The organism is Tenacibaculum agarivorans (genome assembly GCF_001936575.1).
Classification (GTDB): Bacteria; Bacteroidota; Bacteroidia; order Flavobacteriales; family Flavobacteriaceae; genus Polaribacter; species Polaribacter agarivorans.
Window position 1 is genome coordinate 115,344 of the sequence record NZ_MSMP01000011.1, and the last position, 57,671, is coordinate 173,014.

Here is a 57,671-nt window from a genome sequence, read left to right on the forward strand (position 1 = left end):
TATTGTTAATTCCAGTAAGTTTAACAACAAATTCTTGAATTTCTCTTTCAGGATTTACTAACGATATAAATTGATCAACTACAGTATGACCATCAAATCTATAAATGGCAACCTCAGTTATTCCTTCTTCGTTAAATTTTCCCCCTGTGGTTTCAATGTCTAAAATGGCATACATGCAAAAAAAACCTGATAAAGTTTAGTTAAGTTAAAGAGTGATAGGGAACAAATATAAGAAAATCAACCAGCTATTAAAAATTACTTACTTAAAGTAGTGTCTAGTTCCAAAAATAGAACTCCCTATTCTTACCATATTACTACCACATTTAATAGCTAAATTATAGTCCCCACTCATGCCCATTGATAAGGTTGTAAGATCAGTGTTTTGCTCTTTTAATTCATTGAATAATAGGTGTAAAGAGGAGAATTCTGAGGTTAATTGTTCTTCATTATCGATAAAAGTAGCCATACCCATAAGACCAACTATGTTTATATTTTCTAAAGCTTTATAGTCTTCTGAATTTAAAATATTTCGAATCTCCTCGAAGGATAAACCAAATTTAGTTTCTTCTTCAGCTATTCTAGCTTGTAGTAAGCAATTGATTATTCTATTGTGTTTCTTTGCTTGTTTATTTATTTCTTGTAATGTTCTTAGGCTATCTACACCATGAATTAAATCCACAAAATGCGCCATATATTTTACCTTATTTCGTTGCAAATGACCAATCATATGCCATTTAATATCCTTAGGTAATTCATCATATTTGGTCACCATTTCTTGAATTTTATTTTCTCCAAAAACACGTTGACCAGCATCATAAGCCTCTTGTAGATCAGCGATAGGTTTGGTTTTAGAAACAGCAACTAGAGTTACATGTTCAGGTAATTTATTTTGAATAGATTTTAGATTTTCCTTTATCATTATAAGATTTCGTAAATTGTTAAGGCACTTCTTAATTTGGGTTCAATATATGTAGTTTTGGGAGGCATTACCATGCCTTTATCTACTATAGTTGTAATTTCTTCTATTGTAGTGGCTAACATACCAAAAGAAACTTTGAATTCACCGCTATCTACTTTAGTTTTTAGTTCCAAGCTGTCCGATTTATCCTGTGAATAGATAATTTTTGAATCATTTCTAATATCCTCGATACCTAAGATCGGTTTTAAAACTGTTCTAAACAAAATTTCTGCATCTAATTGACTTAACTCATCAGTAAATTCATAAGCAGATTTTCGAAGATATAATGCATAAAACTCACCATTGAGATACATAGTGAAATGATGTTTTTCTTTAGGTTTATAGAGCTCTTGTCCTTTTTTTTCTATTCTGAAATACGTGTCTAATTCAATTAAAAACTCATCTGGAGTTAAATCATTTAAATCTCTAATAAATCTATTGAACTCGTATATATTTAACTGACTTTCAGGTAGTAAGTAGCTCATGAAGAAATTATAGTCTTCTTCACCAGAGTGATTTGGATTTTCTTTAGCTAAGTTTTTTGCTAAAATGCAAGATGATGTGGTACGATGATGTCCATCGGCAATATATAACGTTTTAACTTCGCTAAAAGCTTGTGTTAAAATAGTAATGTCTGTTTGGTCATCTATTACCCAAAGAAGATGTAAATCTTTATCTAAACTTGTAAATTCATATTCCGCCCTTTGTTGCTGATATTTTTGAATTACACTTTCAATAGTATCATTATCTGGATAGGTTAATAATACTGGCTCTGCATTAAAACCAGTATTTTTTAAATAGTTTTCAAATAAAAGCTCTCGCTTTTTGAGTGTTCTTTCATGAATTTTAATCACATCATTATGATAGTCTTCAGTTGAAGTAGCTGCTATAATTCCAGAAAAAGAGGTGTCAGAGGAAATTTTTTGATAGACGTATAAAGCAGGAGTTTCTTCTTGTGTAAACACATGATCTTCTTTAAACTCTAAGTATCTATTGTGTACTAATTTAAATCGTTGATCACCCGTAACATCTTGTTTATGATATTTATATCCAGGATTTACAACATGTAAAAAAGAATACGGATTAAACGCTAATTTATAGTTGCGTTCATCCTCGGAATAGGTTTCATACGATTTAGAAGATACTAAGGCTACTTTATCCCTAGTTGGTCTGACTGCTTTAAATGGTTTTATTTTAGCCATGATTTATGAAAGTAATGATGCAATTTGATTTGCTAATTCAATACTTGTTTTCTCTAGCGCTTCGTTAGTAGACTTTCCTAAATGTGGAGATAATGATAAGTTAGGATTCATTAACAATTGAATTTCAGGGTTGGGTTCACTTTCAAAAACATCTAAGGCAGCGAATCTTACTGGTCCTTTCTCAATTGCTTTTACTAGTGCAATTTCATCAATTAATCCACCTTCCACACAATTGACAATACAAACTCCCTCTTTCATTTTATTGAACTCAGATTCTCCTAACTTGAAGGTTTCTGCACTTAAATGTACAGAGATGAAATCTGATTCATTTAATAATTCTTCAAAATCGATAGTGTTTAATGTAAAATGAATAGTTTGTCCATCAAAAAACTCTAATTCAAGATCTGCTTCTTGTTGTTCAGGATCGCTAATTACTACTTTCATTCCTAAACCTAAGGCAATTTTTGCTGTTGCTAATCCTGAATTATTAATTCCAATAATTCCAATGGTTTTACCACGCAATTCTTGACCGTTATATAACTTTTGTAATCCTTTAAAGTTCATATCTCCTTCTAAAGGCATTTCACGATTAGATTGATGTAAATTCCTAGCCATGCCTAAAAGATGGGCAAATACTAATTCAGCAATAGCATTGGCACTACCTTCTTTACTGCTTACAATTTGTATTCCTTGATCTATAGCATATTGTACATCAATATTATCCATAGTTGGATTACCAGAGGCAATTAGTTTTAAACTAGGACAAGCATCTATTAATTCTTGTTGAATTTGAGTGTTACTCTTAACAATTATAGCACTAATTCCTTGGTCGTTTATATAATTCTCCAATTGTTCTTGCGCTACTTTAGCTACGATTACTTCAAAACCTTTACTTTCTAAAATGGCAACTCCATTTTCTGTAATTCCTTCGGTTACTAATATTTTCATCAACTGAGTTTATAATGTTTTTGTTACAAAGTCTGACGTTGTTATGTGGTAGAAACTTTGTATTATTATTTTATTACTTAATTTAAGCTGTTCTTTCCAATTCTTGCATAACGTCTACCAAAGCTTGTACACTGAATAAAGGTAGAGCATTATACATGCTAGCTCTATAGCCGCCAACTGATCTATGTCCGTTTATACCATTAATTCGTGCTTCTTTCCACATCAAATCAAATTTACTTTTAAGGTTTTCATCTGAAAGAGTAAAAGTTGCATTCATTGTACTACGATCTTCTTTTGCTACAACGCCGTTAAATAAAGGATTTCGATCTATTTCATTATACAATAGTGCTGCTTTTTTATTATTTACGCCTTCAATAAAGTCAATACCTCCTAAGTCTTTTAACCATTCCATGGTTAACATTGAAGTATATACAGCAAATACAGAAGGAGTATGGAACATACTATCTTTTTCTACATGAATCTTATAATTCAACATCGAAGGTACTTCTCGTTCTATTTGTTTTAAAAAATCTTCTTTAATGATAACAAGTGTAGTTCCTGCAGGCCCCATGTTTTTTTGAGCACCAGCATATATTAAATCAAATTTTGAAAAGTCTAATTTCCTTGAAAAAATGTCAGAACTCATATCACAAATCATAGGAACTTCAACTTCTGGAAATTCTAGCATTTGAGAACCGTAAATCGTATTGTTACTTGTACAGTGGAAATAATCAACATCATTAGGCACTGAATAGTTTTTCGGTATATATGTGAAATTTTTATCTTTAGAAGAAGCAACTTCTATTAAACCACCAAATAATTTGGCCTCTTTTATAGCTTTGCTACTCCAGGTTCCCGTATTTAAATAAGCGGCTTTGGTATTTAAAAAATTATAGGCTATCATTAAAAATTGCATGCTAGCTCCACCTTGAAGAAATAAAGCAGTATATCCTTTATCTTCTATATTAAGAAGTTCTAAAGCCAAATGTCTCGCTTTTTCTATTACGTCTACAAAAGGTTGGCTTCTATGTGAAATTTCTACTAATGATAAATCATCATTATTAAAATTAACAACAGCTTCCGAAGCTTTTTGTAATACCTCTTCAGGTAAAATACATGGGCCAGCGCTAAAATTATGTTTTTTCATGTGTAGTTGTGTGTCTTTTAGATTTAAATAGTAGATAAAAAAGTTAGCGTATTTACGCCATCTGCATAGTCCCATAACTCTGGGTGCTGAGTTTTTCCAAAAGGAATCTCATTTTCTATAAAGTCTTTGGAGACTATACATTGAATTTTTTCTCGATCTTCGTATAGTTTGATTTTTAAATCATCGATATTATCATAATATTCGTAAAAAACAGAAGCAATAGGAGAGGAGTAACTTTCATCTTCTTTGATCATTAAAAAACCATTTTCTAGAATATCAAATTCACTCATTAAATACACTGCTTTATTATAGTCGTAATTATTAGCGTATTTAGCATTTTGAATCACATCTTGTTTGGTAAACATACCTTGAAAAAAAGCATCAAAACTATAATCTCGGGGAATAAAGATTTTAGAAACAGAACGACAACCTAAACCAAAATATCTAAAAACATCTTCACTTAATTTTTCATAATCATCTTCATTTTCATTTCCATGAATGATGGCAACAGAATTTCTGTTTTTTCGAATGATATTAGGTTTATTTTTAAAATAGTATTCAAAATAACGTGCTGTGTTATTACTTCCGGTGGCAATTACCGCATCAAAATCTGTTAGTTTATCTTCTGTGAAAGATATTTTTCCTTTGAAATTTTCATTTGTATATTCTAAATACTTAGCTAAAAAAGGTAACAGGTGTTTATCATTACTAGATAATTTAGCTATAACTGCATGACCAGATATTAAAACAGATAAAAAGTCATGAAATCCAACTAAAGGAATATTACCAGCCATAATGATAGCTACTTTTTTATCTGACTTTTCTAGTAAATCTTCTTGTGCTATCCATTTTTTTATGTTAGAATCAGATAAAGCTTGAGCCCAATTTTCACAAGCAAAAAGAAGATTGTCTTTAGTAAACCAATTGTTGTGTTCTTCTGCTAATTTTAATTGATGCTTATAACCATCAAAAAAAATGTCGTTAAAAAGTATATTGTCTTTTTTAACGATTTCTTGTCTTGAAAATTGGCTTAAAAAATGCCCTAATTCAACAAATGAATGTATGCGCTGTTCAATTATATCCATTTAAATTGGTTCTAAATTAAATTGGCTTTATTTTTGTGTCAGCAAAGTTACAAAACAGAAATAGATTAGCTATGGCGATAATTATAACTGATGAATGTATAAATTGTGGTGCTTGTGAGCCTGAGTGCCCAAATACGGCAATATATGAAGGTGCTGAAGAATGGAAATATTCTGATGGTACTGATTTAACTGGAAACTTAGTGTTACCAAATGGGAAAAGCGCTAACGCAGATGAAGATCAGGAGCCAGTTTCTGATGAGATTTACTACATAGTTGTGGATAAATGTACAGAATGTAAAGGTTTTCATGAAGAACCTCAATGTGCTGCTGTTTGTCCTGTAGATTGTTGTGTGCCAGATGAAGACAATGTAGAAACAGAAGAAGAGTTGTTAGCAAAACAACGTTTTATGCACAACGAATAAATTTTTTTTATAGAAAATTAAAACCTAAACTACTAAGTTTAGGTTTTTTATTGTTTTTGAGCTACAATAACATAAGTATCAAAAGCATAGCTTTTTCTATCTACAATTTCTATTATTTTAAAGTTACTTAATTTTAAAAACAATTCCCATTCATTTTTTGTAAAAGCTCTGACAGTAGATATGTCTTCAATGAGAATTTTTGATCCTGAATTATTCGTTTCATAATATTTTGAATTCCATTGAAACATGAAATTCTCATTTTTTTTATCAGGTTCCATAAAGCTAATTCTAGAATAGTTTCTTTCGTTTATATTGGCATTATGAATCATCTCTTTTCCATCTTTAATTACAGCAAAAAAACGATTAGCGTCTATAAAGTCGAAACATAATATTCCATCTTTATTTAAATTATTATAAATAGCATTTAACATATTGTATACCGATAAATTGGTGTTTAAATAGCTAGTTGTTCTTCCTGTAATTAATGTAGCGTCTACTTTTGTAGTTAATGAAAAGTCAGTCATATTGCCTTGAATAAAAGTTCCTTTAGGGTTTCTTTTTCTAGAAAGATTAATCATGTCTGAACTTAAATCCATTCCATAATAATCAATTCCCGATGCTATAAAATGTTTAGCTAAATGACCAGATCCACAGCCAATTTCTAAGACATTTGTTGCTTTATTTTTCTTGATTACAGAATTATAGAAATTAAACTCATTCTCATAATCAATAAAAACCTGATACATTTCATCATATAGCTTTTCAAAACCTTTAGAGTATAAGTTTTGCATAATTATTATTATAAATAAAAACCCTGAGTATAAAACTCAGGGTTTTTTAGGTTAAAACAATGATTGATTAAAATCTGTAGTTAACAGATAAGTTAAACAAATTTCCTAATTGGCTAAAGTGATAACCATCGTAGGTCATTTGAGAGTATCTTTGATTGAAGGTAATTAAATTCGAGTTTGACATTACTTGAGCTGGATCATTTAAAATTGCTTGTCCTGCAGCATTTTCAGCTACAAATTCCCATTCAGGTAAAACATTTAATAAATTGTTAGCGTTAAAAGCAATAGTCCAATTATCATCTACATTGTAGTTAATTCCTAAGTCTGTTACTATTTTAGGAATAAATTCAGTTCTTAAATTGCTATCTAAACCTTGTTGCTTAAATGTTGTTTTGCCAAAATAAGTATTGTTTAGTGAAAAACCAAATTTACCAATGTCATATGTTGTACCTAAAATCCACTTAGTCTGCGGTCTAGAAGTAAAGAATAATGCTTCTTGTGTAGCGTTTACTACAGATTGACCAGCATTTGCAACAATGTCAGGATTTTTAACTGCACCATCTCTTTCGTTTTCAATTGTATAATTACCAGATAAATTGAAACCTAACTTACCGTTTCCAAGAGCTATTTTATTATAACTAACTACTACATCAATACCAGAAGTTTTTGTATCTATAGCATTTACAAAGAAACTTAAATCACTTAAATTGTTAGCATTTAATATTTGATCTAAAGGCGTATTACCAGCACTAGTTCTACCAATTTCAGTACTTAATACAATTCTATCATCCACAGCAATATTATAGTAATCTACTGTAAAAGAGAAGTTTTTAAAAGGTTTACCACCAATACCTACAGTAAAGTTAGTAGACTCTTCAGCAGTTAATTTAGGAATTCCTAATAAACGTGCTTGAGGAGAAATATTATTTACTAATCCACCAACTTGAATTCCTTGTCCTGGTACAAAGCTATATTGTGCTTTTTGAGTATAAATTTGGTGTAACGTAGGTGCTCTAAAACCTGTTGATATAGAAGCTCTTAATGTATATTTATCTTCTGCAAATTTATATCTTGAACTAGCCTTCCAAACAAAAGTGCTACCGAAATCAGAGAAATTCTCAGCTCTAACTGTTCCGTTGATTAAGAAATCTTTATTTACATCCCAATCTAAACTTGCATAACCTCCTAAGTTATAACGGTTAAAATTACCTGAATTTTCAGGAAGGTTACCAGCAAAAGAGTCAGCACCACCACCATCATAAGAAGCTAAATCACCTTCAATAACTTCAAAGTTTTCTGTTCTAAACTCAGCACCAACAGCTATAGCAACTTGGTCAGATAAAACTTTTGAGATATCGATGTTACCAACGATATGATTGAAAGCAGTTCCTCCTGGATCAAAACTAATAGGACTATTCTCTCTGTATAAAGAAATAGGAGTAAAAACTTCTCCTGGATCAGCAATACCATTACCATTAGCATCATCAAAGCTTGTAGCATATACTCTGTTTCTATTATGAGAATCACTTACAGTATAGGTTTGTATGTTACCACCAAAAGTTGCACTTGCGTCTACATTCCAATCGTTTATAACAGATTTGAATCCTAATGTAGCGTTGTAATCGTTTAGATCTCCTTCAAAAGTAGGTACATATCCGTCGTAACCACCTATAGTATTTGGATTAGCTCCAGGGAAGAAACTTGCTAAATATCCCATGTCGCTAGTTTGTCTCCATCCAGCAATAGCTCTATTTCCATTAGCATCAGCAGGATTGATAAAGTCATTTTGTTGTCTCCAATAAGGTGTTCTGTAATTCGCAAAACTATTTACTTTTTTATATACATATGCAGCATTAAAATATAATTCACTGTCATCTTTTAAACCTACAGCTCCGTTAATAAGGAATTTTGCCGCTGTAGTTTCAGGAGATCCATTTATGTTACCGGCATCTGGTCTTCTAGATAAAAATTCATCAACAACTTGTCTACCAAGAGTGTTACCTTGATTAATTGCATTAAATTTAGCAGTATAATCAGGTGTTCCCATATATGTATTTGTAAAAAAGTTTTCAATAGCTGCATTATCAGCAAAACTAGATAATGGTACACCACCTAAGGTACCGTCATCATTAACATAACTATTAAAACTATTTGGATTTACCGCAACAAAATCTCCAAATTCACCATCGGCGTCAACAATACCAGGTCTGTTTGCTAATGCAGTTTTAGAAAAGTCAACAGTATAATTAATAAATCCTTTTTCTCCAACTTTGCTACCATTGTTAACGCTTACACCAAGCATTTCTCCATCTCCTTCACCTGTAATACCAGTTCTAAATGTAGCTGATCCATTTTTATAATCATCTTTTAAAATGATATTCATTACTCCGGCAATTGCATCAGAACCATACTGAGCAGATGCCCCGTCTCGAAGAATTTGAATAGTTTTGATAGCATCAGTAGGAATACCAGAAATATCAGCACCAGTTTCACCTCTACCTGGAGAAGTTTGAGTATATAATAATGCACTTAAATTTTTACGTTTTCCATTGATAAGTATTAAAGTTCTACTTGGTCCCATATTTCTGATTTCGTATGGATCAAGTAGGGAAGTAGCATCATTTACCGGTGTATTTACCGTGTTAAATGATGGTATTTTATATTGTAAGGCTTTGTCAAATGTAGTTTGTCCTGTAGCTTGTAATTCTTTAACCCCAACAATATCAACAGGTAAAGGACTAGCTGTATTACTTCTAGCAGGTGTTCTACTACCAGTAACTACAACTTCATCAAGTTGTAATCCTTCTTTTAAAATAATATCAAATGTGGTTTTTCCATTAGTAGGAATCTCTTGCGTTTCAAATCCGGAAAAACTAACAATTAAAGTGGCACCCTCTTGTACATTCAATAGGAAGTTACCTTCAAAATCTGATGTTGTTCCATTTTGAGTGCCTTTTTCAATAATATTAGCTCCTGGTAATGGCTCATTGCTGGTGTCTTTAATAGTCCCTGCAATTTTTGTCTGAGACCATAAAATACCTGAAAATAAGGTGATAAATAATAACGTTATGAGTTTCTTCATAAATAGATTTTTGGTTAATAATTAAAAATATTTTTAGTTTTTATATAAGATATTAACAGTTACCTTATATTTTTAATAAGTAAGCTTCGTATTTTTTATACTCCTTTTTTTGAAAAAAATTAAAATTGAACCGAGATTTTAGAGTAATAAAAGGCACCGTTCGTTCCCATTTGAACAGCATCCCAAAGTCCTCCGCTATCAGTATTTCTGCCTTGTACAGAAGGAAAAGTGTTGAAGAGATTATTAGCGCCTAATTGCAGAGAGATTTTTTTATTAAAATTATAAGAAATGTGGGAATCTAGCGTAAATCTAGCATCATAATTATCGATTGAAGCTTCTAATCTTTCTTTCTCTGAATTACTAAATTCGCTTAGCGGTTTTTGTATTTGCCAGTCTATTAAGCTTAAATTACTGTATTTTGTTAATGTATTACTCAAAGAGATTTTCCCATTAGAATATATTGCATTTAGGAGTAATTTGTAGTTTGGAGCAGATGCTCTTAGGAAATATTGCTCGCGAATTCCAAAAAACGTTTCTTTATCTAGTTCTTTATTATTGATATTTGTGATATCGATATGATTTAAATTTCCAGAAAAAGTAGTTCCCAATGTTCTATTTTTTGAAAATTTCTTGATCCAGTTGAACCTGAAATCTAAACCATAAGTTACAGTGTTTACTCCATTAGCAAAAAATTGCACATTTTCTACATTAGCATTTAAACTAGAAGCATCAAAATTTCCACTTAATATGATTCTATCTTTAATATTTATAAAGTATGAGTCTACAGAAAAATGTAAATTTTCATTGAATTTATGATGTATTGCTAAACCATAATTTACAGCTTTTTCTTCTTTTAATTGATCAATACCAAAACGTCTGGTAATAGGGTTGTTATTCGCAATAAGGAAAGATTCTACAGGGGTATTGTCGATATAGTTTGTGAATTTTAAATTGTAATATATTTGTGCTAAAGAAGGAGCTCTAAAGCCTGTACTTAGAGAAAATCGAATATTTGTTTTGGGAGTAATACTGTACTTAAAAGCTAACTTGGTATTTATAGTATTACCAAAATCGCTATAATTTTCGAATCGTAATGCTGCAGCAAGTAACCATTTAGTAGTAAAATCAATTTCTGTGTCTAAGTATATTCCTAAACTATTTCTATTTCTATTCACTTCATTAGAAGGGGAATATCCAGGGAATCCTTGAGATCCCCCTGGTCTAATTGTACCGTTAAATGTCGGTATTTGATCCACAGGTGTTAGGTTGGTCGCTAAATTTCCATTATTATCATAAATACCATAAGAGGCTTCTTCTCCAGCAAATATTTGATAGTTTTCAATTCTATTTTCTAATCCAAAAGCGATATTTATTCCTTTTAAAAAAGAAGGATAATATCTTGAAATATCAAAATTAGTTGTGTTTTGTCGTAAGCTATGTCCTCCTGCATCAAATTCAGTTGGAGAATTTTCTAATAAAGTAGCATTTAAGGTTTCTTTGATAAAATAATGGAAATAATTTTCACCTAATGTATTACTGAAATCAATATTCCACTGATTTAATTTACCTTCTAATCCAACTGTAAGTGATTTATCAGAAATGTTTGATGTAATTAAAGGATTAAAGCCCTCTGGATATATGCTTTGGACATTTCGTTCACTATCAAAAGGTCTTGTAAAAGCATAGGCTTGGGTATTTCTGTAATTGAATCCGCCATGTATGTATCCTTTAATTTTTTTTGATATTGGAATTTTAGAGTTTACAAAAATATTACTGCCTGTTACTGCTGCATCACCATAATTTTCTCGAATATCAGTACCTTGTCTAAAGGTATTTTCTTTTGTTAAAAATTCAGCTGTAAGATTTATAAATCCGTCTTTATATATTTTAGCTCCATGATTGATATCAATTTTATAGGTTAATCCATCAATTCCTTTTCTTTCAGGATTAGTATTATTACTAGCATTATAAAACCCAAATGTTGAATTTATATTTGTTTTTTCTGAATTATCATTTAAAACAATATTAATAACTCCAGCTATTGCATCAGAACCGTATTGTGCAGAAGCTCCATCTTTTAATACTTCAATTTGTTGAATTGCAGCGGTAGGAATACTATTTAAATCTGTACCAGAATTACCTCTTCCTCTTGTCCCGTATAAATTAATTAATGAAGATTGGTGCCTTCGTTTTCCGTTAATTAAAACTAATGTTTGATCAGGACCTAAACCTCTATAGGATGCAGGTGTTATATGATCAGAACCGTCAGAACCTGATTGTCTAGTAGCATTAAAGGAAGGGATTTCAGATTGAATAAATTGGTTTACTTCTAAAAATTCACTTTTTTTCTTAACATTTTTCGTTTGAATTACATCAGTTGAGACAGGTGCATCTATCTTTTTCCTGTTTTTATTTCTTGACCCTACAACAAAAACTTCATCTAATTTAAAACCTGATGCTAATTGAATTCTCAGAAAATCCTCATTATCAACTTTTATAGTTTTTGGCTCATATCCAATATGAGAAAATAACAATGTATTATTTTCCAATAATTCCATTTCAAAAGCGCCATCATTTCTAGAAATAGTTCCGTTTAGTGTACCTTCCTCAATAATATTCACTTTAGGAATAGGTTGATAATATTGATCAATAACTAAGCCTCTAATAAATCTTTTGAATTTTGTGTTTCCTTGTTTAAGATTCTGATTCGTAATTGAATCACTAGTTTTCGATATTATATATCTTTTAGAAGCTGGAAGTTTGTGTAAACTCCTTTTATACAGTACGTAATAGTTATTCCCTAGATAATCAATTTCATAAAAAGTAATTTTTTTTAATAGAGAAATAGATTCTTGTAGAGATAGGTTTTTAAAAGGGGAAATATCTATTTTCTCCTTTTTAATAATAATAGGGTTATATGTAAAAAAAATATTGTGTGTACTGCTAATACTATCTAAAGCATCAACTAAAAGTATCTTTTTGGGAGTTTGTGCATATAGGTTTTTAGTGCAAAAAAAGAATACAATCCAAAAGGATACCAGTAGTAATGTATTCTTATTAGCCATTAAAAAAGAATTAGAATTAGTTTTTAGACACTACTAGTATACTATTTTCTTTTTTAATATTTACGTTTGTGGACTTTTTTATTGCATTTAAACAGATATTTAAATCTGTAGTAGGGACCACACCAGTGATTAATTTTTGTCTAGTTTCCTTGTCTTTGTAGGAAAAAGAAACCCCATAAGTATCAGATATTCTATTTAAAGCTTTTTCTAGTGTATAGTTGTCAAAAATTAATTTGCCATCTTTCCATGAAGCAGGTTCTTCATTAGAGTTTATGTTTCTATCTACTATAATTTTTTTGTTTACTGAAGAGTACTCTATATAATTTCCAGGAATCATTTTTTTTGAAGAACCATTGTCTAAAGCTAATTTAATATTCCCTTCTTCCAAATATACTTTAGTTTTATTACGATGTGTATTCACGTTAAATTGTGTGCCAAATACTTCAACTGTTAAATCATTCGTATTTACCCAAAATTTTGCATTAGTAGCTTTTTCTTTTTTTACATTAAAATAAGCTTCACCTTCTAATTTGATTTTTCGAATTTCATTTCTGTAATATGAAATTTTTGAATTTGAATTTAAAGTAATTGAAGTTCCGTCTTCTAATGTAAACTCTAAAACTTCTCCATAAGATGTTTTATGTACGATAGGAGAGAACTGACGGTATATCAATGCTCCAATCGATAGTAATACGATTACACTTGCAGCAATACTAAGCTGTTGAATACGTTTTTTTGTAGTGTATTTCGTTTTCTTTTCTTTTTCTTGTATAACTTTTAATTTAGATTCTAATTTATTCCATTCAGCATCAATTTTTTGCTGAGGAACCGTATCATTTTTAAAGTTTATACCAAGTATGATATGCTGAGCTTTATTAAATACATCAAACTGATCTGGGTTTTCTTGAACCCAAGAATCCCAATAGTCATCAGTAGTTTCTTTATTCAAAACCCAGTTTTTAAATGATTTGTCATTTAAAAAATCGTCTATACTATTATGTTTTTCCTTACGCATTAAATTAGTTATACAACAATTCCTTTATTAAAATAAGAGTAAAAATTATAAAGTATACTCTTTTTTTATTACAAATTTATGAATTTAATAATTGAATGTTAGTTATCTCTTTTCTTAGGTTTTTAATAGCCTTATGAAGAGTATTTACTACACTTTGGTAATTAATCTCCATAGTATCGGCTATTTCTTTGGCTTTGAGGTTACAGTGAAATTTTAAAAAAATAACTTCTTTTTGGCGTTTAGGGAGCTGGTTGATCAGATTTGTTAAGTTTTTATTTCTGTATGTTGTAGATTCCTGATGAGTAATCAGTTCTTCAACAGTAAAATTTATATCAACAATATCTGTATCAAGATTTCTTATTATTGAGTACTTCTTTGTTTTATTTACCCTTTTTATTATAAATCTTCTGTAAGAAGAAAATAAATATGGAGCTATGGCATTTAGATCACTCAAGTTTTCTCTATGTTCATATACATAAATAAAAAAATCTTGAATGGTATCTTCTGTGAGGTTTTCATCTTTAGAAATTTTTAAACCATAATTGTACAATGAAGAATAGAACTTTTTAAATACCATTGAAAAAGCATCTAAATCCCCTTCTTTTAATGATTTCCATAATATTTCTTCAGATGTATGATCCATTATTTCGGAAAAATAAGTGATGAAGTTAAGAAAAATATCATATTCTGTAAAAAAAAGGTTAAATGAATAATTAGAGTTTACTGTTTATTTTCTGAAAAAGTAATGTAATATACTATATTTGCAAACTCTAAAAATAATATAAATGAAAGCTGGAATTGTAGGGTTACCTAATGTAGGGAAATCAACATTATTTAATTGTTTGTCTAATGCTAAAGCGCAAAGTGCAAACTTTCCGTTTTGTACTATAGAGCCTAATTTAGGTGTGGTAAATGTACCAGACCAACGATTGGAAAAACTGGAAGAACTAGTTAATCCTGAAAAGGTAATTCCTGCTACTGTAGAAATAGTAGACATTGCAGGTTTAGTAAGAGGCGCAAGTAAAGGAGAAGGTTTAGGAAACCAATTTTTAGCAAATATTAGAGAAACAGACGCTATTTTGCATGTGTTACGTTGTTTTGATAATGATAATATTGTACATGTGGATGGTTCTGTAGATCCTATTAGGGATAAAGAGACTATAGACATTGAGTTACAACTTAAAGATCTAGAAGCTGTTGAAAAAAGACTAGAAAAAGTTAAAAGAGCAGCTAAGACAGGAAATAAAGAAGCACAAGCAGAATTAGCTTTATTAGAAAAAATTCAAGCAGTATTACTAGAAGGTAAATCTATAAGAACTATTGAGTTTACTGAAAAAGAAGAAGAGCTAGTAAAATCAATGCAATTTATTACGGCAAAACCAGTAATGTATGTTTGTAATGTAGATGAATCTTCTGCTAAAGACGGAAATGCTTATGTAGAAAAAGTAAGAGAAACGGTTAAAGATGAAGATGCTGAAATCATCGTATTAGCTGTAGCTACAGAGGCAGATATTGCTGAGCTAGAAGATTATGAAGAGCGTCAGATGTTTTTAACTGACATTGGGTTAGAAGAACCAGGTGTTTCTCGTTTAATTCGTTCTGCATATACATTATTAAACTTACAAACGTATTTTACGGCTGGTGTGAAAGAAGTAAGGGCTTGGACTATACCAGTAGGGGCTACTGCACCGGAGGCAGCTGGAGTTATTCATACCGATTTTGAAAAGAAATTTATTCGTGCACAAACTATTAGTTTCGAAGATTATGCTGAATATGGAAGTGAGGCTAAGGTTAAAGAAGCAGGAAAAATAAGAGCAGAGGGTAAAGAATATGTAGTAGCTGATGGTGATGTGATGCACTTCATGACTAATGCATAATGTTTGTCTTCATGTATTAAAATATATAAAAGAGAATAGTTGTATGACTATTCTCTTTTAGTTTTAGTTCAATTCAATAATTGACATAGTATATATTACCCAATACCACCAAAACAAGTAGTTGTATCATAAACACAAACTTTTGTCCCGTTGATTAAATTTGTGATACATGCGGATACACATTCAGCTTCACTACCAGGTATTATACAATCCGCATCACTATTACAATAAGTTATTGCGCCTCCGTTAATACTTAATTGATCTTTTCTTTGTAATACTTTTCCTAAGCTTAGGATTGTTTTTTTCATAATAAAAATAGATTTAAATGGTTGATTAAATCCTTGATTATTTAAAGACATTCAAGGTTTTTATGTCTATTCTCGCGAAAGAAGTTTTATTGAGGTAAGTAAATTTTTCTTAAGGCACCAGCTGCTGAATTTCCAAGTTCTGAGACATATAGTATTTTGTTCCTTTTATCAGAGGTTATTCCATTAGGAGTTCTAAAAGCTGCTTCAGAAAAATCACCATCTATAGTTTGGGCTTCTCCTGTTCCAACTAATACTGTAATCTCTCCTGTTTTTAAGGAAACTTTAAAAATCTTATTTACAGCAATACCAGTGGCATACACATTATCTTCAATAACAGTGATATAACCAATACCAAATCCTTGATTTACGATGTTTGGAATGTTGGCAATTAAGGCTACTTCTCCGTTTGGTGTAATCGATAAAATATCGGCAGTACTGAAGTTTCCGACAACTAAATTTCCGTTAGTATCAAAATCAATTCCAACGCCACCAGCTAATCTACTGTCTGAGGCATATAAAGTTGCTTGACCATTTGGTGATACTTTATGCACTGTTGGTTTAGAGAAGTTTGAAACATAAATGTTGTTTTCTTGATCTAGTGTAAGACCTGAAGGCCATCCATCTATTGTTGCTATCGTACTTTTTTCCCCTTTTTGATTAATTTTCACAATTTTCCCATTCAAAGTATTGTTAGCGTCGTTAACATAGATATTCCCATCTTTGTCAATAGCATTTCCTAATGGACCTGTTAAATTTGTTACTGCTTCTGATACATTTCCTTCAGGTGTAACTTTAAAAATTTTGGTACCACTTCCTCCAGTAGTTTCAAATCGTCCATATTCAGACACAAAAACATTTCCATCCTGATCAACAGAAACCGCATCATTACCTGTAAAATCCATGACTAAAGTTTCTACGATAGGATCTCTTGGAACAATTTCATCTTTACAAGAAGATATACTTAAGTGTAGTAGTAAAATTATAGCGTACATAAAAAGTTTGTTTTGCTTTTTGAGCATTTTCATTGTGTATAGATTTAAGTTCAATTCAAAACTATTTCCTAATTACTTTTGAATCGACCTAAGGTATACAGCAAAACAGAACAGCTAGTTTACAAGGTATATTTTTATACAGATGAACTTAAACTTTTGATAAAACTAGTAGGAGTTTGTTGTGTAATTTCTTTAAACGCTTTGTTGAATGTAGATTTAGAATTAAATCCAGAATCTAAAGATAATGCTAGAATAGTATGACTTTCATGTTCTCCATGTTGTATTTTTTCAATAAAACTTTGCACTCGGTATCTATTTACATAATCATAAAAATTAGATTTATGAATCGTATTTAATAACCACGATAGGTTGTTGGTAGACGTATTCAATTGTTTGGCTAATGCTACCAAAGTTAATTTATGATCTAAATAAATTTTTTCATCCACCATAAGATGTTCTAATTCTTTAGATACTCTTTGTGTTTCTTCAGGAGTCAAACGCTCTTTTTTTGAAATAGTTTGCTTGCTTTTTGGAGGAGTTCGAAATATTTCAGGTTGACGTAAACTATAAAACCCTACTATATATATGAAAATAGGCGTACAAATCCACACAGAGTTATAATTGATATAAGCCGTAAGAGGAATGGGAATAAAATAATTTAAAAAACTAAACATCCAGAAGATTAAGATAGTACTTATACCCAAAATCAGAAAATGTAAATAATTGTAGATATTTTGAGTGTAGGACAGTTCATTTTTTTCTTCAATCTTGTAATTTTTAACAACCAGAAAAGCTAAAACTACATAAATGATATTTGAGGCTAAAGCACTGAGTTCAGTGATGAAATAGATTAAATTGAATTTTCCTTGTCGTATCATTAGAATAAGAGTGTCATAGTCAATAGAAATTACTACTATGGCATATATAAAATGAATAATAGCGGGAATAAAATGCTGAAATGGTAATTGTTTTTTGCTTTGCGTCAATAAATTTCTGGTATACAAGTATACTAATGGACCAAATAGAAAAATAATGGTTTCTGCTAGTAAAGCTATTTTATGAAATAAAGGAGAAAAATATTTAAATAAGAATACTCGTCCACTTAACATAATTGTAGCTGAAAACAATAAAAAGGAAAGAAGTTTGTTCGCTGATTTGTTTTTATTTCGAACTAAAAGAATGGTAATACCTAAAAAGAAACCTTGACTAACACCAACAAATAATAAGAGGTCTAAAAAATGAAAATTCATATCGACTATTTGATCACAAATCTAAAGTAATTTTGAGTTCGAATAGACCGAAGTTATACAGAACTACGTATAATGAGTTAAAATTTAAAACTTATGATGTATTATTTAAAAATTGTTAATTAAAACACTATCAGTTTTTTATCACGTACTCATCAGCTGTTATGATTGTAATTCCGAAGTTTTAGTTAACATATATTCCAGCCTACGTTTTATTTTTACATAATGAAACTAGAAAAAAAGTTTATCTCAGGAGTTCTTATAGGGCTTTTAGGAATTATATTATTTTCATCTAAAGCAGTATTGGTTAAGCTCGTATACAACTATAATGTTGATGCTATAACAACATTATTGCTACGGATGCTGTTTTCATTTCCTTTTTATGTGATCATTGCCATTCTATATCGAAATGAAAAAAGGGCAGAGGAGAAGAACCAACAAAAAGACTATGTATGGGTACTATTTTTTGGAATAGTAGGGTATTATTTAGCAAGTTATTTTGATTTTGTCGGGCTAACCTATATCAAGGCAAGTTTAGAACGGATTATCTTATTTATCTATCCAACCATTGTTTTAGTGTTTAATAAATGGTTTTTGAAAAAGCCAATTAATAAACATCAAAAAATAGCCATACTCATTACGTATATAGGTATAATAGTAACGTTTGGTAATGAAGTAAGTTTATCTGGAAAAACAATTTATATAGGAGGTTTTTATGTGGTATTAAGTGCCATTACGTATGCTTCTTATTTAGTAGGTAGTGGTTGGCTAATTCCTAAGTTTGGTGTAATGCGATTTACAGCTTATGCCATGTTAGTATCTTGTATATGTGTATTTATCCATTTTGGTTTACAAGCAACAACAAATATTTTAGACCTACCATTTGAAGTATATATTTTAGGTTTTTGCATTGCTATATTTGCCACCGTAATTCCTTCATTTTTAGTATCGATATCCATTAAAATGATTTCTTCATCTAATTTTGCCATTATAGCTGCAATTGGACCAATTTCTACCATATTACTCGCTTTTTTATTTTTAGATGAACGATTAACAGTAACTCAAGTTATAGGAACCATCATCGTAATTTTAGGCGTTTTAAATGTTAAAAAGTAATTGCAGAAGAATAGATAGTTTAGAAATTAACTTATTTTAGCTAAAAATGCCAAATATGCAATTTAAAGAATCAACTTTTCAATTTTTAAATCAATTATCAGAAAACAACAATAGAGATTGGTTTGCTGAGCATAAATCTGAGTTTGACGCTGTTCAAAAAGAGGTAAAGCAATTTTATAAAGCCGTTCAAGAACAATTAGAACAGCATGATGAAATAGAAAAGCACAAGTTTTTTAGAATTTATAGAGATGTACGTTTTTCTAAAGATAAAACACCTTATAAAACGCATTTTGCAGGTTCTTTTTCTAGAAATGGTGCACATTTACGAGGTGGGTATTATTTACGATTAAAATCAGGGGAAAGTTTTCTTGCTGGTGGTTTTTGGGAACCAAATAAAGATGATTTATTCAGAATTCGAAAGGAAATAGAAATTGATGCTGCTGAGTTTAGAGAAATTTTAGCAGATCCAGAATTTCAAAAATACTTTGGCGATAAATTTGAAGGAGAAGAATTGAAAACTGCACCTAAAGGTTTTGACAAAACACATCCAGATATTGATTTAATCCGAAAAAAAGGATATATCGCAGTTCGAAATTTTACAGATAAAGAAGTGTTGTCTAAAAACTTTTTACAAGAAATTGACAAATCTTATCAAGCGTTACGTCCATTTTTTGATTTGATGAGTTCAGTATTGACTACAAATTTAAATGGAGAATCACTTCTTTAAATAGAAGCTTAAACCTGTTGTGTATTTGCAACAAAATTCTGTTAATTCAAGTGATTTTTAGAATGTAATGAAGAAAATTAAATTTTGAATAATAGATGTTTATGTATAAATGGTCTATATTTCCTCTCCTTTGCATCAAGACAAAGGAGCAAAAATCAAGACTAGAATGATAAGAATTTAAAAATACTACGGCATCTCCAGCAACAGATGAAAAGAACTCGCTATCGCTCAAACAGCTTTTCATCTTTCAGCCAACGCTGCTACCTTGATTTTTGTAAATTTTTATCAATAGGTCATTCTTTTAGTAATATGCTATTAAAACCGTTTCACAAAATTTTTGTTGATGGTTCTCGAACTGACAATTTAGGATTGTTTAAATTTACTCATAAGCTATAACACTGGTGCCTGAGGAACTCGAAGGCACCAGTGTTAGATTATTTTATATCTGACTTAATCCTCCATCAACTTCTAACTCCACACCATTAATAAAAGAAGCATCTTCAGAAGCTAAGAATAATGCAGTACTTGCAATTTCTTCAGATCTACCAAATCTACCTAATGGTACTGTTTCAGCAAAACCTTTACCCATTTCTTCTACAACTTCTCCCGGTAAGTTCATTTTTCCGTAAATAGGAGTTTCAATTGGTCCTGGAGCAATAGAATTAACACGAATTCCTCTACCTTTTAATTCTGATGTTAATACACGAGAATAGGCTCTTAAAGCTCCTTTACTTGCAGAGTATACTCCAAATCCATCAAATCCTTTTTGGTGAACAATAGAATTGGTGAATAAGATAGAACCTCCATCATTCAGATGTGGAATAGCTTCTTTTGTTGCTAAAATTGGCCCTTTAACATTAATGTCAAAAACTTCTGTATAGTGCTCATTTGTAATTTCATTAGTTGGAGCAACTGGAGCAACACCAGCATTCAAGAATAACACATCAATTTTACCAAAGGTATTTACCGTTTCTTGTATTAATTTTTTGTTGTCTTCTTCTTTAGCTACGTCTGCTACCACAGTGATAAATTCACCGTTTAAGTCTTTAGTTGCCTCTGCTAAAGCACTTTCTCTTCTTCCAGATATTACAACTTTAGCACCTTCTTCTAAAAATAATTTTGCAGTTGCTAAACCTATTCCACTATTTGCGCCAGTAATTACGGCTACTTTGTCTTTTAATTTGTTCATGATGATTAGTTTTTATTTGAAACAATCGTTTCAAATAAGGTTAAAAAAAATTTTATTCTAATACAGAAAGTATTGTTTTAACAATGCTCTGCATATCTTTTTGATCATTAATCAAAATATTAGATAAACTAAATCCTTGAAAAGTGGTTACAAGATAAATGGCATATTCATACGCTGTTTTATTGGTATTTATACTACCTCTTTCTTGACCTTTTTCAATAATATCTTGGAATAATGCTATCATACCTTGATTATTACTTTTTAGAAATGAATTGATACTGTCTTCCTGATTGGCCATTTCAGTTGTACAGTTGTTAATCAAACACCCTTTTTTATCATTAATATTTGTATAAAAAATTCGTTCTAAAGTTTTTATATAACAATCATTTTCATTTGAACAAAGAATATTTTGAATTTCATTTTGAGCTTGACATTGGTAACTTTTTAGACACAACATATAAAGGTCTAACTTACTACCAAAAGTGTTATAAATGCTCGATCTATTCAAACCAGTAGCATCAACTAAGTCCTGCATAGAAGTTAAACTATAGCTCTTGCTATGAAATACTTCGGTTACTTGTTGAATTACTAATTCTTTATCAAATGTTTCTGTCTTTGGCATATATTTGAAATGATCGTTTCAAAATTAATAAATAAACTAAAATGCAAATGAAATAAAATGTTAATTTTTTAATAAAGCAATTTCCTTCTGAACAAAAAAGTAGGTAACTACTGTTGCCAACAAGTCAGAAATAGGAAAGGAGAACCAAATTCCATCTAGTCCATAAAATATAGGTAAGATTATTATAAATGGAATTAAAAAGATGGATTGTCGTAATAAAGTTAATATTAATGCAGGCTTAGCTTTTCCTACTGCTTGAAAATAAGAAGCACCAACTAATTGAAAAGCAATAAAAGGTGTAGCTAATAACGTTACTAAAATTGCATTTGGTGTTTGCTCTAACAATTGTTTATCGTTTGTAAACACTGTAGTCATTTCATAATTAAAGAAATACACAGCAATAAAAATCAAGACACACAAAATAGTTCCGTATTTGTTAGCAGTGTATAGTACTTGTTTTACCCTGTCATACAAGTTTGCACCATAATTATATCCAGCTATAGGCAAAAAACCTTGTACAATACCAAATACAGGGAAAAAGATAAACATCATTAGACGATTGATAATTCCAAATACAGCTAAAGAAGATTCATTTCCGTATTTATATAATGAATAATTTAAAATAATAGTTAAAACACTAATCGTTCCTTGTCTAACTAGTGTAATGCTACCTAAAGAGCTAATTTCGGAAACAATAGCTTTGTTTAATTTCAATTGATCAAAACGTATTTGTAAATTACTTTTTTTAGACAGTAAAAAACCTAAAATGAATAATCCACATACTCCATAAGCAATGGAAGTAGCCAAGCCAGCACCAAACATTCCCCAACCAAAAACCTTAATAAATAAAATGTCTAGAATAATATTGGCAATGGCTGGTAAAATTAAAGCTACCATAGCATAGGTAGGCTTACCTAAAGCTCTAATAATTGGGTTGCCCATCATTGCATAGGCTAAAAAAGGTACACCCAGTATAATAATTCTAAAATATGGAATTGCAGGCTCTAAAATGTTTCCATTAGCTCCAAATAGTTTTAAAACAGCTTCTTCAAAAACTAAACAAATAGTTACTAAAACTACTGAATTTATGGTGGTTAAACTTATTTGATTTCCGAATACTTTTTTCGCCTTTTCAACATTATCAGCTCCTAAAGCTAAGGAAATTACAGAGCTACCACCAATACCAATAGCCATTCCAATAGAAGATATTAAAAAACCAATAGGTAAAACAACTGTAATAGCAGCTATAGCTAAAACTCCAATCCATTGACCAACAAAAATAGTATCTACAATCATGTTGATAGACATTACCAGAATACCAATAGCAGCAGGTACAGATTGTTTTAATAATAGTTTACTTATTTTTTCTGTAGAGAGTTCACTGGCAACTTGATTCATGGTCGTAGAAATTAGTTTACAAATTAACGAAATAATACGCTTTCTTACGTAAGTTTGTAGTCATGAATTCAGATAAAGTTTTTAGTACAACAAGAACAGTAGTTTCTAGTGAAATAGACGACTTAGATCATGTAAATAATGTGGTTTATTTGCAATGGGTACAAGACATTGCAACATTACATTGGCAACATCTTACTAAAAATAGTGATGCTAAAGATTTAATTTGGGTAGTTTTAAGACATGAAATTGATTATTTAGGTCAGGCCACCTTAAATGAAAAGATTACCTTAAAAACTTGGGTTGGAGAAACTAAAGGAGTAAAATCCATTCGCCATGTTGAAATTTTTAAAGAAGATAAATTATTGGTAAAAGCACAAACCACTTGGTGCTTACTAAATAATAAAACCTTACGTCCTACAAGAATCACAGAAGATATCTTTAATTTGTTATCTCCAGCTTAAATAAAACTATCTTTGTGGCTTAAAATAAGTATATGTCAACATTCTCAGATTTAGGTGTTCGTAAAGATTTTGTTAAAGGGTTAAATGAGTTGGGAATTAAAAAACCAACGGAGATTCAAGAAAAAACAATCCCTTTTTTACTAGAAGAAAAGGCTGATTTTATAGGGTTAGCTCAAACAGGAACGGGTAAAACTGCTGCTTTTGGCTTACCTATTTTACATCAAATAAAACCAAGTTCAGATACAATTCAGGCGTTGATTTTATCACCAACTAGAGAATTGGTTCAACAGATTAAAAAACAACTATTTAAGTTTACAAAATATGTAGATGGTAAAATCTTTGTTGAAGCGGTATATGGTGGTGAAAAAATTGATAAACAAATTAAAAATCTACAAAGAACCACTCATATTGTAGTCGCTACTCCAGGAAGACTTATTGATTTAATTGAAAGAGGAGAAATCAATTTGAAAAATATAAAAACCTTAGTTCTAGATGAAGCTGATGAAATGTTGAGTATGGGCTTTAAATTGGAAATTAATAGAATCTTAAAATATACCTCTGGAGAACGAAATACTTGGTTATTTTCTGCAACAATGCCAGATGAAATTAAAAGGATTGTAAAAAATTACATGAATATAAATGCAAAACGTGTTGAGATCAATCCGGCTTCCATGGTTAATGAGAATATTACACATTATTATACCATAGTATCTTCAGCAAATAAAACAGATGCAATTATTTCTTTTTTAGAAGGAAGACAAGAGGAACGAGGTATTCTTTTTGCGAGAACTAAAGCTGGTGCTAGAAAGTTAACCAATGAATTACTAGAAGAAGGATTTACTGTAGGTGTTTTAGAAGGAGATATGAAACAGATAGAGCGAGATAAGGTAATGAGAGCGTTTAAAAATCAATCATTACAATATTTAATTGCTACAGATGTTGCTGCAAGAGGTATAGATGTACAAAATTTGAATTTTGTAATTCATCATAAGTTACCAGAAAAGTTAGAGTATTATACTCATAGAAGCGGACGTACAGCAAGAGGTGGAAATAGAGGAATATCACAAGCCTTTGTGTTACCAAGCGAATTAGAACATATTCATCAAATACAAAAAAGATTAAATATTCAATTTATTAAGAAGTAGTAAGTCAATTTAGGAGATGGATGTAATTTATGTCATAGATATCTTAGGGACTTTTGCATTTGCAATAAGTGGTGCTTTAGTAGCTTCTAAAAAAGAGTTTGATCTTTTCGGAGTCATTATTTTAGCTTTTGTTACTGCTGTTGGTGGAGGAATGTTAAGAGATATTTTAATAGATGCACATCCTATCAATTGGATAGGAGATTTAAATTATATCAAAACTATCGCAGTTGCAGTAGTTTTTACTTTTCTGTTTAAAAAGAAAATTGAACCTCTTAGAAAAACTTTCTTTTTATTTGACACCATAGGAATCAGTGTGTTTACACTCCTAGGTTTACAAAAAGGATTAAGTTATGATTTGCCTGCTGTTGTAGCTATTATCATGGGAATGGTTTCTGCAGTATTTGGAGGTGTAATCCGTGATGTTTTATCTAGAGAAGTTCCCTTAATTTTTAAAAAAGAAATCTATGCTTCTGCTTGTTTACTAGGTGGCTTGGTATATTTATTGTTATTGAAATTAAATGTTGATGATAATTTAAATTTTATATGTTCAGCTATTATTATAATTTTAGTGAGAACATTATCTGTAATTTATAAATTAGAATTGCCAAAAATTAGAGATGATGTGTTTACATCATAATCACATTTAAATGGATTGAAATGAATAAAATTAACCTCGTACTATTTATTTTAACTTCAGTTTTCGCATTTTCTCAACAGAAAAAATTACCTGAAGGTTGGGATCAAATCTTACTTGATGGAAAAGTAGCTTACATGAACCTAATTACAGGCGATGTGTCTACCAAATTTCCAAAAAATGCAGCTAAAAAACCTGAAAAAGTTGTTGAATATGATCCAACCATAACACATGTGGTTAAAAAAGGAGAGACTTTAAGTAGTATTGCTAGAACATATAATATGAATTTAGCTCAATTGTATCGATTAAATAGCATGGTTAATTTTGATGCTATTGAGGTAGGAGATGAAGTTGTGATTGGTTATGAAGAAAACCCCAATGAAAAAGAAGCAATAGAAACAGTAGAGTCTTCAGTAAATTCAAACAAAGATCTTCATATAGTAACATCTGGAGAAACATTATTTAGTATCTCAAAGAGATATAAAGTATCCGTTGCTTATTTAAAGGAAGTTAATGGATTAAAAAGTAATGCTATTTTTACAGGGCAAAAATTAAGAATCCACTAATTTTAAAAATATTTTTTGAAAAATTTTACTGTGAAAACTATAGCTACTTATAGTTGGTTGTTTATTAGTGTTTTATAAATAACAGTTAATCGTTGTACAGCCACGAAAGCCAGTGTTTATCTAGGTTTTTCATTATAAAAGTGATTTTTTTATGATTTAAATTGCTTTTGTTTAATTAATATTTTAAGTGTGTTTTATTTAGTGATTGTTTATTTTTAGTGTTAAAAAAATAAACATAATTTTGTTTTATTGAAATTCTTTCCTATATTTATTAAGAATTAAATCAATAAAACCTTTATCACTTATTGTTTTCAACTATTGTCTAACCCATTACAATATATTTTACCAATCATATAATGTAAGCCTAATCCCTTAGTACTATGGTTAAAAAAATTACCCTGTTATTAATAGTATTATTTATAACTTCCAACGCTTTTACACAATCTGATAAAACTTGTGATAATCCAGTTGATGAGCCTGCTCTAGATCTTAATAGTATTACAAAATGTGCGATTAAAGATTCAAATGAAAAGTCTGCAAAAAAAGTTACAGTCGAAGTAACTTCCAGAAGAAGAGTTGTGAGGAAAAGAGATGCTGCTACTGGAGTAATGACTAGTGATTACTCTCATAAAATTGCAAGCATGAAAAAGAAAACAGATATTATCAATACTTTAAATGTTAGTAAGAATAATACCGCAATTGTTCCTTTTAACTATGCAGATGAAATTCCATTATTCAAAAAATGTGAGAGTGCACCGATATACCAACAAGAAAAGTGTTTTAAATCTAAATTAGCAAATCATATTAGAAAGAACATGAAGTACCCTGTGGAGGCGTATGAAAAAGGTATTCAAGGTAGAGTACTGGTACATTTTGTAATTAGTAAGGAAGGAAAAGTAGAAAATATTAAAGCAATTTCCCCTTACAAAGGAGAAATACTAGGTAAAGAAGCTAAAAGAATCATTAAAAAGTTGCCTCAATTTATACCAGGTAAGCATGGTGGAAGTTTAACAACAATTAAATATGGTTTACCTATTACTTTTAAAATACCGGGCGTAAAGCGTACTAATATTAGAAAAGTAAGTAAGAAGGTAATTGTAACCGATAAAACGTATGAATTCTCTGATTTAGAAGTGATCCCACAATTTAGTACATGTAAACAAGCTGCTGATAAATCTTTACAATGCTTTAATAAAAATTTAGTGCAACACATACAAGATAATTTTGCTTATCCAACAGCTGCAATTGACAGTGAAATCCAAGGTACAGTTACCATTAAGTTTATAATTAATGATAAAGGTAAGGTGGCAAATATTGAAGCGAAAGGTCCTGCTAATGGAAAAATATTAGAAGATGCTGCAATTAAGTTGATTGAAAAGCTACCAGAATTTCAACCAGCACAAAAAAGTGGAAGGAAGGTTAATGCTAAATATTCTTTCCCTGTAGATTTTAAATTGAATTAATTTTACATAAGAATAACTTTTGTTATTTATAAACCACTCATTGTTTTGAGTGGTTTTTTTATTGTTTTTTAACTATTTTAAAATCAATATGATATGTTTGTTTTTTGAATGTAAAGAGCAATTCGTCGTAACACAATTACCATTCGTCTATACTAAAACGTTATTTGCTACATAACGTTAATTTAACATAGATTGAAATGTTAAATTAGTATCATAATCCCTAAATTCCCCGTATTATGTATAAAATCACTGCTATATGTGTAATGCTATTTGTTTTTGGTGTTTCTGCACAATCTAATAAAACATGTAACAACTCAATAGATGAACCAGCGCTAGACCTTAATAGTATAACGAAATGTTCTACGAAGGATGCTGATGACAAACAAGCTAAGAAAGTAACAGTTCAGGTAACTTCAAGAAGAAGGGTAGTTAGAAAAAGAGACGAAGCTACAGGAGTGATGACAAGTGATTATAGTCACAAATTAGCGAGTATTAAAAAGAAGACAGATGTAATTAATACTTTAAATGTAAGTAATACAAGTGAGGTAGCTATGGTTCCTTTTGATTACGCTGATGAGATTCCTTTATTTAAAGGATGTGAAAAAGAGCCAACATACAGGCAAGAAAAATGTTTTAAAGAAACGTTATCGAATCATATTAGAAAAAACTTGAGATATCCTGAAGAAGCTTACGATAGGGGAGTTCAAGGAAGAGTTTTAGTACATTTCTTAATTGATAAAGAAGGAAATGTAGGACAAATGAAAGTAATTTCGCCTTATAAAGGGGAGCAATTAGGAAAAGAAGCAGAGAGAATAATGAAGAAATTGCCACAATTTATACCAGGTAAACACTTAGGAAAAGCAGTAGCAGTAAAATATGGTTTACCTATTACATTCAGAATTCCAGGTGTAAGACCATCAAACGTTAGAAAAGTAAGTAAAAAGGTTGAAAAAACTGAAGTAACTTATGATTTTGCAATGGTACAGGAAATTCCTCAATTTAAATCTTGTCAAAAATCGGGTGACAAATCATTACAATGCTTTAACAAGAATTTGGTACAACACATACAAGACAATTTTGCATATCCTAGTTTAGCAATAGATAGGGAAATTGAAGGCATGGTAACTATTAAATTCATAATAAATGCAGAAGGTAAAGTAGTTAATGTTGAAGCTAAAGGACCAGCTGGGGGTAAAATATTAGAAACTGCTGCAGCAAACTTAGTTGAGAAATTACCTGATTTTGTACCTGCTAAAAAAGATGGGAAAAAAGTGAATACTACTTATTCGTTCCCTGTTGATTTCAGATTAGATTAAATTTTTAACACAATAATAAATAATACAGGTTTTTAACTTAAGTAAAACCATCCAAATTATTGGATGGTTTTTTCATTATTGTCTTGGTTACTAAGCATTCTGTATAATGAAGCTTTGGATTTTAGAAACTTATTATTAGTGTCTATAAGCTTAAGTTGTGTTTCAATTAATTTTACTTCTCGATAATTAATTAAAAATAAAGAACCTTCACCTAAAATGAATTTACGCTCTTCAGCTTTTACAAGATTTTTATAATCATTGACCAACTCTTCTAAAGTTTCATTTTGTCTTAAAGTAGAAGAAATTTCATTATCAATTGTTTTCATCTTGTTATTCAAATCCACTTTATTAGCGGAGATAACAAATTCGATATCTTGTAATTGCAGTTTTGCTAACTTGAGTTCCGAACGTTCTTTTCTTAAAAACAATGGGATGTAAAAGTTTATACCTCCCTTGTAATTATTAGTGTTGAAATTGGTTAACTCATTAAACTTAGGAGTTAAAAAATTATATTCTACATCTATTTTTGGAAGTAGATTATTCATTTTTAATCGCTTATTTACAATTAAACTTTGCTTTTCGTACTCTAAAGATTTTATTTTAAGGTGATTATCATTATTAATAGAGTCTAGTGTGTTCGTTTCAATATTTAAAGCACCGTCAATATTTTTAAAGGTATTAACATCAGGTATAACAGAGGTTTCTAATTCTAAAGGAATATTATCACTTAACCATAAATAATTAGCAAGCTTTAACTTTGATTTTATATAAGATAATTTTGCTTTCTCTAAATCAAGTTTTCTGTTTTTTAGATTAATACTAGCTTCAAGTGTGTCTACAGCTGGTTTGTCACCCGCAAAATAACTCTTCTTTACAATGTTTAAACGATTATTGGCATTCTTAAGAAAATCTTCATAAACAATTTGAGTTTGATAATTTTTAAGCCACTCAAAATACGTAGTAATTGCATTATAAAGAATTTCATTTACTTGTAATTGTTGTTTAGCAATAGCTTGTTTAGTATACAACTTAGCTCTTTTCAATGTAGCCATTCTTTCGTTAGTCAATAAACCTTTTGCTAAAGAAAGTGATACACCAATCCCATATAAACCTTCATCAGGTACATTACGCTCTGGATTTAGAAAAATTCCAGAGTTGTTTTCATAATTAGCTTTAAATTCTATGCCGTACCAAGTTGGTATTTTGAATGTAGAATTTAACTTATCAAAATATTCTGTTTTCTTGAACTTTTTTCTATCATAATCTACAGCAATCTTAGGATCGAAAGCACCTCTAGCTTTTAACAACTTAATTTCTCCTTCGGTACTAATTAATTTCGCCTGCTTTACAATGGGGTGGAACTGTTTTACATACCCAATATACTCTTCTAATAGAAGTATATTGTTATTATCAGTTTGCCCTATTAATGTGTAAATAGACAATGACAATAAGAGTAATAACTTACTTTTCATATGACTATTTTATTTTTAGCTTAAGTTTATCTTCTTTTTTTTCTTTCTTTTGAGGTTGATAGAAGTTAGGAGGAAAGCTGTTAATTTGTCTCCATAATTCAAACCAAATAGGAACATTATCTAACAACGCAATTGTTTTAGCGCCCGAACCTACTCTAATTGCCTCAGGCCAAGCTGCAGTATCTTTATTTGGCGCTAAAAGTACTCTGTACATACCATTATCACTAATAAAGTTTTCTATAGCTACTACCTTTGCTCCGTAAGTTCCATAAGAAACATTTGGCCAACCACTAAATACAATTGCAGGCCAACCATCAAACTCAATTCGAACATCTTCATCTATATGAATTAATGGTAAATCAATTGGTCTTACAAACATTTCAACAGCTAACTCATAATTAGCAGGCATAATACCAACCAATTGCTCTCCTTCTTTAAATGTTTCACCAATTCCGCCTTTTATTGCTTTGTTAATATAACCATCTTGTGGAGCTGTTATATATAGTAAACTTGTTCTTTTAGTATAGTTTGCTACACTAGTTTCTAATTTTGATACTTGTACTTCGGTATCTAAAGTAGCAGATCGAGCAGTAAATAAATTGCTTTCAGCTTTTGAGATTTTATCTTGATAAGTTGCATTAAGAGTAGTAATAGCTAACTCGGTATTAATTACATTATTCTGAGAAGTCAAATATTTATTCTGTTGAGAGATTAATTTAGCATTAGCTTCCTGAAATTTAGCTCTTTTATCTTCAACATCTTTCACGGCCTTTATCCCTTCTTTTTGAAGTTCAATAACACGATTCAATTGTGTTTCAGCTATAGAACTCTTAGTTTTAATAGCTTCTAAATCAATACTATCACTTTTTACTTTTAAATGTGCTTGTATCAGTTTATTTTTTGCCTGTTTTAGTTTTAAAGTTCTTTCGCTTTGTAAAGCTTTGATCTGATTTTCTAAAGCTGTTACTTTATTTCGATACGCACCAATAGATTGTGTTTTAATATTCAACTGATCTTGCGTTCGTCTGGCAAGTTGACCGTCAAAATATTCACTTTTAACTTCAGAAATTCTAAGAATTGTATCTCCTTTTTTTACAAAATCTCCTTCTCGAACATACCACTCTTCAATTCTACCAGGAATTTGTGATTGCAATGTCTGTGGTCTTTGATTAGGTTTTAATGTGGTAACATTTCCTTTACTTGAAATATTTTGTGTCCATGGTAAAAACAATATAATCAAAAGTATTACTGAAAAAGCTAGCAAGAACTTTCTAAAACTTTTATGATATTCAACGGAAAAAATCTCTTTTCCAGAATCGTATTTAGTAATATCAATATCGTTAGCAATTGAATTTTTTGATATATTAAGCATAGCTGTTTATTTTTAAATTTCCATTATCTAAACAAAGGTGTTTACTACATTTTTCTTTCCAGGTACTATCGTTACTTACTACAATTAATCCCCAAGGTCTAATAGGGTCAGTAATATAGTTAACAATGCGTTCCACTTCTTTTGTTTTTAGTTGGTATACTGGATCTTCTAAAATCAAAAGTTTAGGTTTTTTTGCTATAGCTCTTGCTAAGATTATTTTTTTATTAATTGAGTAAGCTACTTGTCTTCCTTCTGGCTCTATAACTGTATTTAAACCATTGGGTTGTAGTTTTAAAAAGTCTACTAATCCTACAACTTCAAAAATTTCATAAATTTCTTTATCGGAAATGTTAGGGTCATTTAAAGTAATGTTTTCTCTTAGTGTACCTTCAAATGGTGTTTCATTTAAAAATGAAATACCAAGTTTAGATCTGTAATCTTTTATGTTAAGGCTGTCTATAGATAAATTATTAACATGTACTGAGCCAGAAGTTGGTTCAATTAATCCAGGGATTAGTCGTAAAAAACTAGCTTTACTTGATACACTCTTTCCTTCAATTAAAATTCGATCTTTTTGATTGATTTCAAAAGAGACATCATTTAAAATAGGTTCATTTCTGGTGTGCGCTTTGTAGGTAACGTTTTCTATAGAAATATGAAGTTCTTCTTCTATAATTTCTCCCTTTTGATTCTCTATAGACTTATCTGTAACCTGTCCTAATTTTTCAATAGAAGTTAATACGTCATAAAAGGATTCTAAGCCTAAAATTAATTTCTCTACTGAACTGATAACTAAGATTACAATAATTTCTGCTGCAACAAACTGCCCGATGTTCATTTTTTGATCCAGTACTAAATATCCTCCAATTAATAAAAGTCCAGCGGTTACTAATACTTTAAAACTAATCATTTGGATGAATTGTAAGACTAGAATTTTAAAGTGGCTTTCTCTAGAGTTTAAGTATTCTTTTACTAATTCATCATTTTTCTGAAGTGCAAGATTAGTTTTTCCTGATAATTTGAAACTAATAACAGATCTAGCTACTTCTTGTAACCAATGCACAACTTTATATTTATTCTTAGATTCTTGTAAACTAGTATCTATTCCTCTTTGAGCAGTAAACTTAAATACGATGTAGACTAAAAGTATTAGTAGAATACCAAAAATGATAAAGAAAGGATGATAAAAAGAAAGTAGAAATAGTGCAAACACAATTTGTAAGAATGCAGAAGGAACATCAATTAAAATTTTAGATAATCCTTTTTGAATAGTTAATGTATCAAAAAAACGATTGGCTAGTTCAGGTAAATAGTAATGTTCTAGCTCTTTCATTTTAATTTTAGGAAAACGGTAACTTAATTCAAAAGAAGCTCTAGTAAATATTCGTTGTTGAATAGTTTCTATAATTCTTAGTTGCATTAGTTTTAGTGTTCCGGAAAAAGCAACTCCTAAGGTTACTAAGAAAACTAAAACAACCCAAGAAGCAGATACTTGTGCACCCTGTAATAAATTTATAATAGCTTGTATACCTAATGGTAATGAGAGGGCTACTAGACCTTCAAAAATAGCAAAATATGCAATTTGGAAAGTGTCTTTTCGTTCAAGTTGTATCAAACCAACAAATCGTTTCCATGGAGATAAAGAATTAGTTGTCATTAGCAAGTGTTTTTATAACTAAGTGAGTATAAAATTGAGTTGGTGTAACCGATTCGTTACAATTGGTAATAGTAGTGAAATGTTGTTTCATAAATTGTTGATGTAAAGCTCCTTCTGTAATAGAACTAGCCAGGCTTAAAGGGTATTCATAGTCTTTATTATATTCTGAAATAATTTCAGCCAATCGTCTTACTACTCTTTTGTAAGGGAGGAAATACCCTTCTTTGTTTTCAGAATCTACACTTTTGGTTAAATATGATTTTGAATTTTCATTGATGATAATTTTATTTAATAATACCTCATTAATGTGAGAGAAATTCTGATCTTCTTGGGTTGTTCTAGTTACAATTTCAACAGCTTTGATAACTTTTTCTTTAGCATCTTTAATGCTGAATGTTTCAATAACGAGTTGATACTCTAACCATCTCCAATACCAAGAGCTTAAGTAGATGAGTAGTTTGTGTTTACTTTCAAAATAACGGTAAATAGAACTTTCATTAGAACCTATTTTAGTTCCTAGTTTTTTAAAGTTGAAATTTTCAAAACCAATTTCTTCTATAAGAATAATACTGTTTTCGACTATCTTTTTTCCTAATGTTGAAGACTCAGGGTTCTTTAAATAAATCCCTTCAGGTACTTCAATCTTTATGCTTGAAAGTAATTTATCCATTATTGATTGTTTTTTTTGCAAATATAATAGTAATACTATTAATAAAAAGTTAAAATAATATTATTGTTTAACCTTTTTGCTTTTAAATTAAACATAAAATAAGTATCTTTGAAGTGACTAAAGCATATAATGCAATTAAAATCAGTTTATAATGGCTAAAAAGAAAAATATTAGCAAACAAGATATAATAACTATGTATATGGATTATGTGTTAGAGCACAATGAAGATCCAAAGTCTGTATACAAATTTGCAAAAGAAAATAATTTTGATGAGCAGTTATTTTATCAAAGTTTTACTTCCTTCGAAGCGGTGAAAAAGTCAATTTTTACTGCTTTTTTTGAAAATACTATAAGTTTACTTCATAAAAGTGAAGAATACGAAACCTTTGATGCAAGAAATCAATTGTTGAGTTTTTATTATACTTTTTTTGAGCTCCTAACAGCTAATAGGAGTTATGTAGTCTATGCACTTCAGCAAAACAATTCAAAATTAAATGCAATCAAATCTCTTGGTGAATTACGTAAACATTTTAAAAAGTATGTAGATAATTTACCTATTGAGAAATTAGAAGTAAAGCAAGAACGCTTAGAAAAAATACAAGACAGAGCCATTAGTGAGAGTGCTTGGGCTCAACTTATAATTACTATGAAATTTTGGATGGAAGATACTTCTGCTTCTTTTGAGAAAACAGACTTGTTTATTGAAAAAGCAGTAAATGCGAGCTTTGATATACTTAATATAGCACCAATTAAAAGTGTTATAGACTTAGGAAAGTTTTTATTAAAAGAGAATTTAATGAAATCATAAATTAATTAGGGTTAGTCATTTCGAGTTTATACTTTGAAATGATTTTATGTGTGAGAGTTTTAATAAAGATTCAATTTTTTTTGAATCTTCTGAATTAAAAAATAAACAAATGAAGACAATAGATAATATACCCACTTCTAAAATACAAAGAGCTTCAAAATTAGTACAAACAGGTGCTAAAGTAGGAGTGAATTATTTAAAATATTATGGAAGTAAACTAGTAAATGGTGAAGATGAAGCCAAAGAACAATTAAATAAAGATAATGCTGAAGATATTTATAATGGTTTAAAGCAATTGAAGGGTAGTGCTTTAAAAGTAGCACAAATGTTAAGTATGGAAAAAGGAATTTTGCCGCAAGCATACGTTGAGCAATTTTCGCTGTCTCAATTTTCAGTGCCACCTTTATCTGCTCCTTTAGTGAAAAAAACATTCAAAAAGTATTTTGGTAAAGCACCTAATGAATTATTTGACAAGTTTAATCTGAATGCGGTAAGTGGTGCTAGTATTGGTCAGGTTCACCTAGCAGAAAAAGAAGGAAAAAAATATGCGGTTAAAATCCAATATCCAGGTGTGGCAGAAAGTATTTCTTCTGATTTGGCTTTAGTAAAACCGATTGCTATTAAAATGTTTAACATAAGAGGCAAGGATAGTGATAAGTACTTTAAAGAGGTAGAAAATAAGCTCATTGAAGAAACAAATTATATACTGGAGGTAGAGCAAAGTCAGTCTATTGTAGAATCTTGCAAGCATATTAACAATTTAAGGTTTCCAAACTATTATAAAGATTTTTCTTCGGACAGAATTATTACGATGGATTGGATGGAAGGTGTCCACCTATCTGAATTTACAGCAGTGAATAAAGATCAGGAGAAAGCTAATCAATTAGGACAAGCACTATGGGACTTTTATATGTATCAAATGCATATTTTGAAAAAAGTACATGCAGATCCACATCCTGGGAATTTTTTAGTGTCTAAAGATAATGAACTCATTGTTTTAGATTTTGGCTGTATGAAAGCTGTACCTGAAGAGTTTTATAAACCTTATTTTGAATTGGCAAAAAAAGAAAATATTTCTGACCCAGAGTTCTTTGTAGAAAAACTATATGAATTAGAAATTCTTAGAGAAGATGATACTCCTGAAGAACTAGCTTTTTTTACAGATATGTTCCATGAAATGCTAAGCCTATTCACTCAACCTTTCAATACCAAAGAATTTGATTTTTCAGATGAAACGTTTTTTGGGAAGATCACCGAACTTGGGACTAAATATTCTAAGAGCACAGAACTAAGAAACATGAATGGAAATAGAGGATCTAAGCATTTTATTTATATCAACAGAACATTTTTTGGTTTATACAATTTAATGCACGATTTGAAAGCAAAGAATATTAAGATTAACAACTTTACACAATACGATGGCGTTTTTTAATAGAGAAGATATAGACAATTTTGATAAAATTCATAGAATAAATCTAATGAATAGCCTTTCTGGTTATAAATCAGCTAACTTATTAGGTAGTATTTCTCCTGAAGGTCAAGAAAACGTTGCGGTATTTAGTTCTGTAGTACATTTAGGATCTACACCACCAGTATTAGGATTTATTTTACGTCCTACAACTGTTCCTAGAAATACGTATGAAAATCTAAAAGAAACAGGTTTTTATACAATCAATCATATCACGCAAACTATTGCCGAAGATGCACATCATACTTCAGCAAAATACGATAAGGGAATTTCAGAATTTGAAATGACGAGCTTAACCCCTGAATATAAAAATGGTTTTTTAGCACCATTTGTACAAGAATCACCAGTACAGATTGGTATGAAGTATTTAGAAGAATATTATATCAAAGCAAATGATACTATAATGGTTGTTGGAGAAATTCAATTCTTTTATGTGAAGGATGAAATGCTACAAGAAGATGGTTTTTTAAACTTGTCAAAGGGTAGAGTTGCTACAATTAATGGTTTAGATGGTTATGCAATACCTAATTTATTCACTAGATATGAATATCAACGACCTAAAAAAATAGAAAATAGTATTTAATGAAAATTTTAATCACAGGAACAACAGGTTACATTGCCAAACGTTTGGTGTTACAGCTTTTAGAAGCCGGACATCAATTGGTTTGTTGTGTCCGTGATTTACATCGAATTCCTGATGAAATTGAGTATGAAGATAATATAGAGTTCATTAAAGTTGATTTTCTACATGATAATTTAGAACCTTTTCCTAAAGATATTGATGTAGCTTATTATCTTATTCATTCGATGTCTACTACAGCAACACATTTTGAAGATTTAGAACAAAAATGTGCTCAGAACTTTAAAATGCTAGTAGAAAATACCAACTGTAAGCAAGTAATTTATTTAAGTGGAATTGTAAATGACGATTCATTATCTAAGCATCTACAATCTAGATATCAGGTAGAACAAACACTAGGGTCTAATAGTTATGCATTAACTACATTTAGAGCAGGAATTATTGTAGGTAGCGGGAGTGCTTCTTTTGAAATTATTAGAGATATAGTAGAAAAGCTACCTGTAATGATTACTCCAAAATGGTTGAATACCAAATCACAACCCATAGCTATTAGAGATGTATTGAGTTTTTTAAGTAATGCCTTGGGTAATGATATAACGTATAATATGTCCTTTGATATCTGTGGCCCTGAAATATTGACATACAAACAAATGTTACTTCAATTTGCTCAAGTAAGAGGATTGAAAAGATACATTTTCACTTTGCCTGTACTTACTCCCAAAATGTCTTCATATTGGCTATACTTTGTTACTTCTACATCGTTCAATTTAGCGAAAGCTTTAGTGGACAGTATGAAGGTAGAAGTAGTTGCTAAGCCCAGCGATATAAATAAACAACTAAATGTAAATCCTATTACATATAAACAAGCTGTGGCTTTAGCATTTCAAAAGATAGAACAAAATGAAGTAATATCAAGTTGGAAAGATGCTATGAGTAGTGGTGTATTTAATGATCAGTTGAATACACACATCAAAGTACCAAATTATGGATGTTTTAAAGATATTCGATCAAGGAAAATTATAGATGAAAACTTTACAATAGATAAAATTTGGTCTATTGGAGGTGAAAATGGTTGGTATAGTTTCAACTGGTTATGGAAAATAAGAGGATATGTAGATAAACTCTTTGGAGGTGTTGGTTTGCGTAGAGGAAGAACCCATAATACATATTTGGAGCCAGGCGATCCTTTAGATTTTTGGCGCGTGTTATTAGCGGATAAAAAACAAAAGCGATTGTTATTGTTCGCAGAAATGAAATTGCCTGGAGAAGCTTGGCTGGAATTTAAAATAGTTAAAGATCAATTATACCAAAGAGCAGTATTTAGACCCAAAGGAATATGGGGTAGAATGTATTGGTATGCCGTATTACCTTTTCACGCATTTGTATTTAAAGGAATGATAAACGCATTAGTAAATCCATAGTGAAGAATGTAAAAAAACAACACTTACCTAGTAAAATTTGTCCTGTTTGTCAACGTCCATTTACATGGAGAAAAAAATGGGAAAGAAACTGGGAAAATGTAAAATATTGTAGTAAAAAATGCAGCACAAAAAAACAGCCATAGTTTGGTTTACAAATAACCTTAGAGTTCAAGATAACAAAGCGCTACATGATGCTTGTGAAAATTATGAACGTGTTATTGGTGTGTATTGCTTTGATAAAAAGAACTTTGAAAAAGAACAATTTGGATTTAAAAAAATAGGAAAATATAGAGCTAAATTTTTAATAGAATCAGTACAAGATCTATCTGAAAATTTGAAGAATTTTAATATCCCTCTTTTCGTTACTCATGACTATTCTCATCATTTTTTGCCGATTTTTTGTCTGACACACGAAGCAAACGCTTTCTTCTTTCTAAACGAGTTTACTCATGAAGAAGAGAGGGAAATCAAAAAAATAACAGAAGCATTGCCTGATGACATAGAAATTCATCAATATTATGATCAATTTTTATTTCACCCAGATGAAATACCCATGGAAATCAATAAAATTCCAGAAGTATTTACTGCATTTAGAAAAAAGTTAGAAAAATACGGAACAATACAAAAAGAAGTCCTTCCCATAGCAAAGGATAAATCAAATCTTATTGAAACGAATACAATTATTCCTACATTAAAAGATTTAGGTTTTGAAGATTTTTCTGTTCCTTCTAATACAGCTTTTCCATATTCAGGAGGAGAAAATGCAGCTAAAAAAAGGATGCATCATTACTTTTTTGAAAGTAAAAAGTTATCCTTTTATAAGAAAACCAGAAACGGATTAATCGGAGTAGATTATAGCTCAAAGTTTTCACCTTGGTTGGCTAATGGTGCAATCTCAGCAAGAACTATTTATTGGGAAGTCAAAGCTTACGAGAAAGAATTTGGAAGTAATCAGTCTACCTATTGGTTAATTTTTGAATTACTATGGAGAGATTATTTCAAGTACTTATCACTGAAGCATAAAAACAATATATTCAAAATAGAAGGGATAAAACAAGTTCCTTATGAGTGGAGTTCAAATGAACATAAAATAAAACAATGGATTAACGGAGAAACAGCAGAGCCTTTTGTGAATGCGAATATGATTGAGTTGAAAAAAACTGGATGGATGAGTAACCGTGGACGACAAAATGTAGCTTCATATTTTGCAAAAGAACTGTTATTGGATTGGAGAATTGGTGCGGCATATTTTGAAAGTATGTTGATTGATTATGATGTACATAGTAATTATGGAAACTGGCAATATGTAGCTGGTGTTGGTAATGATCCAAGAGATAGAAAGTTTAATGTAAAACTACAGGCAGAACGATATGACGCTGATGGTAAATTCCAAAGATTGTGGTTACAGCCTAGTCTTTTTTAAGGATCAACATATAAAGGTAATTACATAGCAATTAAAAGTTTCATCATAAAGATTAAGATACAAGAGAACAAGTATAAGGATGAAAAATAAAAATGAATAAAAAAGTAATTATAATATTCCCACATCAATTGTTTAAAAACATTGATTTCTTCCCTAAAGATGCTGTTGCTTTTTTAGTAGAAGAATATTTGTTTTTTAGTCAATATAATTTTCATAAACAAAAATTAGCTTTTCATAGAGCTAGCATGAAATTTTATGAAAGATATTTAAAAGGTAAAGGCTTTTCTGTCGAGTATATAGAAGCTAAGCATGACAACTCTGACGTGCGTAAATTCATTCCAAAACTGATTGCAGAAGGTGTAGGGGAAGTTCATTATATAAATCCAACAGATAATTGGTTAGAAAAACGAATTCATGTTTTCAAAAGTAAAATTGAATTACATGAATACACTAATCCATTATTTATAAATACAAAAGAAGATTTACAATCCTTTTTCAAATCCACTAAAAAGAAGTTTTTTCAAACCTCTTTTTACAAAAAACAACGTGTAGATAGAAATATTTTAGTAACCAATGGAGATCCTGTAGGAGGGAAGTGGACTTTTGATGTTGATAACCGAAAAAAATATCCTAAAGGAAAAACACCTCCAAGTATCACTTTTCCTAGTAAAAACCAATATTTTCAAGAAGCAATAAAGTATACTGATAGCTATTTTACCAATAATATTGGATTACTTAATGCAACGCAAATTTATCCTACAACTTTTGAAGAAGCGGAAACTTGGTTACAAGAGTTTTTTGCTATTCGATTTTATGAGTTTGGCGATTACGAAGATGCTATAGTAAAAGATAAACATTTTTTAAATCACAGTATTTTATCACCACTAATTAATGTTGGATTGTTAGAGCCAATTCAGGTAATACAAAAGGCTATTGATTATGCATTAAAAAACGACATACCTATTAATTCGCTAGAAGGTTTTATACGTCAAATTTTGGGTTGGCGTGAATTTATTAGGGGAGTTTACGAAGTAAAAGGAACAGAAGAACGCACTAAGAACTTCTGGAATCATAAAAGAAAGATACCAGAATCATTTTATAATGGAACTACAGGAATTCTACCTGTAGATACCACAATCAGAAAAATTATAAAAACAGGATATGCACACCATATAGAACGTTTAATGATTCTTGGAAATTTTATGTTGCTCTGTGAATTTGACCCTGATGAAGTATACAAATGGTTTATGGAACTCTTTATAGATGCTTATGACTGGGTAATGGTACCCAATGTATATGGTATGAGTTTATTTGCTGATGGAGGATTAATGTCTACAAAACCCTACATAAGTAGTAGTAATTACATTAAAAAAATGAGTGATTACCCTAATGGAGAATGGCAAAAGATTTGGGATGGACTATTTTGGCGTTTTATGGATGTGAATAGAGAATTTTTATCTAAAAATCCAAGGTTAAATATGTTGATTAGAAATTTAGATAAGATGGGAGCTGAAAAGAGGAATGAACATTTTTCTAATGCAGCTTCATTCCTTGAAAATTTATACAAAAAGAATGAGGTACAATTAGATTTGTTATAGTATGAAACAGAAAGAAAATATATCAGTAGTTTGGTTAAAACGAGATTTACGATTGCATGATAATGAAGCAATTTATAATGCTTTAGAATCAGGAAGAAGAGTACTATTTTTATTTGTTTTTGAAAACCTTTTACTAAATGACCCACATTACAGTGATCGTCATTGGGATTTTATTAAGCAATCTATAGTAGATTTAAATGAAGAGTTAGCAAAATATAAAACCAAAGTATTATCTGTAAATGGTGAAATATTCTCTGTTTTTAATCAATTACTGAATCATTATCAAATATCAGAAGTATTTTCTCATCAAGAGACAGGACTTTTAGTTACATTTAATAGAGACAAAGAATTCGCCAGATACTGTAGAAATAACTCTATAGTATGGACAGAAAATATAAATAATGGTGTTTTACGAGGTTTACTGAATAGAGAAGATTGGTTTGAAAAATGGGAACGATATATGTATCAATCTCAATTGGAATTCCAAGCATCAACCCAGGATTTTATAACTGTTTCTGAAATCAATAGAATAGCTGATTATTTTCATACCACCGATCTAACAACAGATAAAAGTACAAACTTTCAATATGGTGGGAGAACTACAGCTTGGAAATATGCTGATAGTTTTTTTGAAAAAAGATATGAAAATTACATGTTTCATATTTCAAAACCAGAAGCATCCAGAAGTAGTTGTAGTAGATTATCTCCATATATAGCTTGGGGGAATATATCTATTAGAGAAGTGTTTCAAAAAGCTAAAAAGGTGAAAGAATCATCAGAAAGTAAAAGGCATTTAGGTGCATTTATTTCTCGTTTACGCTGGCAAGCACATTTTATTCAAAAGTTTGAAATGGAATGTACCATGGAAAATGCTAGTGTAAATAAAGGATATCACAAACTAAAAAAGTCAATATCAGAAACGTATAAGGTGGCTTGGGAAACTGGTCAAACCGGATTTCCTTTAGTCGATGCAGCTATGCGATGCCTAAATACAACAGGATATATAAATTTTAGAATGAGAGCTATGCTAGTATCTTTCTTTACACATATTCTTTGGCAGCCTTGGCAAGAAGCTACATATCATTTGTCACGAAATTTTTTAGATTTTGAACCTGGTATTCATTTTCCACAGTTACAAATGCAAGCAGGAGAAACTGGAATTAATAATTTACGCATTTATAATCCTACAAAAAATGGAATTGAACATGATCCAGATGCAATCTTTATTAAAAAATGGGTGCCTGAAATAGCACATTTACCTATTCCTTTCATACATGAACCTTATTTAATGACACCGTTAGATCAGCAATTTAGTAAATGTATATTAGGTAAAGATTATCCAACTCCAATAGTCGATATTAAAGAAAATAGGAAAAAAGCCAGTGATATTTTATGGAATATGAAAGACGATCTTTTAGTAAGAAAGGAGAGTCTTAGGATTTTAAAGAAGCATACTATTAATAATAGAAGTAGAATGTTAAGAGACGATTCATGATTTTTAATACAACATACACAAACGAAGATTTTTTAGTACATAGTAAAGAACTATTAGGAAAACCATTTTCATTACTGAATAAAATAAAAATGAAAGGTATTGGTTCTGGTAGATTTATGATTGCTGAAGTTAGTGAGAAATTAAAAACAACTAAAAAACAATTCTCGGAATTGCACTATGGCAATATCGAAATGCGTCCCAAGGGTATACTGGTACATTTTACCAATAGATTAGAAAGATTCTCATGGTGTATTCCTTATCATAAACTAGTAATCTATAATGCAAGTTTCTTTAGTATTCATGCAGAAGGTAGTTTTATAAAATTTAAAAAGAATAAAAATTATACAGAGAACAAAAAGTTTATCGATAAAATGATTGATTATAAAAACGAATATCTAAACTTGGATTATTATGATTCACCATTATTTAAATAGCATCAAAACTCTAATAAATCATGATGATAAATAAATATTAAAATGTGAAGAATGAAGTATGGAGCCTGAACTCAAATATAAATCCCCTAATCTAAAAGTCAGGCTTCTAACTTCAGACTTTCAGCCTTATATATATAATAATAATTGAAGTTAGATGCAATAATCGATTACTAAAAAAATAATATGTAAAACATAGAATATTAGTGTACTAATAAATAATAAGTATTAAAAATGTGAAGAATGAAGTATGGAGCCTGAACTCAATGTAAATCCCCTAATTTAAAATTCAGGCTTCTAACTTCTATCTCTAATCTTAAAAAATGACAGAAAGACAAATAGATAGAATTATAGAAATGGCTTGGGAGGATCGTACAACTTTCGACGCTATCCAATTTCAATTTGGATTAAAAGAGCAAGAAGTTATTGAATTGATGCGAAAAGAAATGAAACCTTCGAGTTTTAGAATGTGGCGTAAAAGAGTACAAGGAAGAGCAACTAAACATCAAGCCAAAAGACCTTTTGAGAAAGGAAGATTTAAGTGCACAAGACAAAGAAATATATCAAATAATAAAGTTTCTAAACGATAAATGTTTAGAGTTTAAATAAAACATCACAAATTTCATATGAAAACAATTTTAGTAGTAGGTGGAAGTAAAGGAATCGGTAATGCCATAGTAAATTCACTACAAGAAACACATAAAATTATTAATTTTAGTAGGAGTGAAGTGGCTAGTCATTCTAATGTAACCCATTATTCTATTGATATTTTGCAAGATGAATTACCTGAACTTTCTGAGGAAATTAATGGCTTGGTTTTTTGTCCGGGAAGTATTAACTTAAAACCGATTGGAAGACTAAAATTAGAAGATTTTAGAAATGACTTTGAAATTAACGTAGTTAGCGCTGTAAAAGTTATTCAGAAGTATATCAATTCATTAAAAAACAATAACGGAAGCGTGGTTTTATTCAGTACCGTAGCCACTAAATTAGGAATGCCGTTCCATGCAAGCGTATCAGCAAGTAAATCAGCTGTAGAAGGATTAACAAAGTCGTTAGCTGGAGAATTTGCAACCAAAGTACGTATCAACTGTATAGCTCCTACCGTTACAGATACATCTTTAGCAGAAAAGTTATTACGAAATGATAAACAGCGTGAGAATATGGAGATGAGACATCCTTTAAAAAAGTACTTAAAGGCTGATGAAGTAGCAAGTTTGGCTACGTATTTGTTATCAGATAATGCATCGGCAATATCAGGTCAAGTTTTTCCAATTGACGCAGGTATAGTAAGTTTAAAATTATAATATGAAATATTTAGCTCTTATTGTTATGTTATTCACCTTTCAAGAACCTATAACTATTGTGGATTTCTCTCAAAAATCTGATGTGAAAAATTGGAAAATTACTAATGACGATGTTATGGGAGGAGTATCTACCTCTACGATGGTATTAAATGAAAATAACAAAGGGGTGTTTTCAGGTCAAGTCTCTACAGAAAATAATGGCGGATTTGCTATGATGAGATTACCCGTAGACGTAAAGCTTAATAACAATTCTAAAAAAGTAAAGATTCGATTAAAAGGAGATGGAAAACAGTATCAATTTAGAGTAAAATCAAATCCAGCTGAAAGACACTGGTATATCCAAGAGATTCAAACCAATGGAGACTGGCAAACTATTGAGTTAAATTTAAATAGTTTATATCCAGTATTTAGAGGGAATAGATTACGACGACAAAATTTTAATCATACTATAATAAGAGAAATTGCTTTTTTAATAGGAAATAAGAAAAATGAAAGTTTTTCTTTAATTCTTGACTATATAAAAATTGAATAACTGCATGCAAAAATCATACATACGATTCTTCATTTTCCTAATTGTAAATTTCCTAGCTTTATATATTGGAACCTTATTAATGAATGATGGTCCAAGAACTGAATGGTATATAAATTTAAACAAAGCACCTTGGACTCCTCCTGGTTGGGTTTTTGGAGCTGCTTGGACAACCATAATGTTACTATTTGCATTTTACATGACCAAACTAAGTTTTGAATTTGAGTATCTAAATAAAAACCTAATCATTTTATATGCTGTTCAATGGTTTTTAAATGTGATATGGAACTTTCTATTTTTTAATCAACACTTAACATCAGCTGGATTATTCAGTATATTTCTTTTATGGTTATTAATAGGGTATTTTACTTTCAAACATTTGAAACAATTAAAATATTATAGTTTATTAATCTTACCTTATTTAATTTGGATGACTATAGCTACTAGTTTAAATGCATTTGTAGTTTTTAAAAATTAGTAATCGTTTTCCATGTGTTTTAATTGTTAATCATGAATAAGATTAGTGAATTAATTTCATCGTTTTTTAGTGAAATTATACCTATATTATATAGTTGTTAGTCTTTACTTCATTACTTTTTAGCATAATCTTCAGATATTGATATTCTTCAAAATGATATTTTTTTGACTTTTGCATAAAAAATAAGTAAAGAAATTGCTTAACTGAGGTTATAATTATTTTAACAGTATATAATTATTTTTTTGAAATTGTTAGTTAATAATCAGTTAATTATATTTTTTTTATTGATTTTGTAAAAAAGCTGCTTTTATATTATTATTGTTATCGAATTCGTAGAGTTTACGTTGTTTTGATGGTTTTTTTAAAAAGATAAAGTTGTTTAATTTGATTTTATTCATCACATTTGCTGCTCAATTAATGCAAACAAAAACATAATGAAAAAAAAAACTAATCAAATCTTAACATTTCTGTTAGTGCTTTTAGTGCAAATTTCTTTTGCGCAAGAAAAAACAATAACAGGAACTGTTTCGGACTCTAGTGGTCCTTTACCAGGTGTAAACGTGGTAGTAAAAGGTACGTCAAACGGAACTGAAACCGATTTTGATGGAATTTACACAATTAAAGCAAAAACAGGAGATGTTCTTGTTTTTTCTTTCGTTGGTATGAAAAAAGTTGAAAAAACGGTTGGAGCTTCTAGTAAAATGGATGTTTTATTAGATTCAGACAATTTACTTGAAGAAGTAGTTGTTGTAGCTTATGGTACTCAATCTAAGAATTCACTTACAGGATCTGTTAGTATAATAGATCAAGAACAGGTAGAGAATGCAACGTTCGCTAACCCAGTAAAAAGTTTAGAAGGTTTAGTTTCCGGTTTAAGAATTATTCAAGCGGATGGTAATCCTGGAGCTGACCCTATTATCAGGATTAGAGGGTTTAACTCAATTAATGCTGATAGCGCACCACTTATTGTATTAGATGGTGTTCCTTACACAGGTAGCTTAAGTAGTATTAATCCAAGAGATATTGAATCCACTACAGTGTTAAAAGATGCTTCTTCTACTTCATTGTATGGTAATAAAGCAGCGAATGGGGTTTTATTAATTACAACTAAATCAGGAGGAAAGAATAGATTGGATATAAACATTGACAGTAGAGTAGGTATAACACAGAGAGGTGCTAAAGAATATAATATTATAGAATCACCTGGTGAGTTCTATGAATCTTACCACAGTGTTTTAGCAAACTCTGAATTTTACAGACAAAATGCAGCAGGTACTCCTATTACTATAGAGCAAGCTAGACAATTTGCTTCTGATAATTTAATTGATAGATTGGGAAATTATAACTTATTTAATGTTTCAGATAATCAGTTAGTTGATCCTGTAACGGGTAAGTTAAACAGTGCGGCTGTTTTACAAGTAAATGATAGATGGGAGGACGCTTTATTTAGAGACGCAGCTACTTTCTATTCTAATAATATTAGTATTGCTGGAGGTACAGATGATGTTACCTATTACTTATCATTAGGTTCTGAAACCAATAATGGATATACCGTAAGAAGTAGTTTTGAAAGGCATTCAGCACGTTTAAAAGCAAGTTCTGCAAAAATATTTGATGTGCTTACATTAAGTGGAGATGTGGCTTATGCACAATCTGAAAGTCAAGCAGTTCCATCTACATTAACTGCTGCAGGTGTACCTACAGCAAATTTTTCAAATGCCTTTGCTTGGACAAGAAGAATTGCACCAATTTATCCTACTTTTCAATATGATGAAAACTGGAATCCTATTTTAGATTCATCTACTCCAAGTGGTTTAGCCTACGACTTTGGTACACCACAGTTTTTTCCTGACGGATCAAGTAGGGGAGCTAGAAACTATGCTGTTGGAGAACATCCATTGGCTGTAATCGAAAATACTATTGAAACAAACATTAGAGATAATTTCAATGGAGGTTTAAGAGGAAAGATTGATTTACCTTTGGATATTAAGTTCGAGTATGTAATGAACTACTTATCACAAACTGACAGAGCTACTGACTTTACTAAACCAGCAGCTGGAGCTTTTGCGTTTGCACAAGATGGTTTATTAACAAACGCTAGAAATAATTTCTCTGCTTTTACCAATCAACAATTATTGACTTGGAAGAATAATAATGATACGCATAGTTTTGACGCACTTTTAGGTCATGAAACTTACGAAGAAAACTTTACAACATTATCTCTTACAAAGTATAATCTTATAGGTGACTTAAGTCCTATTTTAGATAATACATCTCTGTATATAAGGGCAAGTAATTTTAATACCAATTACACTACTGAAGGGTATTTTTCTAGATTTATTTATGGTTTAAAAGATACTTACTTTTTAAATCTAACAGGTAGATATGATGCGTCTTCTGTATTCCACCCAGATGTACGTTGGGGAGCCTTTTGGTCGGCAGGAGCTTCGTGGGTCATGAGTAATGAGAGTTTCTTAGAAGATTCTGATGTAATTGACTATGCAAAATTATCTGTAAACTATGGTACCACAGGTAACGATAGAATTTTCTATCCAGGGACTACTATTAGAAACCTAGTAGCCTATGAGAATCAATTTGAAATCGATGAAAATGATGGAGTATTAACACAAAATTTATTATATTTAGGTAATGAAGAATTAACTTGGGAAAAGTCAGTAAGCTTTGATGTATCTTACGAAATAAATTTATTTGGCAGAGTAAATTTATCTTTAGGGTATTTTAGAAAAGAAACAGATGACTTATTATTTCATAAACCATTATCATTATCAACAGGACAGGCTTCTATACCTGTAAATGGAGGTACAATGATTAATAGTGGTATAGAAGCAGAAGTTGCGTGGAATGTTATAAATAAAGATAATTTTAAGGTTAATTTTAATGCAAATGCATCTACATTAAATAATGAAATTACAGTTCTGCCAAATGATAATGATCCAATTCCATTTGGAAATTTCCGTAGAGAAGTAGGTAGAAGTCTTTTTGAATATTATATGGTGGAATTTGCAGGTGTAAATCCTGATAATGGAAATGCTCAATATTACACGATAGATGATGCTTCAGGAGAGAGAGTTGTAACAGAAGATTATTCCAATGCGGCAGCAAAAGGTAGAACTTTTTTAGGTAAAGAAGCAATTCCAGATGTTACAGGTGGTTTTGGGTTGAATTTAGAAATAGGAGATGTTTCTTTAGGAGCTCAATTTGCTTATCAGATTGGCGGCTATGGTTTAGATAGTGAATACTTTAGTTTACTTGGTGAAACTCGACAGGTTATTAATTTTCCTGATTATGACAAAACGTGGACAGTAGATAATCCTACAGCTAGTTTACCTAGAGTAGATCCTTTAGTGGATGATCAATATCAATTTTCAGATCTTTATTTAGTAGATTTAAGTTATCTAAGTTTAAGTAATATTAATCTATCGTATACGTTAAATAATGATGCTTTTAAGAAATTTCATGTTGATAATGTTAGATTTTATGGAACAATTAATAATGCGTTCTTATTGTATAGTGCAAGGCAAGGATATGACCCTCGTTTGAATTCAATAGGTAGGTCATCTGCTGAATACGGAGCTAATAGAACAATAGCTTTTGGTGTTAATATTAACTTGAATTAAATAACTAATTATGAAAAAAAATAAAATTTTGAGTATTAGAACAAACACATATCTGCACTTAATCTTATTGTCTGTAACAGTTTTAATGTCATGTGCAGATTTTGAACAAGATTTTGCAGATGAAAGATTTCATACAGTGTCTCATGCACAGGCAGTTACTGCTGCAGGAGGTACACAAGGTATTAAGGCTTTAGATGCTGGTATTCTATCTTATTTCAGAGATGGTGAAACCAGTGACGATGAATTTGGTATAAAAGCTGTCGATCTTGGTATGGATTTAAGAAGTAACGATATGGATATGAGTAGAAACACTTGGTTTGGAGCTTATAATAATTATGATAACAGAATTTTAACTTCTAATGATAATGAATACATTTGGGAGTTCTTTTATAAAATTATCAATAGAGCAAATCTTATAATTAACTCTGTTCCAGATAATCCGACAGAAGAACAAATAATATTTAAAGCTAAATCACATACCTATAGAGCGATAGCATATTTCTATTTAATACGTATTTATCAGCATACTAGAGCAGCCGATGCTACTGAAGCTATTCCGATAGATCCAGGAAATTTTGAACCACAGCCTAAATCTACCGTAGCTCAGGTTAAACAATTAATCTTAGACGATTTAAACACTGCATACGAAGGATTAAAAGATTATGGTAGAGCCTCAAAAGAAGAAGTAGATGGTAGTGTAGTAGCAGCATATTTAGCAAGATATCACTTAACCTATGAAAACTGGGTAGATGCAGAAAAGTTTGCAGATATCGCTATGAGAGCTGGAACTATTAGTGCAGATATAATGCATGGTTTTGACGAAATTTCATTATCAGAAGTTATTTGGGGTGCTTCTGTAACAGATTCCACTTCAGAGATTTATGGATCTTTTTTCTCGCACACAAGTCAAATTAATGATGGATATAGTGGATGGAATCATTTTAAAACAGTCAACTCTAACTTATACGATATGATCCCTGCAACAGATACTAGATTAGCTTGGTTTGCTGATCAACAGTATGCACCTGGGACAGTAATGGTACCAGGAACTTGGGGACACTATAATATTACGCCTAAGTATACTAGTTTAAAGTTTATTGCGCAGCCTGGTCCTGGTCAGTTTATTGGAGATTACATTTACTTAAGAAATACAGAGTTTTATTTAACAAAAGCAGAAGCATTGGCTAGACAAGGTAGAGACATGGATGCGCAGCAAGTTTTATTTGATTTAAATTCTGTTAGAGATCCTGGATATGCGAAGTCTACGAATACTGGACAAGCTTTAATCGATGAGATTTTATTATACAGAAGAATTGAATTATGGGGAGATGGAGTTGCTTTCTTTGATATGGCGAGAAATGGAGTTGGCTTAAATAGAAAAGATGGTAGAACCAACTTAGTTATGCCTGGAGCTGATTTGGTTATTCCTGCATTAGATGACCAATTAATATATTCAATACCTCAACAAGAGATTGATGCAAATCCAAATTTCTAAAATTTAGAAAAAGGATTGTATTTTTAAAATAATGAAACCAGAGAGAAATCTCTGGTTTTTTTAGTGTATAAGAGTTTTTTAAGTACTATTAAATTGTTTATTTAAAACTATGTGTAAGCATATGGATTTGTTTAATTTCTTCTTCTGAAAACAAAGTGTTGTGAGTAGCTTTTATATTTTCTTCCAATTGATTAGGAGAACTTACACCAACTAAAACAGAAGTAATTCCTTTTTGATTCAATAACCAAGAAATTGCCATTTGATGTAATTTTTGTCCTCTGTTTTGAGCAATCGCATTCAATTTTTTAACTACAGGAAGTTTTTCTTCTACGGCATTTACATCTAAATAAGTTTTACTTTTTAGTGCTCTTGAATTTTCAGGAATTCTGGAAATGTACTTATCAGTCAATAAGCCTTGCGCTAAAGGAGAGAAAGCAATACACCCTAACTTATTTTCTGCAAGTGTAGTCAGTAAATTATTTTCAATAGAACGATCAAATAATGAATATCTTGATTGGTGTATGATAAACGGAACTTTTAACTCTTTTAATAATTTTGCCATTTCATTAGTTTCATCGGTGTTATACCTAGAAACGCCAACATATAAGGCTTTCCCTTGTCTAACAATATCATAAAGAGCTATAGCTGTTTCTTCCAATGGAGTATTAGGATCTGGTCTATGGTGGTAGAATAAATCTACATATTCCAAATTCATTCGTTGTAAACTTTCATCAATACTGGAGATCAAATACTTTCTAGAACCATGATTACCATATGGACCAGGCCACATATCATAACCAGCTTTAGTAGCTATAAATAACTCATTTCTATAACTTTTAAAATTTTGTTTATACAATAAACCGAAACTTTCCTCCGCACTTCCGTAAGGCGGACCATAATTATTTGCTAAATCAAAATGAGTAATACCATGATCAAAAGCAGTACGAAGAATAGCTTCAGCATTGGCCATATGATCATATTTTCCAAAATTATGCCATAAGCCTAGAGAAATAGCGGGCAATAATACACCGCTTTTACCTGATCTATTATACGATATTTTTTGATAACGATCTTCTTTAGGGATATAAGTTTTATAATTAGATTTATCGTTGATGTGCATGTTATTTTGCTCTATTAATTTGGCTAGTGATAGTAGTATCAGTGATTTTAGTGTCTTCTGCTAATAAAAAAGCTTTACTCAATACAATAGAAAGTCCTCGATCTCCTTCAAAAGGGATAAATAATTTATCCGTAGTAGTATCAGAAGATCTGGAAGGAACAATACATAAATATTGATCATTAGGTTCCATTAAAATATTTCCACTTCCAATATGAATTTTATACGTTCGTAAATCACCTTTTACAATTAAAAACTTTCCATCAATATGTGTCTTATTCTTAATCTTAGTAAGTCTAGGTAATAATCGTGCTAAAATAGTTTTTCTTGTTTTTGCGATTTCGTTTAAGTCACCAAAAGAATACGCATTCCAGTAATCTCTATGAGTTTGTCTCGCACCATTATTATCTCGCCATTCAGGATCGTTACCAACGCTACATACGCCAACAAATAAATCTACATCTCTCATAATTTCAGAAAAAACAATTTTAGGAACATCTATTAGATCCATTAAATTATTATCTGAGTTGAGGAAACGAACTTGATCTGTAGCAATATAGAACCAAATACCAGCATCATTAAAAGCTTCATAGTCATTCAATTCATCAATCCAAAATTCTGCAGTAATTCCATATTCAGGTAAAAACTTTGAACATATTTCATTATCTCTTCCATCATCATAAGCTCCCATTAGTGAATATTTCCAATCTCTTAGTGTAGCAAGTGTTTTAAACTGATGTTGTTTTAAAATATGTGCTGCCATTCTATTAGAATAGTTTCGTGTGTTAATTTCAGCATCAGTAAGTATATACAATTCCCTAAAAGCCTGTTTTATGGGTTGTTTCAATTGATGGTCTATAATAAACTCTCTCCATTGTATAATATCTTCTTCATTAGAAAATACAGGATGCCAAAGTTGTACAGTACAATCCTTATTTATCCAGTCAATAACTTCATTAGTATGGGTAATCCATTGATTATCTTTTAAAATTACATCTACCTTTTCAGTCTCATTGGTAAATGTCCAAATTAATTTAGAAGTAATGGGCTGTACTAAACCATGGTGTAAGTAATATTTTTCAAAAGAAGCATAATCCCAAGTTCTATTCAGAATAAACTGATTATCTATTCTGGTTTTTTGAGCTGAATATACTTTTTGAATTTCTTTAATCTCTTTTCGTATATCTTTTAACTTATTGGATAAAGACTCACTATTTTTAACAACACTAGGCACAGATTTTAATGTAGAATGATCTGGTTTAAACCATTGTTGTTTTACTTTACTTTCTTCTATATAAATAGATAATGAGTAATCTTCAAAAGCAATTTGTTTTTGCCCATTTTCAAGATTAAAATTGGGGATTGACATTTCCTTTAACTCTTCTACCGATACATTGTATTTTTTAGCGCCTTCAGTTAGATATTTATCAATAACTTTTTTAATATTATTCTGTTTCAACTTCAGTTTTAAACGAGATAAAGCGCCTAAGCCATCTTTGCCTCTCATGTTACCTAAAACATAGGCACAAGCATTTCCGATACTGGCTGCAGCTGGACCAATACCTGGCATTTTAGTGTATGATTTTTCTAGTAAAGTGCTAAGTAAATTGACAGTAGTTTTGTCTGAAAAAGACTCCATGGTCCAAACAATTCCTTTAATGAACTGTTTAGAAGGATCACATAGGTATTCTGAATGGACATACTCATATTCAGATCCATCATTATAGGTATATTTTTGTTTTTGCTCAATTATTGATTTCCCAATAGCAACAGTAATAATATCTTGAGTTATTTTTCGATAGGTATCTTTTTTAATAGCTTTTATATAAGTAGCTACTTCGTTTTGAAACTTTTTTGTAGGTTTTCCTCCAGAAGCAGCGTAAGCAAGTGTTAATAGTTTATGAAGTTCTTGACTATTATTATACCCACTTATGATTTCATTTACTTCTTTTCCAATATCATTGGTTTGTAATTTAAATGTAACGATATCATCTTCGGATTGAATGATTTTATATAATTTGGCAATTGATTTTTTGAGATCACTACCCCAATAATACTTGCTATCACTTTGAAAGAATTCCCATCTAGTAACTTCCTTAATGTAATTTTTTAGTGTATCAGAAAGTCCATTTTTCTTTACATAACGCTCAATTTGTTGAATAGCATAGTTTATAGGGTACTTGGATAAATCACCATAATAATCATGTTTCTTTAAATTAGAAAAACAGGTATGTAAAGTAGAGAAAAACTCAATCCATTCTTCCTCATTATACGATTGATTTTTACGCATTAAAGCACTTAATACTACTTTGGCAGTATCTGATTTTTCTCTATGAGGTGTCTCATCACGCCATCCATGTTTATTTTTTTTACTTTTTAAGTGTAATAGCATTTCAGCTTCATCATATTTTAATAAACTGATGATAAACGGTTTTATAAAAGCTGGTTTTTCTTTTTTTAAATTCTCATAAACTTCTACGCCTGTAAGATAACTTGGAGAATAGACGTAACTTTTTTCCTTTAAAATTTGACTAATAATATCGTCTATTTTAGAAAAGTTGGGATCTTGAGATTTTTTAGATTTTGGTTTTAAAAAGTTTAACATAACAATTAGAAGTATTATCCACCAACTAAAGGTGTAAGTTTTAAAAATGAGATTGAAGTAGTTTCATCTACTAATATTTGTTGTTCTAAATTTTCTACTTGCTCATTATCGACTAAAATGAAGAAACCATTTTTTTGAAAAGCATCAAGAGCAATATATACTTGCTCCTCAATATCAATTTTAGGAGCTTTCTTTTTATTTAACCGCATTTCTAGGTTTGTAGGTAATACCAAACCATTTCTATAAATTTCTGAGCTTTTATAGTATTTTTCAACTTCAACAGTAACTCTAGCTTTGATAAGTTCAGCAACAGTGATGTACTCGTTTTTAAATTTTAAAGTGATTTCATTTAAAATATCTCCGCTTAATGCTTCGTCTTTTATTATGATACTTTTCATAGATATATAATTTGTTTCAAGATACTAAAAAGTAATGAACCGTGCTGATGTTATTATAATGATATGTAGTTGAATTTTTTTGACTTCTAATAGGTGTAAAAAATAAAAAAACATGACTATTTTATATGCTTACAGTTCGTTTTCAGGTTCATAGTTTTTATAAGCTCTTCCTAATTGTCTTTTTATTTGATCTTTTAACTTTTGAGGTTTTAGTATTTTAATAGATTCTCCATACCCCAAAATCACGCGTTCTAATTCAAAATTAATTTGAACTAAAATATTAAAAATCACACCATCTTCTGTTTCTCTAATCACACGTTGTGTATGATGGAAAGGTTTCGTAATTACATACGGAGCTAGCCTTTTTTCAATCCAAAATTCTACTCTTCTCGGTTTAGAGTTTGAAACAGTAACTCCTATAACATTTTTAAAATACGCATCACCATTAACTGCTTTATCTCGATATTCGATATCATTTTTTTCTTCAATATCTATGATACGATCGAGAGCCAAATTCATAAAATCAGTTTTATGAAATACAATAAGAAACCACCGGTTGTTAAATTCTTTTAGTAATTGTGGGTGAACAATTAATTTACTTTCTTGTCTAGCTCTAAAAGATTTATACGTAATTTCTAAAACTCTCTTTTTTTGTATGGCATGATATAAAGGATCTATAAAATGTAACCCTTTAAGTTGCTCATTTTTATCCAAATGAATAATAGCACGGTTATTTTCTTGTGAAGAATATACAGAGTCCTCTAAACGCTGTAAAACACCATCCATCTCTTTAAATAATGAAAAGTCTTTAAATTGACGAAGTACTTGAATGGCATTATTCATCACTTTTATATCATTTTCCGTAACCGGAATATTCATAATAGAATAACCTTCTTCAGCATAACGATAATACTTACGTTGGTATACTTCAATAGGAGCGTTGTATCCTAATTTATCGCTGCGCATCATCTGAATATCAAGTTGAACAGTTCTTTTACTTACATACACATCTTTACCTTCATATTCATACAAAGCATCGGAACAAGCATCAATTAAATCATCTAAAGTCCATTTACGTAGGGTGTTTCGTAAACATTGATCTATGGTTTTATAGCGAATTAAAGCATTTTTGTTAGACGCCATTTATAATTTATTTAATTCCGTTTTTAAATTCAATTTAGCTTGTTTTTCATATAGATTGATAAACGTATCAGTCTTATAAATGAAAGGTTTATTAATGAAATGTTGTAACACCTTTTTTCTTCCTTTTTTGTATACTATTTCTGGAATAAGTTTGTATTCTTTACGAATCAATTTTGCGTATTGCTGATATACTTCAGAAGACTGACCTAAAATTGCTAAATCAAAATCGATTAAAAATCGAGTATCATTATCTGAACCTTCATGAGTTTTAGTAGCTAAAATTTGATTAAAAATGGTACTTAAATCATTTTTAGATAATAATTCCTGAAGTTCTTGCATAGCAAAATCAGCGCTTTTTTCTTCGTTATCTTTCTTCCAAATATTATAAATAACATCATGATAAAAAATAGAAAAAGAAATCAAATTCGAGTTTTCTAATTCATTTTCATACGTATCAAAATAAGAGAAGATTTCATCTAAGTGTTTTAGATTGTGGTACGTACGATGCTTTTCTGTATAATGTGTTTCAATTTCATTCCATAATGTTGAAACTAGCTCAGTATCCTGAGAATAAAGCGATAATAACTGGGTAAAACGTTCTTTTAAAGTCAATTTTTTCAATTAAATAGTTAGTATTACAAAAATATAAACTAATTTTACAATGAATTTAAGGAATTAAATTTATTCGTTCTTTACTTTTCATACAAGCAATAGTCTTTGAATTAATGTTAAATTTAAATACTAATAATTATGAATTGGAAAATTCAAAAGCTATTGAATGGAGAAACAATTATCTCTAAAGAACCAGGAAACTCAATGTTACCCATTTTAAAATCAAGACAACCTGTTGTTTTAACGCCAGTGCAATGGCAAGATTGCAAAGAAGGTGATATCGTTTTCTGTAAAGTACGAGGAAATTGTTTTACACATTTAGTAAAAGGTAAAAACGAAAAACGAGGATTACTCATAGGTAATAATCGTGGACATCTTAATGGATGGACGAAAAATGTATATGGTATAGTAACTGAAATCTTACCATTTAAGTAGTGCTAATCAGCACTTTTTTTGTTTATAGACTTTTCATATTTAATATAAATTTCAATTTTTTAGAATTATTTTTTTTTACGCAAAAAGATTGCGTAATAGAGCTGGATATTTGCAGTGTGATTAAGAAAAACGTCGTTTGAGTGGGAAAAAGCTCGAAAAAGAAAGAAAAATAATTTTAAAACGAAACAAGATGAAAATTACAGGAAAAGATTTAATTGAAATGGGATGAAAAAAAATATTTTAAATATTGAAAAATTAGAAGAGGCAATTCGTAATGGATATATTCACAATAATAAACATCCTGAAGCTGATTTGTGGATTTATAATTATACACAATCAGCACAATATGAAAGTTATTGGACTAGAGAAACATTACAATGTAGAGGATTAATTTTAGATGCAAATTATAATATAGTTGCTAACCCTATCGCTAAGTTTTTTAATGTTGAAGAAATTGGATATGAAAATTTACCAGATCTTCCTTTTAAAATACTTGAAAAAGTAGATGGCTCATTAGGTATATTATATTGGTTACATAACACCCCGTATATAGCAACAAGAGGTTCTTTTACAAGTAAACAGTCAATAAAAGCGAATCAATTATTAAATGAAAAATATAAGAATTGCATTCAGAACTTAGATTCAAAAAAGACTTATGTATTTGAAATTATTTATCCTGAAAACAGAATTATAGTAGATTATGGTAAAGAAGAAAAACTAATACTTCTAGCTATTATCGATAT

The 57,671-nt window shown here is 30.2% G+C and carries 53 protein-coding genes (2 of these 53 cut by a window edge); 27 read left to right on the forward strand and 26 right to left on the reverse strand.

Annotated features, from left to right (window positions below):
• The 6 genes from BVC87_RS10390 to BVC87_RS10415 all read right to left on the reverse strand — a co-directional run.
• On the reverse strand, positions 1-175 hold the beginning of the coding sequence (locus tag BVC87_RS10390) for a 3'-5' exonuclease (protein WP_075342309.1). The gene continues 923 nt to the left of window position 1, outside the view; the window shows 175 of its 1,098 coding nt (coding positions 1-175); the start codon lies at positions 173-175; its stop codon lies beyond the left edge, outside the window.
• An 84-nt stretch (positions 176-259) separates the two neighbouring features.
• Positions 260-919 carry a YggS family pyridoxal phosphate-dependent enzyme gene (locus tag BVC87_RS10395; protein ID WP_394331635.1) on the reverse strand — a complete coding sequence of 220 codons (660 nt, stop codon included), beginning with the start codon at positions 917-919 and terminating at the stop codon, positions 260-262.
• Complete coding sequence (locus tag BVC87_RS10400; RefSeq protein ID WP_075342311.1) at positions 919-2,160, reverse strand: DUF1015 domain-containing protein; 1,242 nt, start codon at positions 2,158-2,160, stop codon at positions 919-921. Before BVC87_RS10400 ends, BVC87_RS10395 begins: the two co-directional genes overlap by 1 nt.
• A gap of 3 nt (positions 2,161-2,163) precedes the next feature.
• Positions 2,164-3,108, reverse strand: coding sequence for an NAD(P)-dependent oxidoreductase (locus tag BVC87_RS10405; RefSeq protein WP_075342312.1), 945 nt, complete (start codon positions 3,106-3,108; stop codon positions 2,164-2,166).
• 82 nt (positions 3,109-3,190) lie between these two features.
• Complete coding sequence (gene serC / locus BVC87_RS10410; protein ID WP_075342313.1) at positions 3,191-4,255, reverse strand: 3-phosphoserine/phosphohydroxythreonine transaminase; 1,065 nt, start codon at positions 4,253-4,255, stop codon at positions 3,191-3,193.
• Positions 4,256-4,278: 23 nt separating this feature from the next.
• A complete protein-coding gene (locus tag BVC87_RS10415; protein ID WP_075342314.1) occupies positions 4,279-5,340 on the reverse strand; it encodes an acyl-CoA reductase in 1,062 nt (353 codons plus the stop codon).
• 71 nt (positions 5,341-5,411) lie between these two features.
• Here BVC87_RS10415 and BVC87_RS10420 point away from each other — a divergent pair, with 71 nt between their 5' ends.
• A complete protein-coding gene (locus BVC87_RS10420) occupies positions 5,412-5,762 on the forward strand; it encodes a 4Fe-4S dicluster domain-containing protein (protein ID WP_075342315.1) in 351 nt (116 codons plus the stop codon).
• A gap of 47 nt (positions 5,763-5,809) precedes the next feature.
• On the opposite strand, the gene BVC87_RS10425 is transcribed toward BVC87_RS10420, so the two are convergent.
• The 5 genes from BVC87_RS10425 to BVC87_RS10445 all read right to left on the reverse strand — a co-directional run bounded on the left by BVC87_RS10425 (position 5,810) and on the right by BVC87_RS10445 (position 14,358).
• Positions 5,810-6,553 (reverse strand): class I SAM-dependent DNA methyltransferase, encoded by a 744-nt coding sequence (locus tag BVC87_RS10425; protein WP_075342316.1) that lies wholly within the window; start codon positions 6,551-6,553, stop codon positions 5,810-5,812.
• Between the two features lie 67 nt (positions 6,554-6,620).
• Positions 6,621-9,635 (reverse strand): TonB-dependent receptor, encoded by a 3,015-nt coding sequence (locus tag BVC87_RS10430; RefSeq protein ID WP_075342317.1) that lies wholly within the window; start codon positions 9,633-9,635, stop codon positions 6,621-6,623.
• A 119-nt stretch (positions 9,636-9,754) separates the two neighbouring features.
• Positions 9,755-12,700: a TonB-dependent receptor gene (locus BVC87_RS10435; RefSeq protein ID WP_075342318.1), complete on the reverse strand. Its 2,946-nt coding sequence runs from the start codon at positions 12,698-12,700 to the stop codon at positions 9,755-9,757.
• A gap of 16 nt (positions 12,701-12,716) precedes the next feature.
• Positions 12,717-13,715, reverse strand: coding sequence for a FecR family protein (locus BVC87_RS10440; protein ID WP_075342319.1), 999 nt, complete (start codon positions 13,713-13,715; stop codon positions 12,717-12,719).
• 76 nt (positions 13,716-13,791) lie between these two features.
• Positions 13,792-14,358 (reverse strand): RNA polymerase sigma factor, encoded by a 567-nt coding sequence (locus tag BVC87_RS10445; RefSeq protein ID WP_075342320.1) that lies wholly within the window; start codon positions 14,356-14,358, stop codon positions 13,792-13,794.
• A 142-nt stretch (positions 14,359-14,500) separates the two neighbouring features.
• On the opposite strand from BVC87_RS10445, the gene ychF reads away from it, so the two are divergent.
• Positions 14,501-15,592, forward strand: coding sequence for a redox-regulated ATPase YchF (ychF, locus tag BVC87_RS10450; protein ID WP_075342321.1), 1,092 nt, complete (start codon positions 14,501-14,503; stop codon positions 15,590-15,592).
• 95 nt (positions 15,593-15,687) lie between these two features.
• On the opposite strand, the gene BVC87_RS10455 is transcribed toward ychF, so the two are convergent.
• The 3 genes from BVC87_RS10455 to BVC87_RS10465 form a co-directional block, all read right to left on the reverse strand.
• Entirely contained in the window at positions 15,688-15,900 is a 213-nt protein-coding gene (locus tag BVC87_RS10455) for a hypothetical protein (protein ID WP_143569759.1), read from the reverse strand.
• An 86-nt stretch (positions 15,901-15,986) separates the two neighbouring features.
• Positions 15,987-16,892, reverse strand: coding sequence for an SMP-30/gluconolactonase/LRE family protein (locus tag BVC87_RS10460; protein ID WP_159439344.1), 906 nt, complete (start codon positions 16,890-16,892; stop codon positions 15,987-15,989).
• Positions 16,893-17,026: 134 nt separating this feature from the next.
• The gene (locus tag BVC87_RS10465) at positions 17,027-18,142 is read right to left on the reverse strand and encodes a helix-turn-helix domain-containing protein (RefSeq protein WP_075342324.1); all 1,116 of its coding nucleotides are present in this window, start codon (positions 18,140-18,142) and stop codon (positions 17,027-17,029) included.
• 222 nt (positions 18,143-18,364) lie between these two features.
• Here BVC87_RS10465 and BVC87_RS10470 point away from each other — a divergent pair, with 222 nt between their 5' ends.
• Complete coding sequence (locus BVC87_RS10470) at positions 18,365-19,255, forward strand: DMT family transporter (RefSeq protein ID WP_075342325.1); 891 nt, start codon at positions 18,365-18,367, stop codon at positions 19,253-19,255.
• 55 nt (positions 19,256-19,310) lie between these two features.
• On the forward strand, positions 19,311-19,982 hold the full coding sequence (locus BVC87_RS10475; protein WP_075342379.1) for a DUF2461 domain-containing protein: 672 nt from the start codon (positions 19,311-19,313) through the stop codon (positions 19,980-19,982).
• 439 nt (positions 19,983-20,421) lie between these two features.
• Here BVC87_RS10475 and BVC87_RS10480 read toward each other — a convergent pair whose 3' ends face one another.
• Genes BVC87_RS10480 through BVC87_RS10490 form a run of 3 tightly spaced genes read right to left on the reverse strand, consistent with a single transcriptional unit; the run spans position 20,422 to position 23,191 of the window.
• Entirely contained in the window at positions 20,422-21,171 is a 750-nt protein-coding gene (locus tag BVC87_RS10480; protein ID WP_075342326.1) for an SDR family NAD(P)-dependent oxidoreductase, read from the reverse strand.
• A gap of 52 nt (positions 21,172-21,223) precedes the next feature.
• Positions 21,224-21,793: a TetR/AcrR family transcriptional regulator gene (locus tag BVC87_RS10485; protein ID WP_075342327.1), complete on the reverse strand. Its 570-nt coding sequence runs from the start codon at positions 21,791-21,793 to the stop codon at positions 21,224-21,226.
• A gap of 60 nt (positions 21,794-21,853) precedes the next feature.
• Positions 21,854-23,191, reverse strand: a complete 1,338-nt coding sequence (locus BVC87_RS10490) for an MATE family efflux transporter (protein ID WP_075342328.1) — start codon at positions 23,189-23,191, stop codon at positions 21,854-21,856.
• A gap of 62 nt (positions 23,192-23,253) precedes the next feature.
• On the opposite strand from BVC87_RS10490, the gene BVC87_RS10495 reads away from it, so the two are divergent.
• The 6 genes from BVC87_RS10495 (at position 23,254) to BVC87_RS10520 (ending at position 28,776) form a co-directional block, all read left to right on the forward strand.
• Positions 23,254-23,652, forward strand: a complete 399-nt coding sequence (locus tag BVC87_RS10495) for an acyl-CoA thioesterase (RefSeq protein WP_075342329.1) — start codon at positions 23,254-23,256, stop codon at positions 23,650-23,652.
• Between the two features lie 32 nt (positions 23,653-23,684).
• Positions 23,685-24,797: a DEAD/DEAH box helicase gene (locus BVC87_RS10500; RefSeq protein WP_075342330.1), complete on the forward strand. Its 1,113-nt coding sequence runs from the start codon at positions 23,685-23,687 to the stop codon at positions 24,795-24,797.
• A 16-nt stretch (positions 24,798-24,813) separates the two neighbouring features.
• Entirely contained in the window at positions 24,814-25,434 is a 621-nt protein-coding gene (locus BVC87_RS10505; protein WP_075342331.1) for a trimeric intracellular cation channel family protein, read from the forward strand.
• 20 nt (positions 25,435-25,454) lie between these two features.
• Positions 25,455-25,997 (forward strand): LysM peptidoglycan-binding domain-containing protein, encoded by a 543-nt coding sequence (locus BVC87_RS10510; protein WP_075342332.1) that lies wholly within the window; start codon positions 25,455-25,457, stop codon positions 25,995-25,997.
• Between the two features lie 380 nt (positions 25,998-26,377).
• On the forward strand, positions 26,378-27,460 hold the full coding sequence (locus BVC87_RS10515; protein ID WP_075342333.1) for an energy transducer TonB: 1,083 nt from the start codon (positions 26,378-26,380) through the stop codon (positions 27,458-27,460).
• A gap of 236 nt (positions 27,461-27,696) precedes the next feature.
• A complete protein-coding gene (locus BVC87_RS10520) occupies positions 27,697-28,776 on the forward strand; it encodes a TonB family protein (protein ID WP_075342334.1) in 1,080 nt (359 codons plus the stop codon).
• A 56-nt stretch (positions 28,777-28,832) separates the two neighbouring features.
• Here BVC87_RS10520 and BVC87_RS10525 read toward each other — a convergent pair whose 3' ends face one another.
• From BVC87_RS10525 to BVC87_RS10540, 4 genes are read right to left on the reverse strand one after another with little or no spacing between them, the layout of a single operon-like run.
• The gene (locus tag BVC87_RS10525) at positions 28,833-30,248 is read right to left on the reverse strand and encodes a TolC family protein (RefSeq protein WP_083629386.1); all 1,416 of its coding nucleotides are present in this window, start codon (positions 30,246-30,248) and stop codon (positions 28,833-28,835) included.
• Positions 30,249-30,252: 4 nt separating this feature from the next.
• A complete protein-coding gene (locus BVC87_RS10530; protein WP_075342335.1) occupies positions 30,253-31,620 on the reverse strand; it encodes an HlyD family secretion protein in 1,368 nt (455 codons plus the stop codon).
• Positions 31,613-33,277, reverse strand: coding sequence for a peptidase domain-containing ABC transporter (locus BVC87_RS10535; RefSeq protein ID WP_075342336.1), 1,665 nt, complete (start codon positions 33,275-33,277; stop codon positions 31,613-31,615). The genes BVC87_RS10530 and BVC87_RS10535 overlap by 8 nt, the downstream gene beginning before the upstream one ends.
• Positions 33,267-33,947 (reverse strand): TetR/AcrR family transcriptional regulator, encoded by a 681-nt coding sequence (locus tag BVC87_RS10540; protein ID WP_075342337.1) that lies wholly within the window; start codon positions 33,945-33,947, stop codon positions 33,267-33,269. Before BVC87_RS10540 ends, BVC87_RS10535 begins: the two co-directional genes overlap by 11 nt.
• Before the next feature lie 151 nt (positions 33,948-34,098).
• On the opposite strand from BVC87_RS10540, the gene BVC87_RS10545 reads away from it, so the two are divergent.
• The 15 genes from BVC87_RS10545 (at position 34,099) to BVC87_RS10615 (ending at position 50,618) form a co-directional block, all read left to right on the forward strand.
• Complete coding sequence (locus tag BVC87_RS10545) at positions 34,099-34,755, forward strand: TetR family transcriptional regulator C-terminal domain-containing protein (RefSeq protein ID WP_075342338.1); 657 nt, start codon at positions 34,099-34,101, stop codon at positions 34,753-34,755.
• Between the two features lie 109 nt (positions 34,756-34,864).
• Complete coding sequence (locus BVC87_RS10550) at positions 34,865-36,187, forward strand: ABC1 kinase family protein (RefSeq protein ID WP_075342381.1); 1,323 nt, start codon at positions 34,865-34,867, stop codon at positions 36,185-36,187.
• Positions 36,174-36,806, forward strand: coding sequence for a flavin reductase family protein (locus BVC87_RS10555; RefSeq protein WP_075342339.1), 633 nt, complete (start codon positions 36,174-36,176; stop codon positions 36,804-36,806). The genes BVC87_RS10550 and BVC87_RS10555 overlap by 14 nt, the downstream gene beginning before the upstream one ends.
• On the forward strand, positions 36,806-38,224 hold the full coding sequence (locus BVC87_RS10560) for an SDR family oxidoreductase (RefSeq protein ID WP_075342340.1): 1,419 nt from the start codon (positions 36,806-36,808) through the stop codon (positions 38,222-38,224). The genes BVC87_RS10555 and BVC87_RS10560 overlap by 1 nt, the downstream gene beginning before the upstream one ends.
• Entirely contained in the window at positions 38,224-38,367 is a 144-nt protein-coding gene (locus tag BVC87_RS10565) for a DUF2256 domain-containing protein (protein WP_075342341.1), read from the forward strand. The genes BVC87_RS10560 and BVC87_RS10565 overlap by 1 nt, the downstream gene beginning before the upstream one ends.
• Positions 38,343-39,647, forward strand: coding sequence for a DASH family cryptochrome (locus tag BVC87_RS10570; RefSeq protein ID WP_075342342.1), 1,305 nt, complete (start codon positions 38,343-38,345; stop codon positions 39,645-39,647). Before BVC87_RS10565 ends, BVC87_RS10570 begins: the two co-directional genes overlap by 25 nt.
• 92 nt (positions 39,648-39,739) lie before the next feature.
• Entirely contained in the window at positions 39,740-41,245 is a 1,506-nt protein-coding gene (locus BVC87_RS10575; RefSeq protein ID WP_075342343.1) for a cryptochrome/photolyase family protein, read from the forward strand.
• A gap of 1 nt (position 41,246) precedes the next feature.
• Positions 41,247-42,740: a cryptochrome/deoxyribodipyrimidine photo-lyase family protein gene (locus tag BVC87_RS10580; RefSeq protein ID WP_075342344.1), complete on the forward strand. Its 1,494-nt coding sequence runs from the start codon at positions 41,247-41,249 to the stop codon at positions 42,738-42,740.
• A complete protein-coding gene (locus tag BVC87_RS10585; protein WP_075342345.1) occupies positions 42,737-43,174 on the forward strand; it encodes a hypothetical protein in 438 nt (145 codons plus the stop codon). Before BVC87_RS10580 ends, BVC87_RS10585 begins: the two co-directional genes overlap by 4 nt.
• A 320-nt stretch (positions 43,175-43,494) precedes the next feature.
• Complete coding sequence (locus BVC87_RS10590) at positions 43,495-43,761, forward strand: TIGR03643 family protein (RefSeq protein WP_075342346.1); 267 nt, start codon at positions 43,495-43,497, stop codon at positions 43,759-43,761.
• A gap of 36 nt (positions 43,762-43,797) precedes the next feature.
• On the forward strand, positions 43,798-44,478 hold the full coding sequence (locus BVC87_RS10595) for an SDR family NAD(P)-dependent oxidoreductase (RefSeq protein WP_075342347.1): 681 nt from the start codon (positions 43,798-43,800) through the stop codon (positions 44,476-44,478).
• A 1-nt stretch (position 44,479) separates the two neighbouring features.
• Positions 44,480-45,010, forward strand: coding sequence for a CIA30 family protein (locus tag BVC87_RS10600; protein ID WP_075342348.1), 531 nt, complete (start codon positions 44,480-44,482; stop codon positions 45,008-45,010).
• Between the two features lie 4 nt (positions 45,011-45,014).
• Positions 45,015-45,485 (forward strand): TspO/MBR family protein, encoded by a 471-nt coding sequence (locus tag BVC87_RS10605; RefSeq protein WP_075342349.1) that lies wholly within the window; start codon positions 45,015-45,017, stop codon positions 45,483-45,485.
• 434 nt (positions 45,486-45,919) lie between these two features.
• Positions 45,920-49,123, forward strand: coding sequence for a SusC/RagA family TonB-linked outer membrane protein (locus BVC87_RS10610; protein WP_075342350.1), 3,204 nt, complete (start codon positions 45,920-45,922; stop codon positions 49,121-49,123).
• 10 nt (positions 49,124-49,133) lie between these two features.
• A complete protein-coding gene (locus BVC87_RS10615) occupies positions 49,134-50,618 on the forward strand; it encodes a RagB/SusD family nutrient uptake outer membrane protein (RefSeq protein WP_075342351.1) in 1,485 nt (494 codons plus the stop codon).
• 97 nt (positions 50,619-50,715) lie between these two features.
• Here BVC87_RS10615 and BVC87_RS10620 read toward each other — a convergent pair whose 3' ends face one another.
• The 5 genes from BVC87_RS10620 to BVC87_RS10640 form a co-directional block, all read right to left on the reverse strand.
• On the reverse strand, positions 50,716-51,738 hold the full coding sequence (locus BVC87_RS10620) for an aldo/keto reductase (RefSeq protein ID WP_075342352.1): 1,023 nt from the start codon (positions 51,736-51,738) through the stop codon (positions 50,716-50,718).
• Between the two features lies 1 nt (position 51,739).
• Positions 51,740-54,340 (reverse strand): DUF4132 domain-containing protein, encoded by a 2,601-nt coding sequence (locus tag BVC87_RS10625; protein ID WP_075342353.1) that lies wholly within the window; start codon positions 54,338-54,340, stop codon positions 51,740-51,742.
• A gap of 14 nt (positions 54,341-54,354) precedes the next feature.
• A complete protein-coding gene (locus tag BVC87_RS10630; RefSeq protein WP_075342354.1) occupies positions 54,355-54,738 on the reverse strand; it encodes a hypothetical protein in 384 nt (127 codons plus the stop codon).
• Between the two features lie 129 nt (positions 54,739-54,867).
• The gene (locus BVC87_RS10635) at positions 54,868-55,881 is read right to left on the reverse strand and encodes a helix-turn-helix transcriptional regulator (protein ID WP_075342355.1); all 1,014 of its coding nucleotides are present in this window, start codon (positions 55,879-55,881) and stop codon (positions 54,868-54,870) included.
• Positions 55,882-56,502, reverse strand: a complete 621-nt coding sequence (locus BVC87_RS10640; RefSeq protein ID WP_234974658.1) for an HD domain-containing protein — start codon at positions 56,500-56,502, stop codon at positions 55,882-55,884.
• Between the two features lie 129 nt (positions 56,503-56,631).
• Between BVC87_RS10640 and BVC87_RS10645 the strand changes: the two genes are divergently transcribed.
• Both BVC87_RS10645 and BVC87_RS10650 read left to right on the forward strand, forming a co-directional pair.
• Positions 56,632-56,928 (forward strand): hypothetical protein, encoded by a 297-nt coding sequence (locus BVC87_RS10645; protein ID WP_075342357.1) that lies wholly within the window; start codon positions 56,632-56,634, stop codon positions 56,926-56,928.
• Positions 56,929-57,153: 225 nt separating this feature from the next.
• Positions 57,154-57,671, forward strand: partial view of an RNA ligase gene (locus BVC87_RS10650; RefSeq protein WP_075342358.1) — the 5' portion only. The gene runs 511 nt beyond the window's last position; only the first 518 of its 1,029 coding nucleotides appear in the window; its start codon is at positions 57,154-57,156; its stop codon lies off the right edge, out of view.

Excerpts from the sequence above, each read along its gene's own strand:
- BVC87_RS10455 (WP_143569759.1), bottom strand. The coding sequence starts at position 15,900 with ATGAAAAAAACAATCCTAAGCTTAGGAAAAGTATTACAAAGAAAAGAT.
- BVC87_RS10585 (WP_075342345.1), top strand. The coding sequence starts at position 42,737 with ATGATTTTTAATACAACATACACAAACGAAGATTTTTTAGTACATAGT.
- BVC87_RS10630 (WP_075342354.1), bottom strand. The coding sequence starts at position 54,738 with ATGAAAAGTATCATAATAAAAGACGAAGCATTAAGCGGAGATATTTTA.
- BVC87_RS10560 (WP_075342340.1), top strand. The coding sequence starts at position 36,806 with ATGAAAATTTTAATCACAGGAACAACAGGTTACATTGCCAAACGTTTG.
- BVC87_RS10400 (WP_075342311.1), bottom strand. The coding sequence starts at position 2,160 with ATGGCTAAAATAAAACCATTTAAAGCAGTCAGACCAACTAGGGATAAA.
- BVC87_RS10490 (WP_075342328.1), bottom strand. The coding sequence starts at position 23,191 with ATGAATCAAGTTGCCAGTGAACTCTCTACAGAAAAAATAAGTAAACTA.
- BVC87_RS10545 (WP_075342338.1), top strand. The coding sequence starts at position 34,099 with ATGGCTAAAAAGAAAAATATTAGCAAACAAGATATAATAACTATGTAT.
- BVC87_RS10470 (WP_075342325.1), top strand. The coding sequence starts at position 18,365 with ATGAAACTAGAAAAAAAGTTTATCTCAGGAGTTCTTATAGGGCTTTTA.
- BVC87_RS10590 (WP_075342346.1), top strand. The coding sequence starts at position 43,495 with ATGACAGAAAGACAAATAGATAGAATTATAGAAATGGCTTGGGAGGAT.
- BVC87_RS10620 (WP_075342352.1), bottom strand. The coding sequence starts at position 51,738 with ATGCACATCAACGATAAATCTAATTATAAAACTTATATCCCTAAAGAA.
- BVC87_RS10635 (WP_075342355.1), bottom strand. The coding sequence starts at position 55,881 with ATGGCGTCTAACAAAAATGCTTTAATTCGCTATAAAACCATAGATCAA.
- BVC87_RS10485 (WP_075342327.1), bottom strand. The coding sequence starts at position 21,793 with ATGCCAAAGACAGAAACATTTGATAAAGAATTAGTAATTCAACAAGTA.
- BVC87_RS10575 (WP_075342343.1), top strand. The coding sequence starts at position 39,740 with ATGAATAAAAAAGTAATTATAATATTCCCACATCAATTGTTTAAAAAC.
- BVC87_RS10595 (WP_075342347.1), top strand. The coding sequence starts at position 43,798 with ATGAAAACAATTTTAGTAGTAGGTGGAAGTAAAGGAATCGGTAATGCC.
- BVC87_RS10570 (WP_075342342.1), top strand. The coding sequence starts at position 38,343 with ATGCAGCACAAAAAAACAGCCATAGTTTGGTTTACAAATAACCTTAGA.
- BVC87_RS10525 (WP_083629386.1), bottom strand. The coding sequence starts at position 30,248 with ATGAAAAGTAAGTTATTACTCTTATTGTCATTGTCTATTTACACATTA.
- BVC87_RS10550 (WP_075342381.1), top strand. The coding sequence starts at position 34,865 with ATGAAGACAATAGATAATATACCCACTTCTAAAATACAAAGAGCTTCA.
- BVC87_RS10425 (WP_075342316.1), bottom strand. The coding sequence starts at position 6,553 with ATGCAAAACTTATACTCTAAAGGTTTTGAAAAGCTATATGATGAAATG.
- BVC87_RS10415 (WP_075342314.1), bottom strand. The coding sequence starts at position 5,340 with ATGGATATAATTGAACAGCGCATACATTCATTTGTTGAATTAGGGCAT.
- BVC87_RS10405 (WP_075342312.1), bottom strand. The coding sequence starts at position 3,108 with ATGAAAATATTAGTAACCGAAGGAATTACAGAAAATGGAGTTGCCATT.
- BVC87_RS10535 (WP_075342336.1), bottom strand. The coding sequence starts at position 33,277 with ATGACAACTAATTCTTTATCTCCATGGAAACGATTTGTTGGTTTGATA.
- BVC87_RS10540 (WP_075342337.1), bottom strand. The coding sequence starts at position 33,947 with ATGGATAAATTACTTTCAAGCATAAAGATTGAAGTACCTGAAGGGATT.
- BVC87_RS10610 (WP_075342350.1), top strand. The coding sequence starts at position 45,920 with ATGAAAAAAAAAACTAATCAAATCTTAACATTTCTGTTAGTGCTTTTA.
- BVC87_RS10465 (WP_075342324.1), bottom strand. The coding sequence starts at position 18,142 with ATGAATTTTCATTTTTTAGACCTCTTATTATTTGTTGGTGTTAGTCAA.
- BVC87_RS10500 (WP_075342330.1), top strand. The coding sequence starts at position 23,685 with ATGTCAACATTCTCAGATTTAGGTGTTCGTAAAGATTTTGTTAAAGGG.
- BVC87_RS10515 (WP_075342333.1), top strand. The coding sequence starts at position 26,378 with ATGGTTAAAAAAATTACCCTGTTATTAATAGTATTATTTATAACTTCC.
- ychF (WP_075342321.1), top strand. The coding sequence starts at position 14,501 with ATGAAAGCTGGAATTGTAGGGTTACCTAATGTAGGGAAATCAACATTA.
- BVC87_RS10580 (WP_075342344.1), top strand. The coding sequence starts at position 41,247 with ATGAAACAGAAAGAAAATATATCAGTAGTTTGGTTAAAACGAGATTTA.
- serC (WP_075342313.1), bottom strand. The coding sequence starts at position 4,255 with ATGAAAAAACATAATTTTAGCGCTGGCCCATGTATTTTACCTGAAGAG.
- BVC87_RS10530 (WP_075342335.1), bottom strand. The coding sequence starts at position 31,620 with ATGCTTAATATATCAAAAAATTCAATTGCTAACGATATTGATATTACT.
- BVC87_RS10645 (WP_075342357.1), top strand. The coding sequence starts at position 56,632 with ATGAATTGGAAAATTCAAAAGCTATTGAATGGAGAAACAATTATCTCT.
- BVC87_RS10615 (WP_075342351.1), top strand. The coding sequence starts at position 49,134 with ATGAAAAAAAATAAAATTTTGAGTATTAGAACAAACACATATCTGCAC.
- BVC87_RS10605 (WP_075342349.1), top strand. The coding sequence starts at position 45,015 with ATGCAAAAATCATACATACGATTCTTCATTTTCCTAATTGTAAATTTC.
- BVC87_RS10475 (WP_075342379.1), top strand. The coding sequence starts at position 19,311 with ATGCAATTTAAAGAATCAACTTTTCAATTTTTAAATCAATTATCAGAA.
- BVC87_RS10625 (WP_075342353.1), bottom strand. The coding sequence starts at position 54,340 with ATGTTAAACTTTTTAAAACCAAAATCTAAAAAATCTCAAGATCCCAAC.
- BVC87_RS10435 (WP_075342318.1), bottom strand. The coding sequence starts at position 12,700 with ATGGCTAATAAGAATACATTACTACTGGTATCCTTTTGGATTGTATTC.
- BVC87_RS10420 (WP_075342315.1), top strand. The coding sequence starts at position 5,412 with ATGGCGATAATTATAACTGATGAATGTATAAATTGTGGTGCTTGTGAG.
- BVC87_RS10520 (WP_075342334.1), top strand. The coding sequence starts at position 27,697 with ATGTATAAAATCACTGCTATATGTGTAATGCTATTTGTTTTTGGTGTT.
- BVC87_RS10600 (WP_075342348.1), top strand. The coding sequence starts at position 44,480 with ATGAAATATTTAGCTCTTATTGTTATGTTATTCACCTTTCAAGAACCT.
- BVC87_RS10430 (WP_075342317.1), bottom strand. The coding sequence starts at position 9,635 with ATGAAGAAACTCATAACGTTATTATTTATCACCTTATTTTCAGGTATT.
- BVC87_RS10445 (WP_075342320.1), bottom strand. The coding sequence starts at position 14,358 with ATGGATCATACATCTGAAGAAATATTATGGAAATCATTAAAAGAAGGG.
- BVC87_RS10510 (WP_075342332.1), top strand. The coding sequence starts at position 25,455 with ATGAATAAAATTAACCTCGTACTATTTATTTTAACTTCAGTTTTCGCA.
- BVC87_RS10440 (WP_075342319.1), bottom strand. The coding sequence starts at position 13,715 with ATGCGTAAGGAAAAACATAATAGTATAGACGATTTTTTAAATGACAAA.
- BVC87_RS10460 (WP_159439344.1), bottom strand. The coding sequence starts at position 16,892 with ATGTACGCTATAATTTTACTACTACACTTAAGTATATCTTCTTGTAAA.
- BVC87_RS10555 (WP_075342339.1), top strand. The coding sequence starts at position 36,174 with ATGGCGTTTTTTAATAGAGAAGATATAGACAATTTTGATAAAATTCAT.
- BVC87_RS10480 (WP_075342326.1), bottom strand. The coding sequence starts at position 21,171 with ATGAACAAATTAAAAGACAAAGTAGCCGTAATTACTGGCGCAAATAGT.
- BVC87_RS10505 (WP_075342331.1), top strand. The coding sequence starts at position 24,814 with ATGGATGTAATTTATGTCATAGATATCTTAGGGACTTTTGCATTTGCA.
- BVC87_RS10395 (WP_394331635.1), bottom strand. The coding sequence starts at position 919 with ATGATAAAGGAAAATCTAAAATCTATTCAAAATAAATTACCTGAACAT.
- BVC87_RS10495 (WP_075342329.1), top strand. The coding sequence starts at position 23,254 with ATGAATTCAGATAAAGTTTTTAGTACAACAAGAACAGTAGTTTCTAGT.